We start from the raw sequence: 57,671 nt of genomic DNA, 5'->3' as shown, positions 1-57,671 counted from the left end.
GAGCATGTAGCGCATGGAAAAAGGTTGCGCCATGCGAACAATGGTGTCGTAGACCGCTGTATCACCATGGGGGTGATACTTACCGATAACGTCACCGACGATACGGGCAGACTTTTTGTAGGCTTTGTTCCAGTCGTTACCCAGCACGCTCATGGCATAGAGCACGCGGCGATGAACCGGTTTGAGTCCGTCGCGGACATCAGGTAGCGCCCTTCCCACGATGACGCTCATGGCGTAGGCGAGGTAGGACTGCTGCATCTCATCTTCGAGATTGACGGGGAGTACTTCTTTAGCGAATTCTGTCATGAGTTATGGCTAGCTTCCTATAGCGCCCGAGCCGGCAGTTACGGATCCGTATCACTGGACCCTCCTGGAGGCTCTGTGGGGCGTCAGAAAAAAGAGCAGTGTACCATAGTCCCCTGACACAGTACTGTATAAAAAACGCCTGAAATAGGGTTTAAGGGCCTCTCAGATCAATAATCCATCAAATTTCGCATCTTTTTTTCATTTGGCAAATGCACAACCCCCCTTTCAGTAACGATCGCATCCACCATAGCTGCGGGGGTAACGTCAAATACAGGATTCCAGACACTCACCCCCTGGGCAGCAACTCTCTGCTTTCCACAGGCCATGATTTCATCCCCCTGCCGAACCTCGATCGGGATCTCGTCTCCGCAAGCAAGACTCATATCGATGGTAGAAGTGGGTGCCGCCACCATCACTTTGACACCATGATGTTTCGCCGCCACAGCCAGATGATAGGTACCAATCTTGTTGGCCACATCACCATTACCTGCGATTCTGTCCGATCCGACAATTACCCAATCTACCCCCCCCTGGGCCATCAGACTGGCCGCTGCTCCATCTACTAAAAGAGTTACCGGGATATGATCTTGAATCAGTTCCCAGGCTGTCAGACGCGCACCCTGTAACCATGGGCGAGTCTCATCAGCATAAACTGTGTCCAGTTTTCCCGCTTCGAAAGCTGAACGAATCACCCCTAATGCTGTACCGTAGCCACCGGTTGCCAGCGCACCTGCATTACAGTGGGTGATCACATTTGATCCTGGCTGAATCAATGCCGCACCGTGACCTCCCATGGTCTTATTCGCGGCAATATCTTCCTGATGTATCGAGTGGGCTTCAGCCAATAACGAATCGAAAGGATCGACAGCCTCGGGCTGTGTACTGATCACCCGCTCCATTCTCTCTATCGCCCAGAAGAGATTGACCGCAGTCGGCCTTGAGCGACGCAACAACTCAAGCTCCGATTGCAGGTGTTGGCGCCATTGATTGCCGGCTGACCGATAGGCATCCCGGGCCGCCATCACCACGCCGAATGCCGCTGTAATCCCGATTGCAGGCGCCCCCCTGACCACCATATCGGCAATGGCTTGAGCGGTCTCTGCTGCAGAGTTCAATTCAAGGAAAGTAACCTGATCCGGCAACACTCTTTGATCCAATAAAAACAGCCTGTTCCGATGCCAGACAATGGCGTCGTCTGGCGAAGCCAGCTCGGGATTCAATCGATTATCCATATTCTCTCATTTAACCAATTTTGCATTATCATAAGGATGACCCAGACCATGAATCTAACCAGATCGGGTGAACCTAAAAAGATCAGTTGGACAGCGTTAAGTGTGCGCTTGTGGTGCTACAGCGCAAGGCGCAACTGATTTTTTAGGTTGAAACCCTACCGGGTGTGGTTACAGCTATCAACAACCGAATCGTCTTCCCCCTCTCTGTAGCCTTGATGAAGCACAGCGGAATCCGGGAAAACGAGCTGATTACCCTGGATTCAGCTGCCCTTCATCCAGGCTGCTCTCAAGTCAGTAACCATTGCATCCAAGCATCGGAACATGCCATGCTCTTCCCGCCGCATCTATGATGGGCGACAGAACCAGACAAAGTACAAAAACACTAATTTTTCAGAGATAAAATGCCACATCAGGTTGATCTTCTGATCCATGCTGAATGGATCGTACCGGTAGTTCCGGAAAACCAGGTTTTATCCCACCATACCCTGGCGGTTGATGGTGGCAGAATCCATGCCATCCTGCCAAGAGCTGAAGCCGAATCAGAATATCAGGCTTCCCAGGTATATGATCTACCTGGGCAGGTGCTGATTCCAGGGCTCATCAACACCCACACACATGCGTCCATGTCGTTGCTTAGAGGCTTGGCAGACGATCTGCCCTTGATGACCTGGCTGAATGAGCATATCTGGCCAGCAGAATCGAAATGGGTCAATGAAGAGTTTATCCATGACGGGACACAAATGGCCATTGCTGAGATGCTGCTCAGTGGCACCACCTGCTTCAATGATATGTACTTCTTTCCCGATGTAACTGGACGAGCTGCAGATCATGCTGGCATTCGGGCAGTACTCGGCCTAATCGCTATCGATTTTCCCTCTGCGTGGGCTGCTGATGGTGATGAATATATCCACAAGGGGCTAATGGTTCACGATCAATTTCGAAACAACCCCAGGATTCACAGCGCTTTCGCACCACATGCCCCCTACTCTGTCGGAGATAAAGTTCTAAAACGCATCGCAGTATTAGCCGATGAGCTTGAAATACCGATTCATATGCATCTTCATGAAACCCATGAAGAGATCGTTCAGGGACAGCAACAGCATGGAAACCGGCCAATGCAGAGACTCCAGGAGCTGGGATTGCTCTCCCCTGCTCTGACTGCTGTCCACATGACCCATCTGCAAGCTGAAGAGATTGAGCGTTTCGCATCCAGTGGTGCTCATGTGGTGCATTGCCCTGAATCCAACTTAAAACTGGCGAGTGGATTTTGTCCAGTTGCAGAATTGATGGACGCAGGAATCAATGTCGCTCTTGGTACTGATGGCGCCGCAAGCAACAATGATCTGGATATGTTCAGCGAAATGCACACTGCAGCGCTTCTGGCCAAAGGTGTTGCAGGGGACGCCAGTGCAGTCCCGGCTGCCAAAGCGCTCTCTATGGCAACCATAAATGGAGCAAAGGCACTGGGCCTGCAAGAGACCACAGGTTCGTTAGAACCGGGAAAATCAGCCGATATGATCACAGTGGATCTGCGACAGGTCTCCACCCAACCGGTCTATAATCCCATCTCACAGCTTGTCTACGCAGCCGGTCGTGAGCAGGTCAGCCATGTTTGGGTTGCCGGGCAACAGTTGGTCAGCAATCACACCCTGACAACACTGAATAGAGAGAGACTCATCGAACGTGCTTCAAATTGGGCTGAACGTATCTCCGCTGCCGACAGCGGCACAAGAGACTCGTAAATCAGCTTATCGATGTGTAACCTAAGGGAACATTGAAGCTAAAAAAAGATCAGTTGAAATGCGTGATTCACCCTACAGGTGACGATCTGCATCGAAGCTATTTTCTACAAAATCAACTCAACAGAACAATCAGTCGAAAAGATCCATGAATCAGGAACAGATCAACGTTGACCACTCAGAAGTCAGCAAATTCGAGGAGCTCGCCTCTCGCTGGTGGGATCCAAACAGCGAATTCAAGCCATTACATGAAATCAATCCCCTCAGACTCGGTTATATTCAGGGGTTTACCTCTTTGGATGGCAAGGCGGTTCTAGACGTTGGCTGTGGTGGAGGTATCCTATCGGAGAGCATGGCGGCGGTTGGCGCCAATGTAACCGGCATTGATATGGGAGAAGCCCCCCTCCAGGTGGCCCGTTTGCATCTTCTCGAATCTGGCCTGGAGGTCAACTATGAGCGTATCCCGGTTGAGCATCTGGCTGATGATCGACCAGAGTCATATGACGTGATCACCTGTATGGAGATGCTGGAACATGTTCCTGATCCTGCCTCGGTTGTCACTGCCTGTGCGAAACTGGTAAAACCGGGGGGGCAGCTTTTCTTCTCAACCATAAATCGAAATCCAAAATCCTACATGTTTGCCATTCTAGGTGCAGAATATCTACTCAGACTGCTTCCTAAAGGGACTCACGATTACAGCAAATTCATACGTCCCTCTGAGCTCAGTGCCTGGGTCAGGGAGGCGGGTCTGGATAGCCTCGACATCACTGGGCTCAGTTATAATCCGCTGACACAGCACTATCGCCTGGGCGACGATGTGGATGTCAACTATATGGTTGCAGCGAGTAAAGAAGGTTAACCCTATCAAACCGACTCTCACAGAGTGTGTGCTGTTCGATCTGGACGGTACATTTGCAGATACAGCACAAGATCTGCACTACACATTGAATCTGCTTCTGGAGAGACATGGCAAACGAAGCATAACCTTCGAACAACTCCGGCCATCGGTATCTCACGGCAGTCGCGCAATGCTACGGGTTGGGTTCGGTATTGAGCCGGAGCATGCAGATTTCAACCCGCTTCAAAAAGAGTTTCTCGATCTATACCTGGAGAATATTGCCCAGCAAACCCGGCTGTTCGATGGTATGCCAGAACTTCTGAGTGAGTTGGAAGCCAAGGGTATTCCTTGGGGGATTGTTACCAATAAACCAGCCCGCCTCACAGACCCACTGATGCAGCAACTCGGCCTGCAAGAGAGAGCATGTGCTGTTGTCAGTGGTGATACAACCCCATATGCAAAGCCTCACCCCGAACCCATCCTTTATGCCTGTCGACAAACCAAAGTTAATCCGCAACAAACACTCTATGTTGGTGACGCGGTTCGTGACATTGAAGCAGGTCGCAGTGCTGGCACCAGAACGCTGGTAGCACTATTTGGATATCTGGGTGATGAAGACAAGCCTGACGAGTGGTTGGCAGACGGCCAGATCACCCACCCGTTGGAAATACTAGAGTGGCTTTAACCTTCCTTCCACTGCCTCTACAGACTGACTTTAGTGAATAATGGATCATGAGTAATATCAATGCTGTACCCCATATAATGATCGTTATAATGCCCCACTCGCAGACGTATTAGTGTTAACAGGCCCTAGGTTAGATCATGCAAAATTATCACCCCACAAAAAACTTACTCAAAGAGCGCAATATTCTGGTTACAGGTGCGGGAAGCGGCATAGGACAGGCCGCTGCCAAGACATTTGCAGAATATGGCGCTACTGTGATCTTGCTGGGACGTCACGAAGGCCGGCTTGAGGAGACCTACGATGCCATCGAGCAGATCGGCGGCCCAACCCCTGCAATGATCTCTTTTGATCTTCAAAAGGCACCGGCAAAAGACTATTACGCTTTGGGGGAGAGCCTCTATGAAGAGTTCGGCCTATTGCATGGCCTACTACACAACGCGGCACAACTCTCACTGCTCAGTCGCATCGATGACTATGATTATGAGACTTGGCAAAAAGTTATTCAGGTCAATCTCTCAGCCCCATTCTTACTCACTCAAGCCTGCCTTCCGTTATTGCGCAAGGCAGAAGATGCATCAATTATTTTTACCTCTGATGAGCGCGGTAGAAAAGGCAAGGCCTACTGGGGAGCCTATGGCGTATCTAAATTTGGTATCGAAGGCCTGATGCAAATCCTCGCAGACGAGCTTGAAAACAGCCAGATCCGAGTTAACAGCATTGCCCCTTGCCCAACACGTACTTCACTCAGAGCCTGGGCCTATCCTGGCGAAAATCCACTCACTCATCCCCTACCGGAATCACTAATGAGCAACTACCTCTATCTGATGGGACCGGATAGCCTGAATGTTAACGGGGAAGCTTTGGTAGCTCAGCCAAACAGTAGTGATAAAACTGATTAAGCAGTTTTTCTCTATATCGCTATTCTGGAGGTTTCAGCGCTCATCTCTCGAAGAGGGCGCTACTGCAGTAAACCATCATCCAGCGGAAGGAACACTCTGTAGAAACTCCCTTGCGATCAGATCTCTGTAGAGTTGCAGAATTTTCTGTTCTTTCATGTTTTTATTCGATTTAAGAGTATCGATAGACTGCAGTACTTCGAGACGCTCTTTTTGTGTTAAACCACTTGTCAGCTTCGGCATTTCGCAATCTCCGTGTCTATTTTCATTAGATCCTAATCGCAGCCAATGAGGCTTGTTGATTAGGAATTATTTGACACTGCATATTGACCCCGACCTGAACCGTTTACCCTGAATAGTGTGCTGCGCCTTCTCTTCTCAAGATCGTGGGTGTAAGCCTAACCATAGACCAAAATAATCTAAAAATGAATACCCAACTGTTACAGTAGGTTAACTCTTTAACCTATGTTCTTTGTGGCTATTCTATTTCTCACTCTCAGATTTACCCTGCTTTTTACGTCTAACATCCTCCTCAGATACCACCAAAGTGTAATTATCCTGCCTGACCCCATTCAAAAGCAGATCGACACTGTCTTTGGGTACATCGATCATCTGTAATGCGATCGCACCCAACCTGAGACTTCCTTCCAGTGCCTCAGGGAAAGCATGGCTTGCTCCGGCACTGACCTGGTGGCCACAAGCCTCCAGATCACGCGCCCTGGAGATTACCGGCACATGGGAATAGGTGTTCCTGATATGAGTAATTGCCCGCAATGCGGTCGGACCGCTATTAACTGTCAGTACCACTAAAGAGGCATTGCCAAGGTTAACCGCATCCAAAAGATCCGGATCACTGATATCGCCATAATAGACCGGCAATCCATCTTTTTTTCCTTGCGCTACCCGATCGGGACTAGTGTCGAAAACGACCAGCGGTACGCCACTGGTGTGTAGTAGAACGGCTACTGTGTGTCCAACACGTCCATAGCCTCCAATCACCACTTTTTTACTGATACCCCCCTCTTCAGCTGGATAGCGTAGGTGGTCTGTGTCCAGCTTTCTGCTGCTCAGCCGCTTTCCCAGCTTGTCGCTTATACCTACAAGAAGCGGGGTAATCAGCATACTTACAGATATCACACCGACCACCATGACAAATGTACTGTCATCGATAAGTTGCAATGCCTTTGCTGAACCGAAAAGTACGAAACCGAATTCACCGCCCTGAGCAAGGTAGAAACTGATACGCAATGCCACTGACTTTGAAACCCCGAACATCACGGCCAAAAGAAAAAGTACAACTATCTTGATAGATACAATTACCAGAATGTGCTGCACGAACATTGACAACTCGCTATAGATAGATGCGAAGTCAATCGACATGCCGACCGCCACAAAGAACAAGCTCATCAGCAACCCTTTATAGGGCTCTATATAGGCTTGGATCTGTAATCGATAACTAGAACCCGAGAGCAGCATACCCATAACAAAGGCGCCCAAGGCCATCGACAGACCGGCTTGATCCATCGCCCAGGCCGCTAAAAAAACTGCCAGCATGACCACCAGTAAAAAACCCTCCCTGTTGGCCTGCTGGGCCAGGTGGTTGAGCGCAACTGGAAGTACAAAGCGTCCAACCACAAAGACCCCGCCAATCATACCCACCACGATAGTTAATTGCTGCCAAAGAGGTACCTCAGCAGAGAGTCTGCCTGCATCTGAAAGGATTGGAACAACGGCCAACAGTGGAACGATGGCTAAATCCTGCATGAGTAGAATTGAGAAAGCGGTCATACCATGCTTGCTGGCAATCTCCCCCCGATCCTGAAGAACCTGAATGACAAACGCTGTGGAGGAGAGCGCGAACGTCAAACCAATGAGTAGAGACAAGGACCAGGATGATTCATAAAGATGTATATAGAAGGCGATAACCAACCCTGTCAGCAGGATTTGAAGCGATCCCAAACCAAACACTTCTCTGCGCATTGCCCATAATCGACTCGGACGCATCTCCAGGCCAATCAGAAAAAGTAGCAGCACTACACCCAATTCAGTGAAGTGACGCACATCCTCCACATGTTCAGTGACATATGGGCCAGGTGAATATGGCCCGACAACAATCCCTGCGACCAAAAGCCCCAGTACCGATCCAAGACCCAGATGTTTAAACAGTGCAACTGCCACGGATGTGGCAATCAATAACATCAAAGCCGATACTAAAAATGTGTCCAGATGCATAGGAGTATAAAAACGCCATCGAAATCACCGCATATATTCCCTGTCCCAACAACACTTCGTGATAGTGCCAGATAAACCCCAATTCAATGAGTCATATCCAGTAAAAAGTATGTTTGAATGATCAAGTACTAATTTCTAACAGGGATAGATCTTTCTACAATTCTCTTCGATTTAAAGCGTTTCAGCCTCCTGTAATGTCACTCTGTTCTGATTCCACGTTTATATTCAAGGCCCATTGGAAAAATCAAATTTTCAACAGGGCTGTAGTGGGAGCTTCCCATAGCAAGCCATCCAATGAAACAACTAATTGTCATGCAGTAATCAACAGTGGCAGCTCGACTGCTGGAATGCAGTCAACCCCCTACCTTAAATTCAATTATGACATGAGTAAAATACGATTTAAATTTCCGATATATAACAAAAATATCTTACAACCTTATAAAATGGTGGGGTATTTCATGCTTGTAATTACCTCTATCTGAACTAGCTTCAAACTTGAGGAACCTTTGTATGCTTCTCTGTAGAAATCTTTGGTTAGCTTGAAGGTCAGTTAGTTGTAGGAAAGTTTCCGTATCTGTCTCCTGACGACAAGCTTTAATACTTTAGTCTGGCATTCAAAGTGGCTAAATGGAGATACAAGAGTCTATCAGAGGTTTCTTACATACTAAAACATCTTCAGACTCAATTACCTGAATATATCTTGTCGATAATGAGTTGAGCCATAACAGAGGCCCGTTTTAGTCAATAACTATTTTGTAAGCTATTGATGAACTTCCAGGATGGTAAGCAGGATACCCTATACAAACAGGAGTGACTCGAATGATCCAATTTGATGCCAATGCAGTTGTACATATAAACGAACAACTTTCTGCTAAAGAGATTCATGACATTGAAAAAGAGTTATCTGGGGTTCGCGGTGTCGTCAGTGCTTGTGCACATGTCAAAACGCCCCATTTGCTGGTAGTCGATTACGACCCGCAATCGATTCACTCTTGCGATCTGTTGTTCTTTATTGAGAGGAGTGGCGTTCATGCTTCGCTGGTCGGTGGTATTTAAAATCAGTGCAATTTACTTAACATCGATCAATTACCTGAGATTGTTCTTAAAGCTAGAATCTTAGTCTACAAGGAGAGCAGCCGAAACTATAAGATGACAAAAAAAAGATTTAAAATACCTCTGGAGATCCTGCTAGAGGCTAAAAAGTGCAATAAGCACCATGCTTGTCTGACTGATGACGAATACCAACTTTGTGGCATTCGGATCACAACTGAGAGTCATAAACACGCGCGGATGGTCTGCGGTAAAGAGACCGATTGTCCCTATAGTTCTCAACTTGGTAACCAAACCGTCTGTACTTGCCCGGTCAGGCATGCCATTCACAGTAAATATGATACGTAAACATGCATGGATTTAACGGATTCCCACACCAGGCCTTGCCATTTCTTCAACAACTATCCCGTAACAACAAGCGAGAATGGTTTAATGACCATAAAGCTGATTATGAGTCATATATACGTGAGCCTGCCCTCGCCTTAATTGAAGAGATTGCACCTAAATTAAAAGGCATATCCAATCACTTTCATGCCATTGCAAAAAAATCTGGTGGCTCCTTGATGCGGGTCTATCGGGACACCCGCTTTTCAAAAGATAAAACACCTTATAAAACCAATATAGGCATTCAGTTCAGGCACGTACTGGGTAAGGATGTACATGCCCCAGGTTTTTATCTGCATATAGAACATAGCAGTTGTTTTTTAGGTGCGGGTATTTGGCATCCTGAATCAAAGACCCTTGGAAAAATACGAAACTTCATTACTGATAACCCCGCATCCTGGAGCAAGTTAAAACAAAATAACCAATTTTCAACTCAATTTGAACTCTCAGGAGAATCTCTTAAGCGGGCACCCAAAGGTTTTGCACCTGATCACCCTCTGATTGATGATCTAAAACGCAAAGACTTCATTGCAATCATGTCCTTTGACTGCAATCAGATTAACAGGCCTGATTTCGCCGATTTTATTATTCGCGAGTATCAGCGAACTGACGAGTTTATGCGTTATCTTTGTGCCGCTATTGAAGTCAACTATTGACTGCACCCTTAAGTCGTTCGCGTATATCTTCACTTGCCTGTTTAAGGATTGAGTCTTTATCCACTGAATCGAGTATCTGCTGTACGATGGTCTTTGGTCCATCGCTACCCCACGAACGCCCTTGAGAAAAGTAACGTTGGGCTGCCAGACCTACTACGTAGGTGGTGTAGTAGCCCATCCCGCCCTGTGCTGCAGCAGTAACAAGGGTAGATAACCCGGCACTACTTGCCTTAAGCGCACTGGCTGCAATATTCACACTCCATACCGTAGCCATCAGCAGAGCCATTTGAGAACCAATGGTCTTAATCAACTGCCCTGCTTCACCCCTTGATACGGACATGCCATAGACTCGCGCCAAATGCACAACCATAGAGGCATCCAAGGCAAGTGCTGCAACCAGATCAGCAACAGGGATGGGATTGACAGCTACCGCAATGCCTTTTCCCAGACAATACCCTCGAATTACACGTTCAGCCACTTCCTGTCGTACACGAACTATGCGTCCCGCAACTTCATCACTCAACTGACCGGCAAAGAGACTGGCATTCAAGGCCGAAAGGGCCATTCCCTCTTTCTCAATCAGCATCCATAGACTATTGGTCAGGGCTAAAACATCGGCACTGGGGGTTTTTCTGATTTCACTCTCTTGACCCTGATCGTCCACTTGAAGATAAATACGCTCTGAAGGCATTGCAGCAACCGGCACAATGAAGTCAGGCATAACAATTCCCTGCAACTTCTCTCTCAGGCTACCCATCAACAGTTCAAGTTCATTACTGGTGTAACGGTCTGATTTATTCAACACCACCAACAGCGGGCGGTTGAGTCTCGTCAGCTTCTGCATAGCCTGAAACTCTGTTTGAGTCAGATCGGTATCGAGTACAAATAAAACAAGATCAGCCCGACTTGCGACATCCTCAGCCATGCGCTCCCGCTCTTCCCCACTGATTTCATTGATGCCTGGAGTATCGATCAGAAACACACCGGATGCCTCTACTTCACGCCAGGCTGCCATATCACTGTGACGAGTCTCACCGTGCAACGCACTAACAGCAAAACGTTGCTCACCAAGTAGTGCATTCAACAGAGCAGATTTTCCGACACTGACGCGGCCGAAAACAGCGATATGCAGATGACCATGCTCCAGTTTATCGAGCATCGCCTCTACCTGCTTAAAATCATCTTTCAAAGAATCACGTACAGGCTCAGGTAGGCGGTCATCACTCAATAGTTCACGTAAATTATCCCGTGCCAGTTGAAGATGATCGCTTTCAGATGTAGCTGTTTCGTCACTCTCTTTTGACGAGATATTCCAAAGCGAGCCGCGCAAGATGTTTTGCACGCGCTTCCAGATTTCCACTCATTGTCTCCTCGAAATTATCCAAAATCTGTGTTGTCTCAAACTGATCACCTTGATCTAGTGCCTTAACGACAGACTCCCCCAAGGCTTCGAAAATCAAGCCATAAGCCACTGCATGAGTCAGCCCACCAGTAACCGTCCCCACACCAGGAAAAGCCTTCAGTACATTTCCTGTCAGGGCCAGTAACAGGGTCATTCGCTTGCCGACATTCTGACTTGCCAGATCTACAAGATGTTCCCCATCAACATCCCTGATCCTAACGTCATAGAGCTCGCACAAGGCCTTGACCATCTTTATCCCCAAATAGCCCTGAATAAGAATATCTGTACCAGGACTGACCGCAGCCATCGCCCCAAGCATCGCCTTGCGGGTATATCCTTTGACTACTTTCTCACTCTGCCCCCGTCGATGAGCGATGTTTGCCGAATGGAGTTTTTCAGCACCCAGTCTTAGCAGGCTTTCATCTCTCTGTTGATCAAGAGATCCAGCCTCTTCATCTATCTTTTTAAGCATAGCTTCGATCAATGGTTCGACCTGAGACGGACGATCCCGCAATTCACGTTTTTGCTCTCCTTGCGCATCGATACGAATAACCTCCTCTTGGCCACCCGCCTGAACCGGCACCAATTCGATTTCAGGAAACTGCTCGCCGATTCGAGCTACAATAGCTCTCAGATCCTCTTCTGAGTATCTATCCTGTTTGTTTAGAGCCAGTATCAAAGGGCGATCGTAGCCTTGCAATTCAGCCAGCTCCTGATGCTGATCCCGGGTCAACTCCCCTTCACAGACATAGATCACAAGGTGGGCACGTCGAGCCTCTTCACGGGCCCTACGTATGTGCTCTTTATTCAGATCAAGGATGCCAGGTGCATCTGTCAGAAACAGTTTTTTTCCATCTCGACTAAAAGTGTAATGTTCGATGCTTTGCGTGGTGCCGGCACGAGGATCGATATGCATAGACTGAGCACCGGTAATTGCGTGAATTAATGCGCTTTTTCCCGTCGAAACAGGCCCAAAAAAGGCTACATATCGCTGCACAAGTTCAGCACGTTGATCCAGTTCATCCAGCTCCTCTTTCGCCTGCGCAATATCCACCCCTTGAGCATCCGCTTTCGCCAATGCCTTTTCAAAGGCCTCCCTGGTTTCCGGCAGATTTGAGTCTGTCTGTTGTTGCCTACCCTGCTGATGCGATTTATCTGACCTCAATAAGCGCCAACTCAAGGCAACAAGCCCTAAACTAAAACCGAACAATCCTATACCATAGAGTATTAACAGGCTTGGTGAGAGTTGATTGAGCAATTGCCAGACATTCAAGGCAGATTCTGTAAGCTGTAGCGCTATCAATAGAATCAGCAATCCAAGAAACAGTAACAGCATCACTAGAAGCATCTTGATGATCTGCTTAGATGACCTGTTTTTCTGCTGCTTGCTCATTGATAATGCCTTAATGAAATAGTTCCTAACTTTTTTTGGGCTTACTAACCCATGATCAGGAGTCTCAGATGATCCTCCTCTCAAAAACACGTGACGCCTGGCAGTCAAATCACTTCAAAGAGACCTTAAAGCATGAATTGGAGGCTGTCGATGCCAATAAACTACCACTCCAGCAAGGTCTGAAGCTTAGCAGTATTGTCAGCGATGAACCTTTTAATGTCATGGTTATGAATTACCATGACGACAGATCAACCATCCAGGTAAAAGTCGCTATCATTTATAGTGGAATTGAGGCGGGCTGTAACTGTGCAGATGACCCAACGCCAATAACCACACAGCCGGAATATTGTGAAATCATGCTCTCAATTGACAAGATATCCGCTGAAGTATTGGTGAATTACATTCACGACAGCTGATCAGATTTTGACCGACCTGATATCAATATTATCAAATTAGTCGCAAACAACCACCATCTTCAAGTAAATTTACAAATCAATGTGTTTCAACACTATCCAGGCCTTGCAAGAGCGGCTTTGCCGCTACCGGCGCCAAATGTTCAGCCTGTATATAGTCAGCGACCTCTGACCAATGTAAATTCAGTTTTTGAGATGTGTCGATTTTCGGAAGAATGATGAAGGCATTTAAAGCCCGAACATCTGAAACGATTCTGTCAATCTGTTCATCATCCACGCGTAACAACGAAGGATGAAGCCTGACAGCATCAGCCTGGAGGTAGGATAAAACCTTGTATGCAGTATCGTTGCAGGCAAAATTTCCCAGCAGGATGGTTATGCCTAATGTAGAGAGTTCATCCAACAGTTTTTTCGCCCGTTTAAGTTCTGGCGCAAGGGACGGCAGGTCAAACTCGATGATTAACCCGGTACCTACGACATGCAGCTTCCTCAATTCAGACTGCAGGAAAGGTATCAACTGGTCATCGTGAATGGAGAGCCCGGACATCCACACCAAAACCTTGTTGGGAATCCCTCTGAATGCCACCTCACCCAACATTCTCACTGCATGTTTACAGACCAGGCGATTCAGCAAACCCATGCCATTGAATCTACCCGCGCTTTGATAGATATCCCCTATTTCAGATGTAAGTCCGGTAGCTGATACAAAACTTGGAATATGCTCAACAACTGCCCCATCCTCATGCAGTGCCAGATAACGTTGTTCGTGGAACTCCACAAAGCCAGACTTTAATGCTGTTCTGACTCGCTCCTTTAGCAGCTCATCAGGAATTTCCTGGTGGGTTGCTGTTTTCAGTCGAACTGCTTCATTGTGCTGCAGATAGTGCTCCGCCTCTTCATCAGCTGCGGTTTTAGCAATGATTTCTGCCTGCTTAAGATACTTATAAGCAGCGAGATCGGGAGCATCGATAGTTACCAGACCGATCCCCCAGCTGCGATCAATCTGATTACCCTGTAAAAGTTCATTCCGAACCTGTTGATAGAGATCCATTCCCAAGCGTTCGATATCATGCATCGAAGCCCGTTCCACGAGAACGCCTAGGCCTCTTCTGCCTGTTCTCGACAGCAGATCCCGTTTCCCCAGCACAGGCCCCAATACATCTGCGATCCGCGCTACTAAGGCATTATCAGTTGGGGTAAAACTATCCTCTGTCGTGGCATCTTCGCCTTCCACCGTAATGACGAAAAGCCCGCACTGCTCTCTCTCCACTGAGAGTCTGATGCAGATCATATCCAACTCATCCAGCAGACGACGACGATTTACCAAACCAGAGACACTATCAACCATGCTCGTATTGGAGCCACTGATCATCTCTTTAGCCCGCTTAATGCGTGTTAGCACAGTTGCAATAAGATGTTGAGGACGTACAGGCTTTGTTAAAAAGTCATCAGCACCGGAATAGAGTGCCAATATTTTCTTTTCCACGTCATCTTCACCGGAAAGAAAGACTATCGGCATAAAACTGGCGTCCCTTCTATCCCTGATTAACTGAGTCAGTTCGATACCGTTAGCACCTGGCATATAGAGATCCATTAGTATCAGGTCTGGCTGAAAACCTTGCACCGCATCCATGACATTCAAAGGATCTGTGATAGCCAGGGTATCAAATCCACCCTTCTTGAGCAGTTTGCAGGCAAACTTTGATTGAGAAACATCATCTTCCACCACTAAAACCCTGTAGTGCGGTTTCAGTTCTGGTGAGATAGCCTCTTTGATACTCAATATCAGGTCATTAATACTGATAGGTTCAGAAAAGCACTGGGTTGCCCCAGCACGCAAAACCTCTAGTCGAATTTCGACATCACAATGGTTGGATATAAAAATCAGTTCCGGTTTTTCTGCTTTTGAGGGATCGATTTTTGCGAAGGCTTTATTCAATACCTCGATCTGAGGCAGATATTCTGTATCCAGCAATACAACTTCAGACTGATATTGCAATATGGCAGCCTTTAATGCATCAATATCAGAGAGCTGATTGACTAACCATCCATTTTTTTCAATGGCTGAACAGATCAGATCCCCGGATACTTTGTTCCGTGGCAGGTAGAGCACCTCGTAAGAGTTAGTAAAGGACTCCTGGGCAACCTGTTTTGAGTCTGAGGCTTCTATTGCATCTGTGAGTTGCTGAAGGTATTGATTGAGTTTCTCAATCTCTTCTTCATCTGCTTGCATATTCTCTTCGTAGACATCACTGATGATTTTTTCAATCGATCGAGAGAGTTCTAAGACATTAATCAAGTTGGATGCTTCACCTTTTCTTCCCAAATCATGCAGCAGACGAAGTGTGGTATGAACGCAAGAGCTATTCCACATTCCCGAAGGGAGTACGGGCCAGTTGCTTTTGAGTTGGATCAACAGTTTCTGTAGCTGATCAAGTGAGCCAAAATCCATTAAATTGTCAGATGAGGACATCCCATTCACCCTGTATGATTTCTGGCATATAAGCCAGTTGTAAAACTATCTCCGACCAGTATCTGTTGCAGCCTGAAGAAAATCTGATTAATTCTGTAATGTGAGCGATGTAATGAGAATTATTCTGGCTCTAAGTCTAAGGAAAAGTGAGAGCATAGCCCCACTGCTGCCAAGCTTTTAATAAGAGAGCCAGATTTTTCTGCGTCACAAAGCCGCGGTTGAATCGATCAGAGTCCTCATATTGAATCTGCCCGTCGAGATTAACGCATTTGCACCAATCAGTCACTCATGTAACTACTGATTAGTAGCATCAGGCAGATATCTGAACAACGCTGAAAATTAATAGCTGCCCTAAGATGACAATCAGATGTTCAAAAATCAACGCTTCTTAAAGACGTACTCATCTTCCCCCATATCTACAAAACCCCAAGTTTTACAAAAGGCTATATGATTCTCCGAAATCAAACCAGAGAGCATAATCCAGAATCTTGATGTTTTTCGGCTGTCAGGCATACTCTAGTATCTCCTCGGTAAATTCGGTAACACTCAGAGGCCCACTAGAGGGCTGGGCATCCACAACTGATAGTTTATGACTCATACCACTTCTCAAATTGATCAAATTCGAAATATAGGTCTAATCGCCCACATTGATGCCGGTAAAACGACAACCACAGAGCGCATGCTCTACTACTGTGGGCGCACTCGCCAGGTGGGATCAGTCGACAGCGGAACCACCATTACAGACTGGATGGATCAGGAACGCGAGCGCGGCATCACCATTGTGGATGCGGCGGTCACAGCCTATTGGCGCGACCACCAGATCAATCTCATCGACACACCAGGGCATATCGATTTCACCGCAGAGGTACAACGTGCGCTCAGAGTACTCGATGGTGCTGTGGTAGTGTTTGATGCGTCTCAAGGGGTGGAACCGCAAAGCGAAACTGTCTGGAGACAGGCAGACCGTTACCATGTACCCCGACTCTGCTTTATCAATAAAATGGATAGATTGGGTGCTGATCTGCAGAATTCAGTCGCCACAATCCGCAAACAATTGTCAGCAAACCCAGTCATTGTTCAACTACCTCTGGGGGTAGAGAGCGAATTTCAGGGAATTATCGATTTAATTTCCATGCGATGCCTGATTTGGCATGACGAACTCGATAGGCCACCGGTAGATCAAGAGATACCTGACGAGCTTTTGCTAATTGCCCAATCTGCCCGTAGCGTGATGATTGAGGCAATCGCTGAGCAGGATGATGAACTCCTCAATCTCTGGTTGAATGGATCAGATATTATCGAAACTGAGATTAAGGCAGCGCTTCGGCGTACAACATTAAACAATAGTGTGACCCCTGTGCTCTGCGGCAGTGCCTTTAAAAACAAGTGTGTTCAGCCACTTTTGGACGCCATTGTTGAGTACCTTCCCTCCCCTCTCGACGTAGGTGCGGTTGAAGGAAGGCACCCAGAAACAGATGCAGTGATTGAGCGTCAAGCTGATGAATCAGCTCCCTTAAGTGCTCTGATCTTCAAAACAGTAACAGACCCCTATGCCGGCAGACTCTGCTACGTACGCGTCTATTCAGGGGTACTCCAATCCGGTTCAAACATTCTCAACCCTAGAGATAATCAGACTTTACGAGTTGGCCGCCTGGAGAGAATGTACGCTGAGCACCGGGAGGATATAAAGGAAATTCACAGCGGTGATATAGCAGCACTTCTTGGTCTTAAGAAGACGGTAACCGGTGATACACTCTGCGCGAATAAACATCCGATAGTGCTCGAGTCCATTGCTTTTCCTGAGCCTGTTATCAAAATTACAGTCTCTCCTATCACTGCTCAGGACAATGACAAGCTGGCTGATGCATTACATCACCTTGCTGAGGACGATCCGACATTTAAATTTGAAACAGATAAAGAAACTGGCCAAACCCTTCTGGGTGGCATGGGAGAGCTGCATTTGGAAGTTGTTCTAGAACGACTCAAACGTGAACAAGGTGTCAGCGTACGTACCGGAACGCCCAGGGTCGCATATAAAGAGACTGTAACTCAGAAGGTTAGTAGTGCCGAAGGTAAGTTTGTGCGACAAAGCGGAGGACATGGTCAATATGGACATGTAATCATCTCAATTACACCCAACCATGCCTCAGAGGGGGTTGTTTTCGAGAACCAGATAAAGTCCGGCGCTATCCCGTCAATGTTTATCCCATCAATCGAAGCTGGCATAGATGAAGCCTCACGTAGTGGAGTCATCGGCGGATACCCGGTAACCGGCATTAACGTGACGCTGATCGATGGCTCAGTTCACGAAGTCGATTCGAATCCACTATCTTTCAAAATAGCCGCCAGTATGGCGTTACGCCAAGGCCTGGAAAAGGGCAAACCCACACTATTGGAGCCTGTAGTAAGTTGCGAAGTTCTGATACCTGAAGAGCATCTTGGAGATGTGCTTGGTCAATTGTCCAACAGGCGCGCAGTAATAGAAAGTATGTTAGACAGGCCTGGTGGCATTAAAGCCATTCGCAATATTGTGCCACTCTCTGAAATGTTTGGATACACCACAGAACTGCGATCAGCGACACATGGCCGCGGCTCTTTTACTATGGAATTTGATCACTTTGCACCGGTATCTCAAGAGATAATGAAGACCATGGGGAGATAGAAAAGAGTTAAGGTCACCTCTATAGTGGTCAACCTCGAAAAGCCTCTTCAGAATTAAGATAGGCTATCTCATCACTGCTGTTTTCCCGGTTCAGAATCTTGTTACGATGGGGAAACCGACCAAAACGCCTCACAATCTCCCGATGGTGTCTTGCCCATTTAAGATTGTCCTGCATACCAGCCTTTTCAAACATCGCAATCGAATAGTCCTGGTCTTTCAATGATTCACTGTGCATAAATGGCAGATATAGGAATGCACGCTGATGCAATGTCAGGGAGCTATCAAATCCGGAGTCTATTGCATGCTGAGCAACCTCTCTGGATTGCTGTTCGGTAGAGAAGCTCTCTGGTTGGCCTCGAAATATGTTCAAAGGAAACTGGTCCAGGATCAAAACCAATGCCAGGCATCCTTGAGCGTTTGCTAACCATTCGTCAAGCTGATGCGCTTTCGCCTTTTCCCAGTGTCCTAGATAGCGCTCTTCCAAGAGCAGGTCGAAATCAGGTGTCGAACTGAAATGGCGTGCTTTGACATCGTCGGAAAACCAAAAATCGATTATCTCTTCCGGGGTTTCCACCACCATAGTTGCCTCGTTAGGATATAATACTGGGCCGATCTACAACTCTTCTTCATATTTTATAGACCATTACGAAGAATCAGGTGATTATATTTCAGATCGGCATGGTGCGACAGGGCCGAACCCTGCATCACTTGAAATTATTCAGGAACATAGTGAGCATTCGCAGACGTGACTCGATTGTATAAGACGCAGCTTGGTCGGTAGGTATGTAGCTTCATGTTCAGTCGGTAAATTCCAGATCTTCCCAAATCGCCTGTAGACCGGCTTGAGCACAATCCCCATCAATACTGTCTCGCTCTGAAGAGCCTGGAGGAGCACCGGATACACCAATACCACCTACAGTTTCACCTTGAGCCTCGATAACAAGTCCACCACCAACTATTAACCCGGCGACTAAGTATGTTGTCTTCAGCCGAAGTGTGCCTGCCTGCAGCAAGGCATCAAAACGCCGCTGTAGCACTCCTACAGCAAGTTTTGATAACGCAGTCAGCAGGCAGGCACACTTCGGCCTCTCTTTTAAAAATCATATTGTTAGGGGTTTCAAGCCAGCCCTTGCTCGGTGTTGCGGCTCTTGACAAGGGAACAACCATTGCCTGCGAGCCGCGCCTTGATCAAGGGCAGGCTTGAAACCCTGAAGACGACATACTTAGTCGCCGGGTTAATAAGCGAGCCCCAGGATTGTTCTGAACCTGGTTGGGTATACGCCCCTCTTCTAACAAAGCGGCCAGGACTGAAGTCGATTGACGGAAACTGTTATAACAAAAGTCACACAAACTGCCACTGTTTAAAGAAGATGATATAGAACATGCATTGCCCCCTGGGTGGGGCAGCCCCTACCCAGAAGTTTCAAAAGTGCACTAGTGGGCTATTAGGGCCTGTTAACAGGCCCTAAAGACTCCTTAAATTGATCCTGTCATCAACTTAACTGCCTCTTTAGTATCGACAACCATATTGGCAATTAATCCATAGTTGACCAGTGCAGCCTGATAGGCTTCAGCCCCTGGTGCGGCAACTGCGTCTTTTACTACCACCACTTTAAAGCCATTTTCCACCAACTCTCTCAGGTGGGAGTCAGTACATAGATTCGCAGCCAAACCAGCAAGAACCACTGTATCTATACCCTGCATGCGTAGCTGTAGAACCAAGTCATTGCTATCAGGTCCATAGATTTTATGGGGGCTGGTCACAACAGTCTCGCCATCGAGTATGTACTTCTTGTATTGATCCAGGAAATCAGCCCCTGCACCCTTTAAGCCAGTGGCATAAACTGCATCTTTGCGATTGAATACCTTCAGTTCCAGCAGTTGTTTCTGCAAAGCACCAGGATTCTCCCAACTGTGATCATGCTGAAAATAGGCATGCGGGCTTACAAAAACAGGGATACTGAGCTGTTTAGCGGTCAGGAATAACTTCTCAATATTTGGAATTGTTCCCAATGCCTTAATATTCTCTGCGAACAGCCCGTAAGCTATGCCCTTCTCATCAAGAAAGTCATTTTGTGGATCGGTGACAAGCAAAGCTGTTTTTTGCTTAACCAGTTTTAACGGCTCCTCTTCGGCTAAAAGAGGTAGAGAGATTGTCAAAGTCACCATCATGAACAGTGAATAAATCGTTTTCTTCATGGTATTGCACCTAATAAATTAATAAAAAAGTGACTGCTTGAACCCATGGAATCTCCAATGAAGACTGAACCGAACAGGTTGTCGAACAGAATGGGCGATTCAAGGCACAAATCACAAGTACCAGGGCCTTTTATCACTAGTCCAAGCGGCCCATTTTGGCGGTAATCTCAGCCGATCACTTGTTCAGAAGTTCACAAGTGTGGTGCTTCTGAACGATCAGCTGGCCAACGGCAAGATCATGCTAGACAACGAGGTAGAGATGTTCTGTAGCAGATGCTACATAATTGAGATTGAAGGAAGGAATCTAAAGGGAGGTGTGCTGTGGCTGAAAGCGATATGCTTTGTAACCTGGCTAATCGTAAAAAAATGGCAATAACCAACTGAATGCCAGCCACATTATCAGAATCAGAGGTAACCCTACCTTGAGAAAGTCACTGAAAGTATAGTTACCCGCACTCATTACCAATAAATTGGTCTGATAGGCCATAGGTGTGGCATAGCTCATATTTGCACCAAATAGAACCGCCAGCACAAATGGCTCAGGGGATAAATTCAAGCTTTGGGCAATCCCGATTGCCACTGGTGTACCAATCACAGCCGCTGCATTATTTGACACCACATTAGTCAACACTGCCATTAACAGCATTAAACCACTTAGAATAACTGCAGGTGATGCCCCTTCGGTTAAGCTGACAAAACTTGCAGCAAGGAATTCACTTCCTCCAGTCATCAACAATGCGTTCCCCAGGGCAAGACTGGCAACAATAATCAGAACCACCTGCGCGTTCAAAGCTCGACTGATATCGCGCCAGGTCAAACAGCCACATAACAGCATCAGTAGCACCCCAGTAAGTGCACTGACAGCAATGGGTAAAATACCGCTGGCTGCAAACAGGATAATCCCGAACATGATCGCGAGAGAAAATGGTGCTTTTCGGGTGTGGGGCAGATCGGTAGTCGCATCCAGAACCATAACAATTGACTGCTGTTTTAGTTCACTTATCTGCTCACGTTTGCCCTGCACCAGCAGAACATCACCAACACGAAGATTTAGATTCCCTAAGCCATGCGGCATCGATTTAATACGGGCATTCGCGCGATGAACAGCTAATACAACCAGTTGGTAGCTATCTGCGAAACGCATTTCATTTAGTGTACGATTCTGCAGTGGAGAACCTCTGAAAACAATCGCCTCGGCCAATTGTTGATCTTCTGCGCGCAAGGGGTGGTCATCATTGACCTCCTCCCCACCTGAATAGAGAGTTGCACCAAGTATTTGTTCAAACTCTTTCAGACGCGATGACGTATCGTGAACCAACAATCGGTCGCCCGGATTAATCACCGCATCGGGTAGTGGCAGGATATAGGTCGTTTCACTTCTCCGAATACGATCAACCTGCAGATGATTGTGGGTTAAAGCGATGACTTCTGACAAAGTCATTCCAGCAGCAGTGCTCTCCTCTTTAATAACAAGGTGGGCAGTGAAGATTCGAGGTGAACTGTCAGCCAGAACCAGTCCCCTATTGGGCAAGATTCGGGGTGCTACCAACCAAAGGTAGACCAGACCTATACTGTTGGCTATTAACGCTGGAACAATAAAATCGAACATCTCTATCCGATCCAGTCCCATATCGTAAGCGACACCAATGACCAAAAGGTTGGTAGATGTGCCGATAGTAGTACTCATACCCCCGATCAAAGTTGCAAAGCCCATCGGCATGAGTAGAGAAGATGCCTCAGTTTTGGTCTTCAGCGATACGCTGACCAGAATTGGTAATAGCAGCACAACTATCGGCGTATTGTTTATAAATGCACTCAATACACCAGCAATCAGCAGTGTCACGAGAAATGACATACTGGGGCTTATGCTCCATAACCTCGCCAATGTTCGCCCTATCGGCTCCAGTGCTCCAGACCTGACCAGGCCATGGCCTGCCACCATCAAAGCACTCACTGCAATCAACGCTTCATGACCAAATCCGTTAAAAAAATCGACTGAGTCAATAACGCCCGATGGACCTTCAAAAGGAAAAATCTCGAATCCCAGGGTAAGTAGAGAGAGAATTACAAGTGATGAACTCTCGAGAGGTATTTTCTCCCGGCTGAAGAGCAAAAGAGCCAATCCTGTAAGCAGGAGTACAGCAATCATGTGGGGATTGGGCATTCCGTTTTCAATCATATGAATTTCGGTTTCCAGAGTTATTCATTATTGTTTAGATTAGCAGCAACCTGTCAGGATTTTTTCTATCGGTTCAGGTCAATTTGCAACCCCTGCTATCTATCTACCCTTCGATTAACCCAAAGAGACTCATTTCCGATGATATTTCTCATATCATGACACTCTTCGGGCCTTGATCCTTTGAAGCTGTGCAGCCCACTAGGATCCTACCTGGAGCAGTTAGGAATCAGTATAGCTGCTGAGCATGTAGTAAAAAAAATCCCGGCAGGGGTGCCGGGATAATGTGGAGGATCACAATGCACAAAGCGGGGGTTCCGCTTGATACATGAAGTGTAATGCAGTAAACGGGCCAATTTTTATTTTCTTTATATATCATGTAGTTAACAATTTTACTCTCCAGTCTTCAGCTATTCAGCGCACTACTATTGGTCATTGTGTGCAATCTCTGTTGCACTAAAAACATGCACAACTCATATCAAACAAAGGGGATTAAAGGTGATGTGAACAATAGCTGTTCGCAGAGATCGACACGCTTCGAACCTAAAGGAACAGTAGTTCGAAGACCTTCTTCTTTCGGTGTATAGATTTATATTTGATTACTACAATTATTTTCACCTTCAGACTCCACTATTCACTACACTGTCCGGATCTAGAAAACAGTGAATGCTTTGATGCAAAAAAATGTTTTTGTGATGGTGATAATCACTAAAATAAAATCACACTTAGTTGTGAACAAATTTATGGCAAAAAAAACTTTCTTGGCCTTCTGAAGATGAACCCCATCCACTTCAATTATGATCTCCAGCGAATGTTAGAAATCAGGCACCCACCATAAACCCTAGCAAGGTGATTTTTTAGAAATCGGACTAAACTTAAGGAAACTAAATTCATTAGAGGTTTCCATTCCAACTACCAGACTGAGTGGTATGAATCCTCAGATCAATTCATGAGTCGGTTTGTGGTGAGTGGAAGATTTGAATTTACCTTGATCCGATTCTCAATGGCAGACTAATCCGTTCGATTTTCAACCTGATCTAAAGCATTTTTACTCACCACGTTCTCAATCCAGAATAGATAAAAGATCTTAAAAAACTTCAGAAAATAAATAATCGGACGAAACCTTATTCACGATTTAATCTGTTTTTTGACAAAATAACGCTGTATTCAGCAAAAAATATCGAATTTGTATTAATAAATGTTAATGAGGTGTTGTTCTTATGCTCATCTCGAACTATATTATGCACGTCATTTCAATCATATAGGAGTACCAATGGCTCTAAAGAAAACTGTAAAGAAGCGTCGCAGAGCAAAAAGAAAAGTTGTTTCCATGGAAACAATCACTGCAGCTCTGCAAGCCGACATCAATCTATCAGCTGCAAATAAACGTGCACTGGCCAGATTAACTAAAGCTGACAAGGCACTCGAGCGCCAAGACAAGCTGGTCGAAACCAATAACGATCGGGTTGAAAAAGCACGCGCTGCTGCTGGAACTGCAAAAACAGCAGCCAGTAAGGCTAAAGCCAAAGAGCGTCTGAGTGCTGCTCAAGACAAGCTGAAACAGGTCAAAGCTGATCGTACCGCATTAGTCAGTGAACAGCGTAAAGCTGCCCGACTGGCAAAAGGTCTTTACACTGCCATGCAATCTGCACGGGCTAAAATGGTTAAAGACTTTGAAAAGAGTGCTAAAGCTCTGGAAAAAGCCGTTGATACAAAAAAACGTCGGCGTCGTAGAACCAGCAAGAAGAAAGTCGCTGCAGCTGAATAAGCCTCGACTCTATGTTAATTAAAGCCACTGTCTTGGCAGAATGCCGGGACAGTGGTTTTTTTAGCAGGATTCTAGTTCTCAATTGAGACATTCTTATCTTAGTGTCTCTGGCATAAAGCGGAATTTCTCTCACCTCACCACAGAACCTTCTCAAAATCTATTGCCTGGTGAAGATCTTTCGATAGAGAAACTTCTCGATCTCAACAAGAATCAATACACTCGAAGCTACCAAGGTGATTAACAGCCAAACTCCAGGTTCAATGGACGCAGTTCCGAACAGATACTGCAGCTGAGGTAAATAGGTAAACCCCAGTTGAAACACCAGCAATAGACCGATTGCGAAAAGAACATAACGACTACCGACCAGACCACGCCAGTTCAATACAGGCGCAATAATATAGCGCGAGTTGAAGAGATAGAATATTTCAAACATAACCAGGGTGTTCACAGCAATGGTTCTTGATTCAGAGATGCTCATTCCCTGCTCGCCTGCCCAGAGAAAGAGTCCAAAAGTACCTCCGGTGAGAATAGTTGCAACAAAAAATATTCGCCAGATCAGAAAAGGGGTCAATAGTGGCTCCCCTACCTTTCGTGGCTTTCTCTGCATTACCCCAGGTTCGGATGGCTCCATAGCAAGTGCCAATGCCAGTGTCACTGCCGTAATCATATTCACCCATAGAATCTGCACAGGGGTCAGTGGTAATTCACTAAAACCCAATACAATTGCAGCCAGAATAATTAATGCCTCGCCACCGTTGGTCGGTAAAATAAACAGTATTGCCTTCTGCAAATTGTCATAGACCGTCCTCCCCTCTTCCACAGCAGAAATTATCGAGGCGAAATTATCATCGGCCAGTACCATTTCAGATGCTTCCTTTGCAGCTTCAGTACCGCTCTGACCCATTGCTGTACCAACATCAGCACGTTTCAATGCAGGTGAATCATTGATCCCATCTCCCGTCATCGCAACTACTTGTTGCTGCTCCTGCAATAGGGAAACGAGTCGCAGCTTATGTTCAGGGCTCACTCTGGCGAAAACATCGACTTTTATCACATGCTCACTCAGTAGTTGGTCATCCATTTGCTCCAACATCTGCCCCTCTAGCGCTTCACTACAATTCGTCAGTTTAAGTTGTCGAGCGATCGCAAGTGCTGTAGCGCTATGGTCACCGGTAATCATTTTCACTCTAATACCGGCCTGGTGGCACTGTTTTACAGCATCAATTGATTCATTGCGGGGAGGATCGATGAGGCCAAACATTCCCAACAGGATCATACCGTTTTGAACATCTTGATAGTTCAGTTCCAATTTATTGATTGGTGTCGGTTTAATTCCTATAGCCAGAACCCGCTGCCCTCGTCCAGCCATTTCATCGATACGTTTCAGCCACAGCTCCTGATCAATTGCTTCATCACCATTCAAAGTGCGCTGCAGTTTACAGATTTTTATTAGCTCTTCAGGGGCGCCCTTTATGATGATAAAGGCACCACCACTATGGCTATGGTGAAGTGTCGCCATAAATCGATGCTCTGATTCAAAAGGAATCAAATCAGTGCGAGGATGTTGCTTATTGGCGACCTCCTGGACAATGCCTGCTTTTATTCCTGCAACCAATAGCGCACCCTCCATGGGATCCCCATGAACCCGCCATTCAAGATCACTGATTTGTTGCAGTGATGCATCATTACAAAGAACGCCCGCCCTGAAGACCTCTCCAAGCAGCGGTTGATCCTCAACCCGTATCTCTTCACCATTCAGGGTAATACTCCCGTGAGGGTCATATCCTGCACCAGAGACTCTAAAACCATCCTGGCAGGTTGCTATGCTGCGCACAGCCATTTCATTTCGAGTCAATGTTCCGGTTTTATCCGAACAGATCACCATTACCGAACCCAGCGTCTCTACAGCGGGTAGTTTTCGAATAATCGCATTCCGTTGCGCCATTCGCTGCACACCAATGGCCAGTGTAATTGTCATGATCGCTGGCAAACCTTCTGGGATTGCAGCAACAGCAAGACTGACTGAGGCGAGAAACATTTCCGATGCATGGTAACCTTGTAAAAAGATTCCAAAAAGGAAAGTAATAAAAGCAACAATGAGAATAGCGAGGGTAAGCCAACGGCCAAACTGATCCATTTGGCGCAACAGGGGCGTTGTGGTTGCTTTAACCTCGGCAACCAATGATCCAATACGACCAATTTCTGTCTCTACGCCGGTTGCAACTACAACGCCTCTACCCTGACCATGGGTTACCAAGGTACCTGAGTAGGCCATATTGATTCGATCCCCTAAAGGGGCATCCATTTCCAGCTCAGCAGTCTGTTTCTCGACAGCTATCGATTCACCCGTTAGTGCAGACTCCTGGATCTGAAGTCCTTTAACCCAGATCAGTCTGAGATCTGCTGGCACGCGATCACCGGATTGCAAATGAACCACGTCACCCACAACCAGATTTTCAGCATCCAGGGTCAGTTGTGCGCCATCTCTCAAAGTCATCGCATGGGGAGAGAGCATTTGCCGAATAGCATTCAGAGCATTCTCTGCCTTCCCCTCCTGGAGATAACCAATTAAGGCATTGATCAGCACAACACCAAAAATTACGCTGGCATCCAACCAGTGTTGCAGTATTGCGGTTACGCAACCTGCAGCAATCAAGACATAGATAAGCAGATTGTGAAATTGATAGAGAAATCGCAACCAGGAAGGAACAGGATCAGGCTCGGGTAATCGATTTGCCCCATATCGAAGATAACGATCATTGGCCTCTTCCGATGATAGCCCAGACTCGGTGCTATCCAGTCTGGATAGCACCTGACTGAAATCGATCATATACCAATGGTCATCAAAAGCCGGTGATTGACCGGGTTGATTGGAAATCTTGTCGCGTTTGCGCTTTAAGTGTCGTATTCCAGCAACGACCAGAACCACAATTACCAGCAACGCTAAGCTATACCACCAAATATCACTAACCATCTGCGGACTCTCTTGTACTCAAAAGCACAAAAATAATATTAGTAATAATCCGATTCTTTGAAGACCTCTGAATAACTCTAAGCCGGACAGATTCTCGAATAAAAGTGCCTATTCAAGGTGCGGAATTGTGTAAAAAATCCACTATTGCGAAGACCCGCATTGCAGCAGCGACAAAACATGACGGCAAAGTGTCGTCCCATGACTTGGTCAGAAGTCCCTAAAATTGCCTCCTTCTCATCAACAGTAGGATCCAGTGGCAATTAAAGGATTCTCCTAAACATTATAATAAAGATTCCAATATCCACTTTGATTGGAGGCACTATTTAAGTCAGTAATAGTGAAGCAAGAGAACCACACCTGATTGCAGAACTACTGCCAAAACAATATTTTATGGTCATTGTAGTGTCAGATGAGTGAATTATTTTGGACCATGTGATGAGTTAAAAATAACAGTGATAATCGTACAAAGCAGCAGTATATTCAATTATTCTAATTAATAATCAATACCTTAAAAATTGTCGACCAATTAACTTAGTTATTGCGTTTTAGTGAGATTTTGTCTTATTCTGTTGACTTAGATCAATAAAACGACGCCAAGCAGAATCCGGCCGTCACCGACGTGTGGAATGGCAGATGATCCTAACGGATACTCAAAACATGGATTCTGATGAGTCTATTCTCATCTTGACTCCTAATAAAAACCTGACTTGGAATCAATCCAAGTGGCTTTTTCTACTATTGGCCACACCCTGTCTGTTTATTTCTCTCTACTTCTATTCTCTTGGCGCCTGGTTGGTACTTCCATTTGCTGGCCTGGAGATATTGATAATTGGAATCGGCATCTATTGTCAGAGCTGCTGTGCCCACACCCGGCAGACTATCAGAATAGGTAGCAATCAAGTCAGGGTGAGTAGCAATGGCCTGCATGACTCAGAAAAATGTTTCCATAAAGCATGGATGAAAGTTATCCAGAAACACGATCCCCGAGGCTGGTATCCCAGTCGTCTACTAATCGGTTCTCATGGTGAATATATCGAGATAGGGAAGTACTTGGTCGAGGATGAGCGTGAAGTGCTTGCTCATAGTCTAAAAAACAAAATCGAGGGCATTTAACCAGTATGAAGTTTAATAAAAATCATACACGACATGGCAGTGCTCCCGTGTCGGCGTTACAAAACAAAGATAAAGCAGTTTTGCACAACATGAAACTACCTTTGTTAGCAGGTCTCTCCATTGCATTATTGACGCTGTCAAATGTAAGCAAAGCAGAATATGGCCTCAACTTCCCTGAACCTGCTGCCAACGTTGCCCAGGATATCTATAACATCCATATGCTAACGATGCAGATAACAACGGTACTGTTGTTGATTGTTTTCGGATTTGTCTTCTACTCGCTCTACTACCATCGAAAAAGCCGTGGCTATCCAGCAGACCAGAATTTCCACAACTCCTGGTTTGGTAACTGGTCCTGGGTCATCGTCCCGGTGTTGGTGTTGGGCGTCGACCTTACCATTGCTGGCAAAGCGGACGTTGTATTGAAAAAGGTCTGGGATGTACCCAAGGATGAGAACATCCTGGATGTCAAAGTAACTGGACACCAATGGTGGTGGGAATTCGACTATCTGGATCATAATATTAAAGTAGAGAGTCGATATGTACCGCAAGAGAAATCTGGTGATCTCTACCTTAGAGAGGTCGACAATCGACTGGTCTTGCCAACCGGACAAAAAATCCGTTTTCTCCACACCTCTGCTGATGTGCTGCACGCTTTTTGGGTACCTGAACTGGCAGTCAAAAAAGACGCAATTCCTGGCTATGTCACTGAAACCTGGGCTGAACTGAATAGAGAGGGTGTCTTCCGTGGACAATGTGCCGAGTTATGCGGCACCTGGCACTCCCGCATGCCCATTGTGGTGGAATCGGTATCACCTCAACAGTTCGCTGCATGGGTTGATGACCAGAATGCAATCAAAATTGCAGCTGCAGCAGAAGCAAGTGCTGACAAAACCTGGAGTCTCGATGAGCTGTTGACGAAAGGAAAGGCGCTCTACGAAACCAAGTGCGCTGCCTGTCACCAGGTTACAGGTATGGGATTACCACCAGCTTTCCCGGCTTTGAAAGGCTCTGCCCTTGCCACCGGTCCAATTGCGGATCACTTACAGATTGTAATCAAAGGCAAAGAAGGTACTGCCATGCAGCCTTGGGGCTCGCTCAACGATTTAGAAATCGCAGCAATTGTAACCTATGAACGAAATGCTTGGGACAATAACACAGGCGATGTGGTGCAGCCTGCCGATGTTAAGCAGGCAAGATAGAGGAGAGTTAGATAATGACAACTACAACCCTTAACCATGATGAAGCACATCACCATGATAATCCAACAGGTTGGCGCCGCTGGTTGTTCAGCACCAATCACAAAGATATAGGTACGCTATACCTGCTGTTTGCATTGACTATGCTATTTCTTGGTGGCGCCAGTGCGATGTTGATACGTTTAGAGCTTTTTCAGCCAGGAATCCAACTGCTCGACCCTGATCTATATAATAATCTGGTAACCAACCATGCACTGATTATGATTTTCGGTGCTGTTATGCCAGCAGCAGCAGGACTGGCCAACTGGATGATTCCGATGATGGTCGGCGCGCCTGACATGGCACTTCCGAGAATGAACAATCTCAGCTTCTGGATTCTTCCTGCAGCAGCCACCATGCTGATACTTTCATTTGTCGTACCCTTTTTTCCTGGCGGCGGAACACAGATTAATACAGGATGGACCCTCTATCCCCCACTCTCCGTTCAGGTAGGAATGTCGATGGACTTTCTGATCTTCGCCATCCACCTCTTGGGTATCTCTTCTGTACTTGCTTCGATCAACATTATCGTAACCCTGCTTAACATGAGAGCACCTGGCATGACACTGATGAAAATGCCAATGTTCTGCTGGACCTGGTTGGTTACCGCATTTTTATTGATTCTGGTAGTACCTGTACTTGCTGGCGGCGTCACTATGCTGCTGTTCGACAGGCACTTCGGCACCAGCTTTTTTGATGCGGCAGGTGGTGGGGATCCAGTGCTGTTTCAACATCTGTTCTGGTTTTTTGGCCATCCTGAGGTCTACATCCTTTTGTTACCCTCTATTGGGGTGCTCTCACATGTAATCCCAGCTTTCTCTCGCAAACCACTTTTCGGATATAAATCGATGGTGGGTGCAATGTTGACCGTTGCTACAGTCGGCATGGTTGTCTGGGCTCATCATCAATACACCATTGGCATGTCCTTAGGTGCAGTCACCTATTTTATGATAGGAACGATCCTGATCTCGATTCCGGTGGGTCTGATGATTTTCAACTTTATTGCTACCATGTGGCGTGGTGCAATGACCTTTGAAACGCCCATGCTTTTTGCAGTGGCCATAGTGCTGATGTTCACCTTTGGTGGATTGAGTGGTGTGATGCTGGCTGTTGTACCCGCAGACATGCAGTACCACGACAGTATGTTTGTCGTCGCCCATTTTCACTACGTGCTGATGCCTGGTGCAGTGTTTGGTCTTTTTGCCGGCATTTTCTACTGGTTACCCAAATGGACAGGACATATGTATGACGAAAAGCTGGGAAAAATCTTTTTCTGGACAAACGTCATCGGCTTTAACATTACCTTCTTCCCGCAACACTTTCTCGGTTTGGCGGGAATGCCCCGGAGAATCGTTGACTACAACATAATGTTCACCGAGTTCAACGTTGTTTCGAGCATTGGCGCAATGATCTTTGGCCTTAGTCATCTGCTACTGCTCTACATCGTTATAAAAACAATTCGTGGAGGCAAAAAAGCGGAAAGCAGAGCATGGGAAGGCGCTGAAGGACTTGAATGGGAGTTGGATTCACCTCCCGCATTTCATACCTGGACTGTCGCTCCGCAAATCAAGTAAGAACTTATAGGTAGAGTAATGAGCATACCGAGATTTCAAACACCGGAATTGAGAACTAAAAATATTCGCCTGGCATGGATACTGGCCGGATTAGCCCTCTTCTTTTTAGTCACCTCGTTTCCGTTTTGGACAGGACTGTTTCGAATTGTGGGTTCTCAGGCAACACCATGAGTAGCCAGTCACCGGGGCAAAGTAAAAACCGTCGTACCACATTTCTGCTTACTGGCATTGTGGTCTTTATGTTTGGTTTTGGCTTTGCCATGGTGCCACTCTACAATCTTTTCTGTGAAGTGACAGGGACCCAATCACTTTCGCAACGCAGTAAAATAGAACAGGCAAACCCAACATCTGGTGAGGTGGATAGCAATCGCTGGGTTACGGTGAAATTCGATGCCACAGTCAATCCAAATCTGCCCTGGGAATTCGAAGCGGTAACCGGCAGTCTCCGGGTACACCCGGGAGAGATGTACGAGGTCAACTTTATCGCACATAACCGAAGTCGATCTTCGGTTACTGGACAGGCAATCCCCAGCGTGGTGCCTTGGCAAGCCACACCCTATTTCAGCAAGTTGGAGTGCTTCTGTTTTAACAAACAGACCTTAACCGGAAACCAGTTAACTGAAATGCCACTCCGTTTCATGGTTTCAACCGATCTGCCCAAGGATATTCACTCATTAACACTATCCTATAGTTTCATGCGTCTAAAGGTACCGAAAGAGAAACCAAAACAGAGCAACGATCTTCCAAATATCGCAATGCAGGTGAACAAGTGAAGAGTGTGATCTGTTGTGAAACTATGACTTTATATCTATACCGCTACTCAATATCGGGGAGAGAGTTACGATGTCAGTAAAAGAACATAATGGGGACTACTTCATACCCGAACCCAGTCCATGGCCAATAATTGGGATGTTATCACTGCTGCTCACCCTCTTCGGTGGTGCTCTTGCAATGAACGGGGTCTCTATCGGCGGATTTCTTGTTATAGCTGGTCTGATACTCTTTTTCTATCTGCTCTATAGCTGGTTTCGTGACGTCGTCATGGAAAATTTAAGTGGAAAATACAGCCGCCAGGTTGATACCTCTTTCCGCATGGGCATGTTTTGGTTTATTGCATCAGAGGTATTCTTCTTTATCAGTTTCTTCGGTGCACTCTTCTATATCCGCAATATTGCACTACCCTGGTTGGGTGGTGAAGGGTACCTTGGCATGACCAATGAGATCCTATACAGCGGTTTTGAAAATGTCTGGCCATCCCATGGCCCCGGTGAGATGGGGGGTGACTTCACCCCTATGGGAGCCTGGGGAATCCCAGCGATCAACACCTTGATACTGTTGACCAGTGGCGCAACGATCACCTGGGCCCATTGGGGATTAAAAATAGATAATCAAAAACAACTGGTCAACGGATTGATTGCCACGATTGCGTTAGGGGTGCTCTTTGTCATCCTGCAGGGCTATGAATATGGTCATGCCTACCATGAACTCAACCTCACACTGGAGACAGGTGCATACGGTTCAACATTCTATATGCTAACTGGTTTTCATGGCTTTCATGTGACGATGGGAGCAGTGATGTTGATGGCGATTCTTGGACGTAGCTTGAAAAGCCATTTCAGTTCACATAACCACTTCGCCTTCGAAGCGGTCGCCTGGTACTGGCATTTTGTCGATGTTGTCTGGCTTGGGCTGTTTGTTTTCGTCTACTGGTTGTAGATTCAGTTCTGTTGCCTTCTGATCATTCTTATTGAGGCAACAGACCGTGAGGGGTAAGTAAACCGAAAAAGTAACCCGCCATCAGTATGACGAATAGCAACAAAGAGAGTGCAACTCGAACAGTCAACGCACGCACCACACGCGTACTGTTTTCTTTGCCGTCATCCTTGGCCATGTAGTACATCCCCTGAAAGAGGGAAAAAAGAATGAATAGCAAAACCAGTAATACAGGTAATTTAAAGATAATGTCCATGATCATTCCAACCTTTGTCGAATCGGTTATCCACCCGCCGGCAGTGCTGTTTTGACGAAGGATAGTTTCACTATAGATGTTATGACAAGCAGCACGCACTATTTTCGCGCCCAGACAATCCCCACAATAATCATGGTAATCATTACCCCCATGCTCTGTGGCCTTGGCCTATGGCAGCTCGACCGCGCCGCACAGAAACGGCAACAAGCTTCTGCGTTGGAGATGCAACGAAACCTGCCTCCTCTCTCCTTAAATGATGAACAGCTGCCTCAACGTGATTCCATGTTGTACCGTCACGTCGTAGCAAAAGGACATTTTCTCAACGATAAAGCAATCTACATAGAAAACCGTAAACATTTGGGCAAAACCGGGTTTCATATCATCACACCACTGCAACTTTCAGGCAATGGCAGAATTGTTTTAGTCAATCGCGGTTGGGTCGCTCATGATCAGTTAGATGAAAAATTAAACCTGCCGCTGAATTCCATTCAGCAAATAGTTGATGGTGAAGTCACCATTCCGGAGGCACCAGCTATCGAACTGACACCTTCGAATCAACAGAGCCAGTCACCTCCGCAGTGGCCCTATCTGACCCTGCCCCGTTATATTGAATGGTCAGGTCTGGAGGTACTGCCAATGATGATTTTACAAACATCCAAAGACGATCTGGCATTTATTCGCCAATGGCCCACACCGAAGGTAAGTGACCTGATGCATATTGGTTACGCAATCCAGTGGTTTGCCTTTGCCATAATCGCTCTGCTTGTCTGGCTGCGTCTATCGTTGCAAAAAACGGAAGAGAGTGAAGTATGAGCAGCCTGGCACAGCAGTCCCCCCCTTCCCGCAGCCTGGTATCCTTGTGGATATTGATAGCTATTTGTTCATTGCCACTGATATTTTCCTGGTTGTTTTACATGAATCCCGATTGGTTACCTGGTAGCCGGGCCAATAACGGAACACTGATCGACCCGCAAAGAGCGGTAGCCGCGCTAACTCTAAACACAATTGAGCGGACACCCTTTGAGTGGAATTCTCTTGAGGATAAGTGGACACTGGTTGTAGTCAGTGAGTCAAGCTGTGATGCCGCCTGTGTTGAAGCGCTGATCAAAATACGTCAAATACGTCGCGCAACCGCAGCTGGCAGGCAACGCATTGAGCGTGGATTAATCATCTATCCAGACAGCAGTGGAAATATTGATATACCTTCATTAGATGGACTGGACGGTACACATCTCCTGATTGCTGATCTCGATCAGCGTGCAGCTGTGACATCCCTTTTCCCGCTAGCAGAATTTGAAGATAGTGTTCCGGTCTTTATTATCGATCCCAGAGGAGATTTGATGATGCGATATGACACCCCACAGATCACCTCAAAACAGATCCTTGAAGATCTGGAAAAACTACTCAAGGCCTCTCAAAACTGGTCCCAAGGAGGTCAATATGGCCATCAGTAATATCTCTACACGACACGCCATCAATTTTACATGGCAACACTATTATGAGCTGACCAAACCCAAAGTAGTGCTACTCATTGCCTTCACAGCATTGGTTGGTATGCTTTTGTCGGAACAGGGTTTCGTACCCTGGCAACCGATGCTGTTCGGTCTGCTCGGCATCTCTTTAGCTGCCGCCTGTGGCGCTGTCATCAATCACATTATCGATCAACGCATTGATAAAATGATGCAGCGAACCAGTAGACGCCCAATTCCAAGTGGCCACATGGACACCCAGCATGCAGGCAGTTTCGCCCTGTTTTTAGGTCTGGTTTCCATGCTGATGCTGTTTTTTCTTGTCAATCCTTTAACGGCACTACTGACCTTTATGGCACTGATCGGCTATGCACTGATCTATACCCTCTATCTGAAACGTAATACGCCGCAAAACATTGTTTGGGGTGGTTTGGCTGGTGCATCTCCTCCACTACTCGGCTGGGTAGCCATTACCGGGGAAGTCACCACCGAAGCGTTTCTACTGTTGTTAATTATCTTTGTCTGGACGCCACCTCACTTCTGGCCCTTGGCAATCCACCGTCGCGATGATTACGCCAAAGCTGACATACCCATGCTTCCGGTCACCCATGGCATCGATTTCACCAAGCAGCAGATTCTTATCTACAGCATCATGTTACTTGCTGTCACCATGCTTCCATTTGTGGTGCACATGAGTGGCTACCTCTACCTGTTCGGTGCACTCTCTCTTGGTAGTGGTTTCGTCTATCACGCTATTAAATTGTTACGTAGTGACGGACGGGATCATGCAATGAGGACTTTTACCTACTCAATCCTCTATTTGAGTCTGTTATTCACCCTGTTGCTGGTGGACCACTATTTAGTCATGGCTCTAAACTGAGAACAGATGATCAATCAGGCGCACCACTACTGTTGCGTAAATCCTCTTTAAACTACAGAAGCAGCTTTAAATGCCCCTCTTCCGCCAGAGGGGGGTTATAGAGGCAAGCCGCGAATGTTCGCAAATGGATTTTGGGCAAAAAACAGCGCAAATTCTCATACTCCCAAGGCCGTATTGGTGCGGCAGGGCCGTACCCTACGACTTTTACGGCAGCAGTCGATTAGACATTTCGTCTTGTACTGACCAGGACATACCTATCACAACGACCTGTTATCGGATCCAAGAGTGATTTAAGCTATATAGACTCAATAGCGTGTAATTCAGGATGGCAATAAGTGAAGGAATTATTAGCAAGGCTTACCCGTCAAACGGCATCTCTGTTCAGTCGCATAGCACAGCTCTACCACCCCCGAACCATTCGGGAGAAGGGCGTGTTCTGGGCCAGTGGACTTGGCACTGTTACCCTGATTGTCCTGCTTTTCCTGCTGGGCATCTATTGGAGCATCATGCCGGAGCCATTTGATGTCAAAAAAAATACCAGTAATGTTTTGACAGAAATGGAATTAAAGCCGGTTATTGGCTCCTACACCACAATCACCCTGTTAACGACTATTGAAACCCTGCTTGAAAAGCCTGGGGGCTACCTGAGCAATGATGTAATGCCACCCAGCGTCTTCCTCGACAATATGCCCAACTGGGAGTTTGGGGTATTGACACAAGTTCGGGATCTGGCCCGTTCACTTAGAAACGACATCAGCCGCTCCCAGTCTCAATCTACTGAAAACAAAGATCTGGCAATCACTGAACCTCAATTCAACTACAGCAATGACTCCTGGATCTTTCCATCAACCGAGGGAGAGTACTCCCAAGGTATAGAGGCCCTGAAACGCTACCTGACGGGCCTCTCACAAGAGGGTAAGCAGAATACTCAGTTTTATGCCCGAGCCGACAATCTAAGGGATTGGTTGGCTATTGTTGAAAAACGGCTGGGTAGCCTCTCTCAGCGTTTGAGTGCCAGTGTTGGGCAGGAACGAATCAATACCGATTTGGCAGGAGACCCTTCTGCTAGCCAATCGACGATGGCTAATGAGAGTATGACCGTACAGACACCCTGGCTGGAGATCGATGATGTTTTCTATGAAGCCAGAGGATCTACCTGGGCGCTGATCCATTACCTTCATGCAGTTGAGATAGATTTTCGGGAAATCTTAAGTAAAAAGAATGCGTTGGTAAGTTTGCGCCAAATCATTCGGGAGCTGGAAGCTGCCCAGGAGCCTATCAGTAGCCCTGTTGTATTGAATGGCAAGGGTTTCGGCATCTTTGCAAACTACTCTCTGGTGATGGCCTCCTACATCTCACGCGCCAATGCAGCAGTCATCGATTTGCGTAACCTGTTAAGTCAAGGATAGCGCCGGACAGTAGATCTATTGCAGCCTGTAAAACATTGGTTTGCCAATAAAACCATAAAACCCTGATGACGCCGATGGATTTTTCTGGCGTCGACAAAAGTAGACGAAGATAAACTCTATTCCGGCCGCACCCAATAGGAAAAAAGTTACCTCTACGCTACAGCATTAAGTGAAAAAAACAGCTGTTTTTTACTGATTTAGCCCTCCCCAGCTGTTCATCTGCTACAGAATCACTTGCCATACGCGTAAATATACTGATAATGGCGCACTTCGGTATCGGGCCCTGTGCTATAATGCGCCCGGTTTTAAGACCGCCCGCAAGGGTATACCTAAATATAATTGAGTTAAGAAATAAGTATGGCGAAAGAAGATTTCATCGAGATGGAAGGCACTGTGGTTGAAACCCTGCCAAACACCATGTTCCGTGTTGAACTGGAAAATGGCCATGTGGTAACCGCCCATATCTCAGGCAAAATGCGTAAGCACTATATCCGTATCCTTACCGGCGACAAGGTTACTGTACAGCTGACCCCCTACGACCTGACCAAGGGCCGCATCACCTATCGTGCGCGCTGAGGAAGAGTCAGCCTTCGTCGATCGATGTATCGGCTACTGGCTCGCCCTCAATATCAAATATAAGCTTGTCTTCCGAGACATCTACTTTGACAGCTCCGCCTGCTGATAGCTTCCCGAACAGCAACTCTTCTGCAAGTGGCTTCTTAATTTCGTCCTGAATCAACCGAGCCATGGGACGCGCACCCATCTTGGGATCGTAACCATGTGCTGCCAGCCATACCCTGGCCTCAGCTTCCACAATCAGATTGACGTTTTTCTCCTGTAACTGCCCTTCGAGTTCAAAAACAAACTTATCTACCACCTTGGCGATATGTTCCGGCGTCAATCCTGAGAATTGAATGATTGCATCCAGACGGTTTCTGAACTCAGGGGTGAACATCTTTTTGATCACCTCCATACCATCGCTGGTATGGTCCTGTGTAGCAAAACCTATGGATGAACGACTCATCTCCTGAGCACCCGCATTGGTGGTCATTACGATCACAACATTACGAAAATCGGCTTTCCGTCCGTTATTATCGGTGAGTGTACCGTGATCCATAACCTGCAGCAGAAGATTGAAGACATCCGGGTGGGCCTTTTCGATCTCATCGAGAAGCAGTACACAATGAGGATGTTTGGCAATCTCTTCAGTCAACAAGCCACCCTGATCAAAACCAACATAGCCTGGAGGCGCACCAATCAGTCTGGAAACGGTATGTCGCTCCATATATTCGGACATATCGAAGCGGATTAGATCCATACTCAGAATTCTGGCCAGTTGCCGGGTAATCTCAGTTTTACCCACACCAGTTGGCCCTGTGAACAGAAATGAGCCAACAGGTCGACCCTCGTTGACCAGTCCGGATCTATTCATACGGATTGCCGCAGTCAATGCTTCAATTGCCAGATCCTGACCGAACACAACCATTTTCAAATCTCTGGTCAAGTTACGTAGGGATTCTGTGTCGGATGTCGAGACTTTCTTCGGTGGAATACGAGCGATTTTAGCCACAATGGCCTCTACCTCATCCACATCAATGATCTTACGACGCTCTTCCTCTGGCTGTAGCTGTACATTGGCCCCAGCCTCATCGATTACATCAATCGCCTTGTCAGGCAAGTGGCGGTCATTGATGTACTTGTCAGAGAGCTCTGCTGCACTGTTAAGTGCGTCCTGTGTGTATTCGATATTGTGGTGCTCTTCGAAACGGGACTTGAGACCTTTCAGAATCTCTATGGTCTCCTCGACGGTAGGCTCTTCCACATCTATTTTCTGGAATCGGCGGGCCAAAGCTCTATCCTTCTCGAAGATCCCACGAAACTCCTGGTAGGTTGTTGAGCCGATACAACGCAGTTCCCCAGATGCCAAAACTGGTTTGATCAGATTTGAGGCATCCATAACACCACCAGACGCTGCACCTGCACCGATAATGGTGTGTATCTCGTCAATGAACAGAACCACATCTTTTTTGATCTTCAGTTCTGCGAGCACAGCCTTCAGTCGTTTTTCGAAATCACCCCGATATTTGGTGCCTGCGACAAGAGTGCCCAGATCAAGTGCGTAGATTGTAGCGTTCGCTAATATATCCGGCACCTCGGCATCGACGATCTTTTTCGCCAGACCTTCTGCAATTGCAGTTTTACCAACGCCTGCCTCGCCAACCAGCAGAGGATTGTTCTTGCGACGCCGACATAAAATCTGAATTGTTCTCTCAATTTCGCTATGTCGACCGATTAGTGGGTCAATTTTTCCTTGTTCCGCGAGTTGGTTCAGATTAGCTGCATAGTTGTCCAACGCACTGGCTTGATCTTCACCCTTGTTTTCAGTCGACAACTCTACAGGACTCTCATCATGGCCAACTTCATCAAGCTTCGATATACCGTGTGAGATATAGTTGACGACGTCCAAGCGGCTGACTTTCTCTTCATTCAGGAAAAAAACTGCCTGAGAATCCTGCTCGTTGAAGATAGCAACCAGCACATTGGCTCCAGTCACTTCGTTCTTCCCAGAAGACTGAACATGAAAAACAGCACGCTGCAGCACCCTTTGGAAACCAAGAGTTGGCTGAATTTCCCGCTCGTCACCATCAGGGATCAATGGTGTAGTTTCATCAACAAATGTGCGGATTTTTTGCCGCATCTTTTCGATATTGGCGCCACAGGCACGCAATACAGTCACTGCTGACGGGTTGTCCAGCAAAGCAAGTAACAAGTGGTCGACAGTCATAAACTCATGCTGTCGCTCTTTGGCGCTTTTAAACGCCTGATTTAGAGTGAATTCCAGCTCTTTGTTCAACATCTTGGATACTCCATACGTACCGCTTAGGTCTCTTCCATAGTGCACATCAGCGGATGCTGGTTACTACGTGAGTAGTCGTTAACTTGAGAGACCTTGGTCTCGGCTACGTCTTTGGTAAATACACCACAGACCCCTACACCTCGGGTATGTACATGCAGCATCACCCGAGTGGCTTTCTCCCTGTCCATACTAAAGAAGGCCTCTAAAACCTGAACCACAAATTCCATTGGAGTATAGTCATCGTTTAGAATAATAACCTTAAATAGCGGTGGCCTTTTTAATTTGGGAGCAGCCTCCTCTAATGCTAGACCATCGTCGTGTGATGTTTGTTCTCTATCGCTCATACTGGGTGATTCTAGCAGGCCTGCCTGACCTGAAAAGTTGATTTTTTTAAGGATTAATACCAATTCCTGGTAACACTATCCTAATTAACCTGTTAGTGACGAATAAAGCAATAATACTATTGTATATGGAGGGTATATCCCTAAATATCAAGACAGTTCACTCCTCATTGACACTCTGTAACTAAAAAAGCTCCTCTCTAATATACACAGATCTCATTTACAAACCGATATACATCCATGCATAGCCCCTATATCTGATGATTGAGTTGCAAAGGATCTCTTGCTCTACCAAGAGAGAGGCTTTCAGGCTCAGCTGATTTCTGCGACTTAACCGCCAAGCTGGTGGAGAGGTGAACGATATTTACGACAATACCTGAAGGATTTTAACTCCTCGAGAAGATTTCAGTAATATTATGATATAGGGTAAGTCATAATATCGACGTTGAAAAGGTTAGGGAAATTACCTATAAAATATCCAAATTATAGTTAAAAGTCAGATATTTGTTGACCCTTTAGTAATGCACACTATACTTCCTCATACAGTGTTGAGAATGGTTCCGATTAGAGGATCAAACACTGATTTTTTTGCCGTTGATTTGACGGCCTGAGCATTTAACTAAAGGCTGGTGCTAAGGCTGGTGGACAGAGTTGTTTCACGCCTCTCTGCTAATCATAACAACGTTGTGTGTTGCGTTATAAGTTGACTTGCGGACGGTGAGTGACGTGAACAGATAGACCCTACAGTTTGAGATAAACAATCTCATAAAACGGGTTCATCAGATCCTTGTCACATTCTTCTACAAGCCACTTGTAAGCTCCCCCAACAAACGTTCCACCATCCTGAGCTATCGTATATAGTGAGGAGTAATAGCTATGGCGACTGGAGTCGTAAAGTGGTTTAACAACGCCAAGGGCTACGGTTTTGTAACCCCAGAAGATGGAGATCAGGATGTTTTTGTCCATTTTTCATCAATTGAAATGGATGGATATAAGACACTGAAAGAGGGCCAAAGGGTCCAATTTGAGATAAGTCAGGGTCCAAAAGGTCTGCACGCAACCAATATTCAAAAAGTTGCTGCGAGTGGTGAGTGAATCTAAATAAAAATCAACTCTCGTAATATTTAATCAGCCGGTCTGGTTCAACCATACCGGCTTTTTTATGCCCTATCCAGAAAAATACCATCTGGCTGTTTCCAGATCAGCCCTCTGCCGATACTATTACACTCTAATTCAGTAAGGCCTTTCGAAATTCTTTAGATTAATCCTGCATGTTGATCCTATTCAATAAACCTTTTGGTGTCTTGACCCAGTTTACAGATGGTCAGGCACGCCCTACCCTGGCGGACTATATCACCACCAAAGGGGTCTATGCGGCCGGACGTTTGGATCGTGACAGTGAAGGTCTGGTGATCTTGACCGATGATGGAAAGCTTCAACACAGAATCTCACATCCCGCTAAGAAATCCTGGAAAACCTACTGGGCTCAAGTCGAAGGTACTCCCAGTGACCAGAGTATTGAGCAATTGAGGCAGGGAGTGGATTTAAAAGATGGCCCTACCCTGCCTGCCAAAGTCAGAAAAATAGCAGAACCTGCACTCTGGCCTAGAGATCCACCTGTACGTTTCAGGGCCAAAATCCCCACACAATGGCTTGAAATTCAGTTACAGGAGGGTCGAAATCGACAGCTTCGACGTATGACAGCATCTGTTGGCCACCCAACATTGAGACTTGTCCGTGTTGCGGTTGGCCAATGGCGACTAAAACAACTACAACCGGGTGAATGGCTGACTCTGGATTCTAAACCAAGCCGGGAAAAAGCAGATAGAGAAAAATTTCGACATGCCAGAAAACAGTAAAGTCATTGTTGGTCTATCCGGAGGGGTCGACTCTTCTGTCGCCGCCTTGCTGCTCAAACAGCAAGGCTATGCTGTAGAGGGCCTGTTCATGAAGAACTGGGAAGAGGATGACGATGAAGCGTACTGCTCTGCTGCAATTGACCTTGCAGATGCCCAGGCCGTAGCGGACAGGTTGGATATCCCGCTTCACACAATCAACTTTGCCACCGAATACTGGGATCGGGTATTTGCCTATTTTCTGGATGAGTACAAAGCTGGCCGAACACCCAACCCGGATGTTTTATGCAACCGGGAGATTAAGTTCAAAGCCTTTCTCGACTACGCCACTGATCAATTGAGTGCCGCGGCTATCGCTACGGGCCACTACGCCGCACTAGCGCATGATGAACAGCTCTATCGCTTGATTCGAGCCCAGGATGAAGGCAAAGACCAGACCTACTTCCTCTACATGCTGGGCCAGAAGGCGCTCTCTCATAGCCTGTTTCCTCTCGGGGATTTAAATAAACAACAGGTCAGGTCAATGGCTCAAGAGGCAGGTTTCCCCAATCATAAGAAGAAAGACAGTACAGGAATCTGTTTCATAGGCGAACGAAAGTTCCGGGAGTTTCTGCAACGATTTCTACCCGCCAAGCCTGGCGAGATAGAGGATTCTCAGGGGAACACCATAGGCCAGCATCAGGGCTTGATGTACTACACCCTCGGACAGCGGCAGGGACTGGGCATTGGTGGGCGTAAGGGTGCAGATGAGGCCCCATGGTTTGTAGCGGCAAAAGATCTTGATCGAAATGTTCTGGTTGCTGTACAGGGCCACCAACACCCCCTTTTGATGTGTAGCGAGATGGTCTGCAAACAGCTCCACTGGGTAAGTGGCCAGGGGCCGACGGAGCCATTCAGCTGCCTTGCCCGAATTCGTCACCGCCAAACTTTACAGGAGTGCCGGGTTCAGCCACTCGATAAGGATTGTTGCCAGGTGATCTTTGAGACGCCGCAACGAGCAGCCACACCGGGACAGTCTTTGGTGTTATATCGAGAGCAAGAGTGTTTGGGAGGTGGCATCATTGAATCAACGGATGCCCCGCCCTACAACCAGGCCTAATTACTATTAACCCGGCGACTAAGTATCTGCTATAGACTGATGGGGGGCAATCGAGCTGTATGATAGTATGTCGAATCGCAAGAATCTCAGCTCAGGAACAGTATGAAGTATCAGGATAGTGATCGTACGATTGCTTTATCAGGTATATATCAAGCAGCTACTCTGGTGCAGCAGGTAGCCCGCAAGGGTTTGGCCAGCACCGATACGATTTCACCCAGCATTAATAGCCTCTTCCAACTGGATGCCGAGAGTGTAGTCGATGTCTATGGTGGCCTCGAGGCCATTGCACCTGGGTTGCGTCAGGCACATAAACAGCTTAGTGGAAGCCAGGCTCGGGATGATGAATTGACCCGATATATTCTTAGCCTGATTCAACTGGAACGAAAACTGAGCCACCACCAGGAGAGATTGGAAATAATCAGAAGCGGTATCATGAATACCGCTGCACGATTGGCTCATTTCCCCTCTACCCACAGCAATATCCTTGGCGCTTTAGCTGATCTCTATGCTGAAAATGTAAGCACATTAAAACCAAGAATTATGGTCAGCGGTGAAACTGTCTTTTTGCAGAACAGCGACAATGTGAACCGAATACGCGCTCTGTTACTATCTGGTATCAGAGCTGCGATGCTCTGGCGTCAGACTGGAGGACGCCGTAGACAACTGTTGTTTAGTCGAAAAAATTACATCGAAAGTTGTAAAGCCTTGTTGGATAGGCTTTAACAAAGGGATACTCAGGCTATTTGCAGGTTCAATATCGGGCCTGAAACAGTAGTCCCTGTAGCAATCTTTTGGTTAGCTTCTATATTGCTAGTGGTCAATGGGGTAAAAATAGCGAATAACAGCCCAATACCCCTTGAACCATAATATAAAATAGATAAACAACAAAAAATAACAAGCAGTTATAAACTGTTTTTAAAGCTTTAGGAGATCCAAATGATAAGTAGCTTTGGTGCAGAAAGTGAGATAAAGGTGAATGGAACCACCTACCAGATTTTCAGACTGGATGCCCTTGAAAACACAGACCGCCTACCCTTTTCCATACGCATCCTTTTGGAAAACCTGCTTCGCCATGAGGACAATGTCACTGTTACTGCAGATGATATCAAAGCAGTTGCAAACTGGGATCCTAATGCTGAACCCAGCAAAGAGATTCAATACCGACCCTCACGGGTTCTGATGCAGGATTTCACAGGGGTACCGGCTGTAGTTGACCTTGCAGCAATGCGCGATGCCGTTGTCGAGCTTGGCGGCAATGCTGCGGATATCAACCCACTTCAGCCCGCTGAACTGGTTATCGATCATTCCGTACAAGTAGACCACTATGGGGATGAGAGTGCATTTGAACTCAATGCGAAACTGGAGTTTCAGCGCAACCGGGAGCGATATCAGTTCCTGAAATGGGGTCAGGGCGGTTTTTCCAATCTGAAGGTTGTTCCACCCGACACCGGAATCGTACACCAGGTGAACCTGGAATACCTGGCCAGGGTGATATCAGCGGAAGAGCGTGACGGCAAGTTACAGGCTTTTCCCGACACCCTGGTAGGCACAGACTCCCACACCACCATGGTGAATGGTATCGGCGTCCTGGGCTGGGGTGTTGGCGGTATCGAAGCTGAAGCCTCGATGTTGGGTCAACCTGTCTCAATGCTGATTCCCAAGGTTGTCGGCGTCAAGCTGGTCGGTAAACTACCTGAAGGCTGCCTGGCGACGGATCTGGTTCTGACCATTGTTGGACGTCTGCGTGAACACGGCGTGGTGGGTAAGTTTGTTGAATTCTATGGTCCTGCAATCGCTTCCATGCCGATGGGCGATCGATCAACCATCGCCAATATGGCCCCTGAATACGGTGCTACCTGTGGCCTCTTCCCGATCGACAAAGAGACCCTCAATTATCTGCGTCTGACCAATCGCAGCGAAGATCAGATCGCACTGGTTGAGGCCTATGCCAAGAAACAGGGCATCTACCATACAGCCAAGACAGCGGAAGCAACTTACAGTGAAACCCTGGAGATCGATCTCTCTGCCGTTGAGCCGAGTCTCGCTGGCCCTAAACGTCCCCAGGATCTGGTGCTTCTAAAAGAAGCCAAGTCGCAATTTATCGAGGCGGTCAAGGTCTTCAATGGCGGGGAGAGCCAAACAGTTGCCACCAATATCGACGGTGCTTCAACAGAAATCACTGATGGTGCGGTTGTGATCGCCGCCATCACCTCCTGTACCAACACCTCCAATCCTGCAGTAATGATGGGGGCCGGTCTGCTGGCAAAGAGAGCCGTAGATCTCGGTTTAACGGTTAAGCCCTGGGTAAAAACCTCACTGGGCCCTGGCTCCCGTGTAGTAATGCAGTATCTACAGCAGGCAGAACTTGATAAACCCCTGGAGACCTTGGGATTCGACCTGGTCGGTTATGGCTGTACTACCTGTATCGGTAACTCAGGCCCCCTACCCACTGAAGTATCCGAAGCGATCAGTGATGGTGACCTGACCGTAACCTCTGTGCTCTCCGGAAACCGTAACTTTGAGGGCCGGGTACATGCTGAAGTCAGAATGAACTACCTGGCATCTCCACCGTTGGTGGTTGCTTATGCGATTGCCGGCACCATGAATATTGACCTCTATAACGAACCTTTGGGCACCAGCAAAGAAGGCAAAACAGTTTTCCTCAAGGATATCTGGCCGAGCAGTAAAGAGATTGCAGATTGTATCGCTGAAAATCTGACACGGGAGGGCTTTATTGCCAGTTACGCCTCTCTGTTTGATGGGGATGAACGCTGGCGCTCTCTGGAAGCTTCTAGTGGCAGTCAATTCGAGTGGGATCCCGACTCAACCTATATTCAGCACCCACCTTACTTCGTGGATATGGAACTAGAGCCCGCTCCGGTGACCAACATCGAGGAGGCACGTTGCCTGGCTTGGCTGGGGGATTCGGTAACCACAGACCACATCTCGCCAGCCGGTGCAATCAAGGAGGATAGCCCGGCAGGACTCTATCTCACAGAACAGGGCGTAAAACCTGTCGACTTCAACTCATATGGTTCCCGTAGAGGCAATCATGAGGTGATGATGCGTGGCACATTCGCCAATATACGCTTACGTAATAAACTGCTTCCCGGCAGTGAAGGTGGTGTCACCAGACATCTCCCTAGCGGTGACGAGATGAGCATCTACGACGCCGCCATGCGCTACAAAGAGGAGTCTCTCCCAGCAATCATAATCGCCGGCAAGGAGTATGGCTCTGGCTCATCCCGTGACTGGGCAGCCAAAGGTCCTGCGTTACAAGGGGTGCGCGCTGTTATCGCTGAAAGCTACGAACGGATTCATCGCACCAACCTTGTCTGCATGGGCATACTCCCACTGCAATTTCTGGCCGGTGAGAGTGCAGAAACCCTGGAGTTGACTGGTGAAGAGCGATTCAACATCCCCAACCCTGGCGATAAAACCGGGCATAAAATCACAGTTACTGCGATAGCTGAGGATGGCACAGAGCGCAGCTTTAAAGTCACTGTGCGTATCGATACGCCAAATGAGGTCGATTACTACAAACACGGCGGCATACTGCACTACGTACTGCGCAATATGGTGAATCAGTCAGCTGCGGAAACTGCTGAGGAAGTCAAAGCCGAATAGATTGCCGTTCAAAATGGGCCTTTTCTTGGCGTGGATCTTTGTAATAGCTTGCTATTACGAAGATCCACAGCTCAGAAAAGGAGCGTTCTGACAGCCATACGTCGGTCTATGACTTGCTAAAAATACTTTAATTGCCACTCCCGGCTTAACCCCCATCTTCTCAGCAGGTATAATCCCCGCCTTTCAGAATTTCTGCGGAAATAGATAATATGCAACTCTCCTCCCTTACAGCGGTTTCTCCAATCGATGGTCGTTATGGCAACAAGACAGATGACCTGCGGCCAATTTTCAGTGAATTCGGGCTCATTCGCCATCGGGTGAATGTAGAAATTCGCTGGTTACAGGCACTTGCCGGCCACAATGACATACTCGAGATTCCCACTCTGAGCGAACATGCCAATAATATTCTCAGCGGCATTGTCGAAAATTTCAGTGAAGAAGATGCCCAGCGGGTAAAGAACATCGAGCGCACCACCAATCACGATGTAAAAGCGGTCGAGTATTTCCTCAAAGAGAAGATTGCAGGCAATGAAGAGCTTGAGAGCATCAGTGAATTCATCCATTTTGCCTGCACCTCGGAAGATATCAATAACCTCTCCCACGCCTTGATGCTGAGAGAGGGGCGCGGTCAGGTGCTGCTGCCACAGATCGATGAAGTAATCGAAAGAACCAAAGCGCTGGCCCAACAACTGGCAGATCAACCGCTGCTCAGTCGAACGCATGGACAGCCCGCATCCCCCAGCACCATGGGTAAAGAGGTGGCCAATGTTGTCTATCGTCTGCAACGCCAGCGGGATCAGATCGCAGCAGTTAATCTCCTGGGCAAGATCAACGGTGCAGTAGGAAACTATAATGCCCACATCTCGGCCTACCCGGAAATTAACTGGCCCGAATTCGCCCAGCAGTTTGTCGAGAGCCTGGGGATCAACTGGAACCCCTATACCATCCAGATAGAGCCTCACGACTATATTGCCGAGCTGTTCCATGCGCTGTCACGTTTTAACACCATCCTCATCGATTTTTGCCGTGATGTATGGAGTTACATCTCAGTAGGCTATTTCAAGCAGAAAACCGTAGCCGGAGAAGTCGGTTCCTCCACAATGCCACACAAGGTCAATCCCATTGATTTTGAAAATGCAGAAGGCAACCTGGGCATTGCCAACGCCATACTCGGGCATCTTTCAGAAAAGCTGCCCATCTCCCGCTGGCAGCGTGACCTGACCGATTCCACCGTACTCAGAAATCTCGGTGTAGGATTTGCCCATACCAGCATAGCCCTGCAATCGTTGCTCAAAGGGCTAAGCAAGCTGGAAGCCAACGGCGATGCCATGCTGAATGACCTGGATGAGAACTGGGAAGTGCTTGCTGAGCCGATTCAGACTGTGATGCGTCGTTACGGCATCGAAAAGCCCTATGAAAAGCTCAAAGAGCTGACCCGGGGACAAAGAATCACCCCTGAAGAGTTACAAGCCTTTGTGGATGGCCTCGACATACCTGAAACAGCAAAGGATTCTCTCAAGCGTCTCACCCCGATGAGCTATATCGGCAACGCCAGGGATCAGGCAGCTTCGATTTAATCCCACCAGCACTTACTACAACACTCTCGTACCCACGTGCCCGCTTGGGTACGAGGGACAGGCACCGTTTGATTTCGACATCAGGGTCTGTTCCGGCTGGTGGAGCCGATACGGCGGGCCAGTGGTGCGACTTACACTCTCGTTCCCACGCTCCCGCGTGGAATGCATACTTCAACTGGAACCACGCAATAATGTAGTGATCGATCACACAGAACAACCCAGGAACAATAGATACTCACGCTCAATCACAAGCATAATATCCATAATCAAAAAGGAGGCTTAGCGTCTCGCCTAAAGGGAGTTACACTAGTGCAATGCATACAATCAACTTCCCCAAATCAATAAATCGAGAAAAATTCCTTGCCGAATATTGGCAAAGAAAGCCCCTGCTGATACGTCAGGCGCTAGCAGATTTCAAGTGCCAGATAGAGCCCGATGAGTTGGCCGGCATGGCCTGTGAAGAGGGCATCGAGTCGCGTATGGTGCTCGAAAAAGATGGTGCAACCCCCTGGGAAGCCCGTTACGGCCCTTTTGATGAGAGCATCTTCGCCGAGCTGCCTGAGAGTCACTGGACACTGCTGGTGCAGGATGTGGACAAACACCTGCCTGAAGTAGCCAGCCTGCTCGACTATTTCCGCTTTCTTCCTGACTGGCGTCTTGATGATGTCATGATCAGCTATGCAGCAGATCAGGGTTCCGTTGGTCCACACACAGATGACTACGATGTTTTTCTGTTACAGGCGAAAGGTCGTCGGCGCTGGAAGATACACACCCAACCCGTAGATGAAGAGGACTACATACCTGGGCTCGATCTGAGAATCCTGCCAGAGTTTAAAGCAGAACAGGAGTGGTTACTGGAACCGGGAGACATGCTCTATCTGCCACCCAATGTTGCCCATTGGGGCATAGCAGAGGGCGAGACGATGACCTGCTCTGTGGGGTTTCGTGCACCAACCTGGCAGGAGATGGCCTCAGCCTGGTTTGAAGCCCGGATTGACCCCCTTCTGCCCAAAGAGCGCTATCGTGATCCACCACTTAAGCCACAGATTGCCCCAGCCGAGATCCTCCCCACCTCACTTGATGGATTCAAGGAGAAGCTACAAGCCTGCCTTGATCAGCTCAATCAGGATGAGCGATGGTTTGGACGATTCGTAACGGAATCCAAAGAACACCTGCAAGTCAATCCACCCCTGGAGTTATTGCAGGAGCAGGCCTTTCTCAACCGTTTCCGTGAACAGGCTATTATCTATAGAAACAGCTACAGCCGCATGGCATTCAGTCGCTTTGAACAGGACGGTATGGATACACTCTATATCAATGGAAACAGCTACACACTGCCCACAACATCAGGTGAGTTTCTGCCCGTCATCACCCACTACCGGGAGCTCCATTTTGGCTATCTACAGGAGTGGTTGGAACAACCCGAATATCTGAGCCTGCTCTGTAAGCTCTACAATGAAGGACACTTTGTCTTCAGCCATGAATAACAGCTATACCATCCGTCAGGCCAAATGGCCCGAAGAACGAGAACTGTTGCGTCAGGTCAGAGAGCCGGTATTCATCCATGAACAGGGTGTACCTGTCAGTATGGAGTGGGATGATAACGACCTGGTCGCCTATCACCTGATCGCACTGGATAGCCAACAAAATCCCATAGGTACCGCTCGTCTCCTGGGCAGTGGACAGATCGGTCGCATGGCGGTACTGCAAAAATGGCGTAATCAGGGTATTGGCACTGCCCTTTTGATGGAACTGCTGCAACGGGCCAGTCAGGTTGGACAGGAGCAGCTCTTTTTACATGCTCAAACCAGTGCAGAATCCTTCTACAAAAATGTTGGTTTTGTATCTATCGGTGAAATATTCCAGGAAGCTGACATTCCCCACCGTAAGATGATTTTCTCTTTTTCTGAAGAGCACAATGAAGAAGATCTTGCACTTGCAACACTGGGTAAAGATGATGAGCTATTTAATCTATCCAAACCTGAAGATCATCAGATACACGCAACCTCGATGGTAAGACAAGCCAAGCGAAGCCTTTGTCTACTCAGTTATAATCTTGACCCGGTCATCTATGATACCGAACCATTTCACGAAGCGGTAAAGCAACTTGCAATGAGGTCCAAATTCAGTCGTATTCGAATTTTACTACAGGACAACACCCTGGTAGTGCAACAGGGACACCGTTTGGTAGAACTCGCTCAACGTCTTCCATCCGTTATTGAGATACGCAAAGCAACGGACGTCTATCTTGAAATCGAGGAAAATTATCTACTGGTCGATGATTGCGGATACTTGCATAAGCAACAAGCAGCAAATGCTAAAGGCACAGCCCGCTACAACAACCGCTATTTTGTCGAGCGTCTTCAATCTCAATTCGATGAGGCCTGGGAATATGGCGTTCCTGACCGGGAGTTGTCGAGGTTGCATATGTAGCTGTCAACTTTGTATTGTTGATAGTGAAACGATGACAGCTAGGGCGCATTATATTATGGCTCTACGGAATCAGGATGAAGTTCGCCGCCAAAAAGGCTTGGCTACTATAATGTGTTGAAATAACGTAAGCGCCAAAATTTCAGCCTTATTACTGATCCTTTAATTATATGCTCCAAGGCAACAAGGCTTCCAACATTTCAGGCTAAAGATCGCGGCACGGGTAAGTACCCCTTGGGGTATATCGGCAAACAACCAGTCACGCTATCCGACTGCGAAAGGCCTGCAGCATTCTCTGCCAAGGCATTGCTTATCTGTAACTAACCATGGTCTCTGTACCCGATTAATGTATCCCACTAGTATAGTGGGTAGTGTAGTGGGTTGCATCACAAGTCTAGCTGTCCTTGGCAAACTGCCATCGCTGGGATAACACTGTTGCGTGGATGTTTTGATCAGTAGATATCTAAGAGCTGCCCACGTAATCCTATCGTAATGAGCTATGAAGTACTTAATTGACTGGCGTGTACTCCACAAAAGTACCACCACAATCTGCACATAATTCACTTAGCACAAACTGGATATCAATTATCAGGCCCATAAATACCAGGAATAGCACCATTATCACCTACAAAAAGTAATTGCACTTCTCCTTTTGTATATCCAGTTGGCAGTTCACCATAATTCCAATTCGCGCCTCCATCTCGAGTACTAAACAAACCATTAACAATGTTGCCTGGATAATGTATTCGGTCGTCAGCTTCATAAATTTCTACGCATGATGAGATAGAAACTAAAACATCATTATTATCTTGTTGTGTGTCTATTTTTCCGATATAGATAAGCTCATCAAGTGATAGCTCAGAGGATTGCATAGCGCTACAATCCCTACTAAATGGCGCCACTCTATTTAGATCCCATCTCATACCGCCATTGTCAGATAAGTACAGAGGTACGTATGAAAGATAACTATTCAATCTATGAGCTTTCAGCGTAGTCCATCCAATTAATCTATTGTTACCTATATAAGTAAGATTCTGCTTACATTCGTAGACTTCATTTGCAGGGTCCTCAGGATCTCCGCAGTCTGATTTGATATCCGATAAAGGATAATAAGTAATACCACCATCATCCGTTCTGGTAAGAATAGTATCGTTTCTGAATCCCCCACCCTCATCGGATACTGCTCCGGACTCTTGGCCATGCAATATGCTTGAAAATACATACGAAATGTCACCTAGATAATCAATCTCTGGTAGACCTCCTTGACCGAATCCGGTACTAGCAGACCAGTTACCCATTGCTGAACCAGTAATATCTGTATGGAGTAATTGAAAAGACCTCGGCGTTATTGGAGGATCGTTCGGGTCAGGGTGTTGCAGTCTTATAGCAGACAGATTCTGATTACCGGTAAAAACCAGGCTTTCATGTATTGCTTTTAATTCAGAAATTCTGTTGTAAGGATCCATACCAACTAGCAGCGGAGACCAGTCAAAGCTTACCGGATTCCATGTACGTCCATAGTCAACACCTTTGAACATCATGTGATGGCTCACACTGGTTATATTTCCATTATCATCAAGATGGTCATTATAAATAATATCAAGAAGCATTTCGCCACTGCCTAAATAGACAGCATTAAAAATATGAACAGAATTTTGATCAGAGATAGAAGTATCTTCTATGTTGAAGCTAAACTCTCTAAACGGGCTCCAAGTGAACCCTAAATCTGCTGATGAATAGATTTTAATAGTGTTGTCTACAGGTGAATTTCCTGTCACACCATCAATGACAAACGAGAATAGACGTGGAGGTTCAATGATTTTTGCCATTACACCCTCTTCGGAGCCTATACTACCTTTAAAGACCAGTGTGAATGGTTCTTTTTGATCCCAAGCCGCTTCTCTAAGTTGATACTCTACTGTAATCTCATCTTGATCGTGGAGTGAGTCGAATTCAGATAAGCTGTTATTGATGCCAGCACTGATTATAGGTTGTGCCAATTTTCGTTCGCCATTCTCAGTATCATAATAAAGATCGAAATCTCCATCACTGAAACTAAATGCTGTAGCTCCTGAATTATGTTCGCTAGTTGTATTTTTTATTTTGAATGTAACTCTTGGAAAACCAAGATCGTCAACAAATGATATAACATTGCTGATTTCCACATGCCCACGAAAGAAATAGTTAACAAATCCCGTACTGTATGAAGTTGCTCTCCTGAGAAGGTGGCCATGAGCAGCTTTCATGGTTGAATCATTTATGCCAGTTCCTAAGTGATGAATTTTTATATTTTGTCCTATTATATGATTATACAGGTCTTCATAATAAAGATTTAAAACACTAGCCTTGTCGTTTCTAAAGTGGGGATCTTGACCTGCTGCTGCTGCGTAACCATCATATCCATCCGAAGAGATAAACTTAATTACACCATGATACTGCTGACCAAGTTCTGTCGCGGCATTTACTGTAACAAGAGCTTGATTGGGTTGTGGCAACTGATATTTAGGCCCAGGTGCTAAATCACCATTTCTCAGTTGTATAAAATTTGTATCAATGCTAATGAAATTTGAATTAGTGAAGTCTGCAAGACCAACCATGTCTAAGCGATTGCTGAAAAAATGTCTTGCTGTTTCCATGATATTCAGATCAAGTGATTGATATTGAAAACTCGCTTCTGGTAAACTTTTTATATTAGCTCCTACATAGTGCTCATATTCGCTCGAAGGATATAAATGCTGATCTATTCGCACATGCTCTGGTGAAGCCATATCCTCAACCATGTGTGCCACCTGACCAAGAACCTGAAAAAACTGCTTTAACTTGCCCAGCCTTTCCGGTTTTGTAAGATCAGTATAACCCTGAAAAAAATATTCAATTGCATCTTTATTGGAATGGTCCTGAATATTCGCTCCTGTATAGGCAAGCGTATCTTCCAATGCCCAGTCCGCTGCTGTATTGGTAATCAAAGGAATCAAGCCACGCTCATTAACCGGATCGAAAAAATGATTCAAAGTCCTTGTTAAGGGATAATCTTCCTGATAAGCACCGCAATAGAACTGTTCAAGTGGATCAAATTGATTGTTTGCTCTTAAAATATCAGCACACTCTTCATCAGATTTTTCATCTACTGCAATGCTCAATTCATCGATACCAAGGCTTTCCATAAAATCGGCATTTGCCAGTATTGATTTCTGCAATGCAATTCTAGCCAGTCTTTTATGGGCAGTTGCATCATATGCTGATAGCTCATTTGAAAAAATGATGGTGAATGAGATAGCAACAAGTATAACTTTACGCACAATCCATACTCCCTTTCCTTCTGCACGGAATCAGGCTAAATAACACAATTTAACTCTATACATATGATGTTATTGTGTCACATGCTTGAAACACGCCACAAACCATCAGAGCCCTGAATAAATGAAACGATAAAGGCATGATCAACACCTTCAATGTCACGATTAACTACGTAGCTAGCATAACTTGAGTAGATCTTATATGTGTTTAGAGGAGAATAACTTTGTGTTATGTCTGAAAAGTAAGGCAGCAATAGATAGAATATTTCACTATATTTATCTCGATTCTGGTCTGCGAGATATCCCACGGCCAGCTGATGATTCTGCTGAACAAGAGCGAAATTCATGCTATCCCATAGATCTCGAATATGCAGGTCTAATTGCTCATGAGAGATAACATTCACGACCTGCTTAACGATATATTGCTCACCATTAGCAAGGGTAAATCGCGCCTGAGGGTAATAGATCCCTGGCACTCCATAATAGTAAAAAACTTCCTCATTAAATGAGGATGTAATTGTTTCGTCGTAAACGCTATCCCCTTCATAATCCACTTCAATTTGGACGATAGTAGCACCTAACGAGTTTGCAAAACTAAAAGTATTGGTGAACGGTGCAAGATTGCTTTTATCAGTTACATAAAAATCAACTGGATCTTGTCCCTCTCTAGTTACTGATATACTTTTACTGAATTTCATTCGCGATAATGATGTTGCGGTTGCAATCAACTGATTTTCACCTTCCGCCAGAGGCACTCTTGCAATAAATTGATTTCCATTAGGCCCATCGATCCGTTCCGCAATAATCCCATTTACTGTAATACCTAAGTTTTGATCTGTAGTGATCGTGCCTTTAACAATTACATAGTCACTATTGATAACCGCCTCATCCAATGGTTCGATAATTTCAAAAGCGGGTATTGCATGTCTGGCTGGATCATTAGGATAGAAATCACTGCGATTATCGATACTATCGCCATCCCTGTCAAAATCATTATTATCCCCCCTCCTGTCGCCATCGATATCATAGGCTTCTGTCGAATCTCGGGGAAATAGATCAACATCGTCAGCTACGCCATCTGCATCATAATCACCGTCAGTCAAGTTAGGTGATACAGTAACCTTTATAACATCATATGCTTCTAATCCTTCATCACTGGTTACCGTCAAGATAAATGCTAGTTCAGTTTCTAATCCAACAGCTGGCAGGTAGACTTGTGTTGAAACATCATCAGGGTTAGCAATCAAGGCTTCTGGTCCTTTTACTTGCTCCCATTTGAAATTCACTATCGCTCCTGTTTGGGCTTGACTGGCTGAACCATCAAAAATTACTTGTGTATTTTCAAGAGCCTGTTGATCTGTACCTGCCATCGCGATTATACCTTGAGTTACTGGTAACACCTCGATACTGATCGGGTCTACTGCCATAGCAACTAAACCGCCTATTAAGGAGTTATACACATCAACCAACGCAAGAGTAATAGTTGTTCGCTCGTCAACCATAGGCGCAGTAAATGATAATGCATCACCAGAATCTAGCGAGTTTAATATTGGTGGCCCATTCAACTGATACCAAGTCAGCCCTCTACCATAGTCAGTGCACCCACCAAGCGGGTCACACTGTTGAGGTATAAGAACCTGACCTGTCAATTCAACTTGGCCATTAGAGAAAACTGCAATATCATCACCAGCACTTATGATGGAATTTTCATAATCAGGATTAACAATAAGAAAAGACTCATCGTCAATTATATTACTCTCCGCCCCACTCAAATCAGTCACGGACAAACCAATATCAACTCTACTTACATCATTAACATAGGGTAGTTGTATTACAGGTTCTGCTGAATTGTCCAAAAATGTTACATTAGGTCCTGAACTTTGCGTCCAATTAAAAGAAGCAATGTAATCATCATTATCGTAGCTCCCGCTACCATCCAATTGCAACGTACCACCAGAAAGAGCCACAATTTGAGGTTGAATGAAATTTGCACTTGGCATTGAATTAGTATAACCAACTGACCAATACATCATGTCATCATTTTGATTACCTTGATCGTCAACAACTGTCAGAAGAAACACATATCGTACAGAGTCATGTATAGGTAATGGCTCGAAACCACTATTTATCAATTCTACTGCTGGACCACTGATCTGTTGCCAGTAAATTGTATCAATTGAGCCATCGCTATCCGTACTATCACTGGAATTGAGTCTCAGACGATCTTCGTGGTTCCAATAGTGTGGAGATGTTCTTCTATCAGGACCAGCATTAGCAATAGGTGCTTCCCCGGTGTTAACATCTGGATTTAGTGTAATAACAACATCATCAGTAGCTGTACCACCCTTGTCATCTGTTACAGTCAGGCGAATTGTATAGTCACCGGCTACGTTATCTGTTACGTAGTTTACTGGCGTCGTGAAGGCAGTCGAATAATTGCTATCACCTAGAAAACGCTGAAGAATTATTTGTGGATTAGATGGTGAATCTATTATTTCCCATTCATAGGATACGATTTCACCATCCGGATCACTACTTAAGGCGCCATCAACTACTATATAGTGGTTACTTAAAGATACTCTATCCAGACCTGCATTAGCTTGTGGCAATATATTCTCAGGAACATCCTCCCGACGAATGATATTTAGCACAATTGTATTGCGGCCTAATGCACCACTTCTATCTGTTGCCGTCACCTCGAAAATCAACTGGGTAGTATCATCAACTTCTGGAGCTAGTATTCTTGCTTGCTCTCTGTATTGTTTATATTGCAATGTCACCGGTGGGCCACTTATCTGACTCCAACGATATGATTCCAAAGTAATAGAGTCACCAGGCTGTACTCTGAACAAAGTCGTTGCATCCATGAGATGGTAATTACCTTCAACGACTGTTTGTATGGGTAATGAAATAGCTTCAGGTGGAATATTATCTAAAACACTAATTGTTATTTCATCTGATGAGCTTGAGCCTTGATCATCAGTAACTACCAACCTAAACAGAATAGGGGTATCAATATCAACTTCAGGTAACCTAAATGCAACTTGTGATGAATTTAAATCACCCCAATAAATCTGCGCTACGGGGCCGGACACTTGTTCCCATTGATAAGATGATATTACTCCATTCGGTGAGCTGCTCTGTTCACCATCCAATATAATAACACTTCCTTCTACACCTTCTCTATCCTCTCCTCCATTCGCAATCGGTAACTGGTTGCTATTTTCCGAACTCTGAATCAACACACTATCTCTGCTGATCGATCCTGAGTTATCAATAACCGCCAGAGTAAACGTTAACTCCGCATTGGCTGGCATTAGAAAGCTTGGGCTGGCGGTATGACTCTCCTGTAGCTCAACTGATGGCCCTCGACTCTGATACCAGTTATAGCGAACTATCGATCCGTCAGGATCACTACTTCCACTGCCATCCAGCTGCACAGTCACACCTGAATCCAC

The 57,671-nt window shown here is 46.4% G+C and carries 45 protein-coding genes (1 of these 45 running past the window's edge); 28 read left to right on the top strand and 17 right to left on the bottom strand.

Annotated features, from left to right (window positions below; translation table 11 throughout):
* Both gyrA and mtnA read right to left on the bottom strand, forming a co-directional pair.
* Positions 1-306: the beginning of a DNA gyrase subunit A gene (gene gyrA, locus AC4IFB_RS06810; RefSeq protein WP_490776998.1), read on the bottom strand. Its footprint begins 2,283 nt before the window's first position; 306 of the gene's 2,589 nt are visible here — the first part of the coding sequence; its start codon is at positions 304-306; the stop codon falls past the left edge of the window.
* A 167-nt stretch (positions 307-473) separates the two neighbouring features.
* Entirely contained in the window at positions 474-1,538 is a 1,065-nt protein-coding gene (gene mtnA, locus AC4IFB_RS06805; protein WP_490776999.1) for an S-methyl-5-thioribose-1-phosphate isomerase, read from the bottom strand.
* Positions 1,539-1,939: 401 nt separating this feature from the next.
* Between mtnA and AC4IFB_RS06800 the strand changes: the two genes are divergently transcribed.
* The 4 genes from AC4IFB_RS06800 (at position 1,940) to AC4IFB_RS06785 (ending at position 5,699) form a co-directional block, all read left to right on the top strand.
* Positions 1,940-3,280 (top strand): TRZ/ATZ family hydrolase, encoded by a 1,341-nt coding sequence (locus AC4IFB_RS06800; protein ID WP_490779751.1) that lies wholly within the window; start codon positions 1,940-1,942, stop codon positions 3,278-3,280.
* 145 nt (positions 3,281-3,425) lie between these two features.
* On the top strand, positions 3,426-4,136 hold the full coding sequence (gene ubiG / locus AC4IFB_RS06795) for a bifunctional 2-polyprenyl-6-hydroxyphenol methylase/3-demethylubiquinol 3-O-methyltransferase UbiG (RefSeq protein ID WP_490777002.1): 711 nt from the start codon (positions 3,426-3,428) through the stop codon (positions 4,134-4,136).
* Positions 4,099-4,800: an HAD family hydrolase gene (locus tag AC4IFB_RS06790; RefSeq protein WP_490779750.1), complete on the top strand. Its 702-nt coding sequence runs from the start codon at positions 4,099-4,101 to the stop codon at positions 4,798-4,800. Before ubiG ends, AC4IFB_RS06790 begins: the two co-directional genes overlap by 38 nt.
* Before the next feature lie 137 nt (positions 4,801-4,937).
* Positions 4,938-5,699, top strand: coding sequence for a YciK family oxidoreductase (locus tag AC4IFB_RS06785; RefSeq protein WP_490779749.1), 762 nt, complete (start codon positions 4,938-4,940; stop codon positions 5,697-5,699).
* Positions 5,700-5,774: 75 nt separating this feature from the next.
* Here AC4IFB_RS06785 and AC4IFB_RS06780 read toward each other — a convergent pair whose 3' ends face one another.
* Together AC4IFB_RS06780 and AC4IFB_RS06775 are read right to left on the bottom strand one after the other, a co-directional pair.
* On the bottom strand, positions 5,775-5,939 hold the full coding sequence (locus tag AC4IFB_RS06780) for a hypothetical protein (protein WP_490779748.1): 165 nt from the start codon (positions 5,937-5,939) through the stop codon (positions 5,775-5,777).
* A gap of 240 nt (positions 5,940-6,179) precedes the next feature.
* Positions 6,180-7,928: a cation:proton antiporter domain-containing protein gene (locus tag AC4IFB_RS06775; protein WP_490777006.1), complete on the bottom strand. Its 1,749-nt coding sequence runs from the start codon at positions 7,926-7,928 to the stop codon at positions 6,180-6,182.
* An 819-nt stretch (positions 7,929-8,747) separates the two neighbouring features.
* On the opposite strand from AC4IFB_RS06775, the gene AC4IFB_RS06770 reads away from it, so the two are divergent.
* The 3 genes from AC4IFB_RS06770 (at position 8,748) to AC4IFB_RS06760 (ending at position 10,018) form a co-directional block, all read left to right on the top strand.
* Positions 8,748-8,984, top strand: coding sequence for a heavy-metal-associated domain-containing protein (locus AC4IFB_RS06770; RefSeq protein WP_490777007.1), 237 nt, complete (start codon positions 8,748-8,750; stop codon positions 8,982-8,984).
* A 93-nt stretch (positions 8,985-9,077) separates the two neighbouring features.
* Positions 9,078-9,326 (top strand): hypothetical protein, encoded by a 249-nt coding sequence (locus tag AC4IFB_RS06765; RefSeq protein ID WP_490777008.1) that lies wholly within the window; start codon positions 9,078-9,080, stop codon positions 9,324-9,326.
* A gap of 2 nt (positions 9,327-9,328) precedes the next feature.
* Positions 9,329-10,018, top strand: a complete 690-nt coding sequence (locus tag AC4IFB_RS06760; RefSeq protein WP_490777009.1) for a DUF2461 domain-containing protein — start codon at positions 9,329-9,331, stop codon at positions 10,016-10,018.
* On the opposite strand, the gene AC4IFB_RS06755 is transcribed toward AC4IFB_RS06760, so the two are convergent.
* A complete protein-coding gene (locus AC4IFB_RS06755; protein ID WP_490779747.1) occupies positions 10,008-11,378 on the bottom strand; it encodes a DUF697 domain-containing protein in 1,371 nt (456 codons plus the stop codon). The genes AC4IFB_RS06760 and AC4IFB_RS06755 overlap by 11 nt on opposite strands.
* Positions 11,308-12,813 (bottom strand): GTPase, encoded by a 1,506-nt coding sequence (locus AC4IFB_RS06750; protein ID WP_490779746.1) that lies wholly within the window; start codon positions 12,811-12,813, stop codon positions 11,308-11,310. The genes AC4IFB_RS06755 and AC4IFB_RS06750 overlap by 71 nt, the downstream gene beginning before the upstream one ends.
* A gap of 68 nt (positions 12,814-12,881) precedes the next feature.
* Here AC4IFB_RS06750 and AC4IFB_RS06745 point away from each other — a divergent pair, with 68 nt between their 5' ends.
* The gene (locus tag AC4IFB_RS06745) at positions 12,882-13,229 is read left to right on the top strand and encodes a hypothetical protein (protein WP_490779745.1); all 348 of its coding nucleotides are present in this window, start codon (positions 12,882-12,884) and stop codon (positions 13,227-13,229) included.
* Positions 13,230-13,305: 76 nt separating this feature from the next.
* On the opposite strand, the gene AC4IFB_RS06740 is transcribed toward AC4IFB_RS06745, so the two are convergent.
* The gene (locus AC4IFB_RS06740; RefSeq protein ID WP_490779744.1) at positions 13,306-15,699 is read right to left on the bottom strand and encodes a response regulator; all 2,394 of its coding nucleotides are present in this window, start codon (positions 15,697-15,699) and stop codon (positions 13,306-13,308) included.
* Positions 15,700-16,288: 589 nt separating this feature from the next.
* Between AC4IFB_RS06740 and fusA the strand changes: the two genes are divergently transcribed.
* The gene (fusA, locus tag AC4IFB_RS06735) at positions 16,289-18,361 is read left to right on the top strand and encodes an elongation factor G (RefSeq protein ID WP_490779743.1); all 2,073 of its coding nucleotides are present in this window, start codon (positions 16,289-16,291) and stop codon (positions 18,359-18,361) included.
* A gap of 28 nt (positions 18,362-18,389) precedes the next feature.
* Here fusA and AC4IFB_RS06730 read toward each other — a convergent pair whose 3' ends face one another.
* From AC4IFB_RS06730 to AC4IFB_RS06715, 4 genes are all read right to left on the bottom strand, one after another.
* Positions 18,390-18,941 (bottom strand): DUF924 family protein, encoded by a 552-nt coding sequence (locus AC4IFB_RS06730; protein ID WP_490779742.1) that lies wholly within the window; start codon positions 18,939-18,941, stop codon positions 18,390-18,392.
* A 217-nt stretch (positions 18,942-19,158) separates the two neighbouring features.
* Positions 19,159-19,398 (bottom strand): heme-binding protein, encoded by a 240-nt coding sequence (locus AC4IFB_RS06725; RefSeq protein ID WP_490777016.1) that lies wholly within the window; start codon positions 19,396-19,398, stop codon positions 19,159-19,161.
* A 439-nt stretch (positions 19,399-19,837) separates the two neighbouring features.
* Complete coding sequence (locus tag AC4IFB_RS06720) at positions 19,838-20,560, bottom strand: isochorismatase family protein (RefSeq protein WP_490777017.1); 723 nt, start codon at positions 20,558-20,560, stop codon at positions 19,838-19,840.
* A gap of 352 nt (positions 20,561-20,912) precedes the next feature.
* Positions 20,913-22,739: an SLC13 family permease gene (locus AC4IFB_RS06715; protein WP_490777018.1), complete on the bottom strand. Its 1,827-nt coding sequence runs from the start codon at positions 22,737-22,739 to the stop codon at positions 20,913-20,915.
* A 1,270-nt stretch (positions 22,740-24,009) separates the two neighbouring features.
* On the opposite strand from AC4IFB_RS06715, the gene AC4IFB_RS06710 reads away from it, so the two are divergent.
* Positions 24,010-24,504 (top strand): hypothetical protein, encoded by a 495-nt coding sequence (locus AC4IFB_RS06710; RefSeq protein ID WP_490777019.1) that lies wholly within the window; start codon positions 24,010-24,012, stop codon positions 24,502-24,504.
* A gap of 157 nt (positions 24,505-24,661) precedes the next feature.
* Here the strand turns inward: AC4IFB_RS06710 and AC4IFB_RS06705 are convergent, their stop codons facing one another.
* A complete protein-coding gene (locus AC4IFB_RS06705) occupies positions 24,662-27,334 on the bottom strand; it encodes a cation-transporting P-type ATPase (RefSeq protein WP_490777042.1) in 2,673 nt (890 codons plus the stop codon).
* Between the two features lie 777 nt (positions 27,335-28,111).
* On the opposite strand from AC4IFB_RS06705, the gene AC4IFB_RS06700 reads away from it, so the two are divergent.
* The 5 genes from AC4IFB_RS06700 to AC4IFB_RS06680 all read left to right on the top strand — a co-directional run bounded on the left by AC4IFB_RS06700 (position 28,112) and on the right by AC4IFB_RS06680 (position 33,119).
* On the top strand, positions 28,112-28,591 hold the full coding sequence (locus AC4IFB_RS06700) for a DUF2244 domain-containing protein (RefSeq protein ID WP_490777020.1): 480 nt from the start codon (positions 28,112-28,114) through the stop codon (positions 28,589-28,591).
* A gap of 5 nt (positions 28,592-28,596) precedes the next feature.
* Positions 28,597-29,793: a cytochrome c oxidase subunit II gene (gene coxB, locus AC4IFB_RS06695; protein WP_490777021.1), complete on the top strand. Its 1,197-nt coding sequence runs from the start codon at positions 28,597-28,599 to the stop codon at positions 29,791-29,793.
* Positions 29,794-29,807: 14 nt separating this feature from the next.
* Positions 29,808-31,403, top strand: a complete 1,596-nt coding sequence (gene ctaD, locus AC4IFB_RS06690) for a cytochrome c oxidase subunit I (RefSeq protein ID WP_490777022.1) — start codon at positions 29,808-29,810, stop codon at positions 31,401-31,403.
* A 167-nt stretch (positions 31,404-31,570) separates the two neighbouring features.
* A complete protein-coding gene (locus tag AC4IFB_RS06685; protein WP_490777023.1) occupies positions 31,571-32,176 on the top strand; it encodes a cytochrome c oxidase assembly protein in 606 nt (201 codons plus the stop codon).
* A gap of 70 nt (positions 32,177-32,246) precedes the next feature.
* On the top strand, positions 32,247-33,119 hold the full coding sequence (locus AC4IFB_RS06680; protein WP_490779741.1) for a cytochrome c oxidase subunit 3: 873 nt from the start codon (positions 32,247-32,249) through the stop codon (positions 33,117-33,119).
* 28 nt (positions 33,120-33,147) lie between these two features.
* On the opposite strand, the gene AC4IFB_RS06675 is transcribed toward AC4IFB_RS06680, so the two are convergent.
* A complete protein-coding gene (locus AC4IFB_RS06675; protein WP_490777025.1) occupies positions 33,148-33,372 on the bottom strand; it encodes a twin transmembrane helix small protein in 225 nt (74 codons plus the stop codon).
* An 81-nt stretch (positions 33,373-33,453) separates the two neighbouring features.
* Between AC4IFB_RS06675 and AC4IFB_RS06670 the strand changes: the two genes are divergently transcribed.
* From AC4IFB_RS06670 to infA, 5 genes are all read left to right on the top strand, one after another.
* Positions 33,454-34,185, top strand: coding sequence for an SURF1 family protein (locus AC4IFB_RS06670; RefSeq protein WP_490779740.1), 732 nt, complete (start codon positions 33,454-33,456; stop codon positions 34,183-34,185).
* Positions 34,182-34,826, top strand: coding sequence for a redox-active disulfide-containing membrane protein (locus AC4IFB_RS06665; RefSeq protein WP_490779739.1), 645 nt, complete (start codon positions 34,182-34,184; stop codon positions 34,824-34,826). The genes AC4IFB_RS06670 and AC4IFB_RS06665 overlap by 4 nt, the downstream gene beginning before the upstream one ends.
* Positions 34,813-35,721, top strand: a complete 909-nt coding sequence (gene cyoE, locus AC4IFB_RS06660; protein ID WP_490779738.1) for a heme o synthase — start codon at positions 34,813-34,815, stop codon at positions 35,719-35,721. Before AC4IFB_RS06665 ends, cyoE begins: the two co-directional genes overlap by 14 nt.
* 335 nt (positions 35,722-36,056) lie before the next feature.
* On the top strand, positions 36,057-37,130 hold the full coding sequence (locus AC4IFB_RS06655; RefSeq protein WP_490777029.1) for a DUF2333 family protein: 1,074 nt from the start codon (positions 36,057-36,059) through the stop codon (positions 37,128-37,130).
* A gap of 357 nt (positions 37,131-37,487) precedes the next feature.
* Positions 37,488-37,706, top strand: a complete 219-nt coding sequence (infA, locus tag AC4IFB_RS06650) for a translation initiation factor IF-1 (RefSeq protein WP_068995306.1) — start codon at positions 37,488-37,490, stop codon at positions 37,704-37,706.
* A 7-nt stretch (positions 37,707-37,713) separates the two neighbouring features.
* Here the strand turns inward: infA and clpA are convergent, their stop codons facing one another.
* Both clpA and clpS read right to left on the bottom strand, forming a co-directional pair.
* Positions 37,714-39,987 (bottom strand): ATP-dependent Clp protease ATP-binding subunit ClpA, encoded by a 2,274-nt coding sequence (clpA, locus tag AC4IFB_RS06645; RefSeq protein ID WP_490777030.1) that lies wholly within the window; start codon positions 39,985-39,987, stop codon positions 37,714-37,716.
* A gap of 23 nt (positions 39,988-40,010) precedes the next feature.
* A complete protein-coding gene (gene clpS / locus AC4IFB_RS06640) occupies positions 40,011-40,331 on the bottom strand; it encodes an ATP-dependent Clp protease adapter ClpS (protein WP_490777031.1) in 321 nt (106 codons plus the stop codon).
* A gap of 873 nt (positions 40,332-41,204) precedes the next feature.
* Here clpS and cspD point away from each other — a divergent pair.
* From cspD to AC4IFB_RS06600, 8 genes are all read left to right on the top strand, one after another.
* Complete coding sequence (gene cspD / locus AC4IFB_RS06635; protein WP_490777032.1) at positions 41,205-41,423, top strand: cold shock domain-containing protein CspD; 219 nt, start codon at positions 41,205-41,207, stop codon at positions 41,421-41,423.
* 176 nt (positions 41,424-41,599) lie between these two features.
* Positions 41,600-42,187 (top strand): pseudouridine synthase, encoded by a 588-nt coding sequence (locus AC4IFB_RS06630; protein WP_490777033.1) that lies wholly within the window; start codon positions 41,600-41,602, stop codon positions 42,185-42,187.
* On the top strand, positions 42,171-43,283 hold the full coding sequence (gene mnmA, locus AC4IFB_RS06625) for a tRNA 2-thiouridine(34) synthase MnmA (RefSeq protein ID WP_490779737.1): 1,113 nt from the start codon (positions 42,171-42,173) through the stop codon (positions 43,281-43,283). The genes AC4IFB_RS06630 and mnmA overlap by 17 nt, the downstream gene beginning before the upstream one ends.
* 102 nt (positions 43,284-43,385) lie before the next feature.
* Entirely contained in the window at positions 43,386-44,006 is a 621-nt protein-coding gene (hflD, locus tag AC4IFB_RS06620) for a high frequency lysogenization protein HflD (RefSeq protein ID WP_490777035.1), read from the top strand.
* 213 nt (positions 44,007-44,219) lie between these two features.
* Positions 44,220-46,910 (top strand): aconitate hydratase AcnA, encoded by a 2,691-nt coding sequence (acnA, locus tag AC4IFB_RS06615; protein WP_490779736.1) that lies wholly within the window; start codon positions 44,220-44,222, stop codon positions 46,908-46,910.
* A gap of 209 nt (positions 46,911-47,119) precedes the next feature.
* Positions 47,120-48,487 (top strand): adenylosuccinate lyase, encoded by a 1,368-nt coding sequence (gene purB, locus AC4IFB_RS06610; RefSeq protein ID WP_490779735.1) that lies wholly within the window; start codon positions 47,120-47,122, stop codon positions 48,485-48,487.
* Positions 48,488-48,801: 314 nt separating this feature from the next.
* On the top strand, positions 48,802-49,974 hold the full coding sequence (locus tag AC4IFB_RS06605) for a JmjC domain-containing protein (protein ID WP_490779734.1): 1,173 nt from the start codon (positions 48,802-48,804) through the stop codon (positions 49,972-49,974).
* Complete coding sequence (locus tag AC4IFB_RS06600; RefSeq protein WP_490779733.1) at positions 49,967-50,920, top strand: GNAT family N-acetyltransferase; 954 nt, start codon at positions 49,967-49,969, stop codon at positions 50,918-50,920. The genes AC4IFB_RS06605 and AC4IFB_RS06600 overlap by 8 nt, the downstream gene beginning before the upstream one ends.
* Before the next feature lie 578 nt (positions 50,921-51,498).
* Here AC4IFB_RS06600 and AC4IFB_RS06595 read toward each other — a convergent pair.
* Positions 51,499-54,216 (bottom strand): phospholipase C/P1 nuclease family protein, encoded by a 2,718-nt coding sequence (locus tag AC4IFB_RS06595; RefSeq protein ID WP_490779732.1) that lies wholly within the window; start codon positions 54,214-54,216, stop codon positions 51,499-51,501.
* 77 nt (positions 54,217-54,293) lie between these two features.
* Positions 54,294-57,653: a PKD domain-containing protein gene (locus AC4IFB_RS06590; protein WP_490779949.1), complete on the bottom strand. Its 3,360-nt coding sequence runs from the start codon at positions 57,651-57,653 to the stop codon at positions 54,294-54,296.
* Positions 57,654-57,671: the final 18 nt, after the last annotated feature.

Source organism: Candidatus Thiodiazotropha sp. AKIB8 (assembly GCF_058244675.1).
This window is presented reverse-complemented; position numbering and strand designations above follow the sequence as displayed.

Excerpts from the sequence above, each read along its gene's own strand:
- AC4IFB_RS06600 (WP_490779733.1), top strand. The coding sequence starts at position 49,967 with ATGAATAACAGCTATACCATCCGTCAGGCCAAATGGCCCGAAGAACGA.
- cyoE (WP_490779738.1), top strand. The coding sequence starts at position 34,813 with ATGGCCATCAGTAATATCTCTACACGACACGCCATCAATTTTACATGG.
- AC4IFB_RS06675 (WP_490777025.1), bottom strand. The coding sequence starts at position 33,372 with ATGGACATTATCTTTAAATTACCTGTATTACTGGTTTTGCTATTCATT.
- AC4IFB_RS06745 (WP_490779745.1), top strand. The coding sequence starts at position 12,882 with ATGATCCTCCTCTCAAAAACACGTGACGCCTGGCAGTCAAATCACTTC.
- ubiG (WP_490777002.1), top strand. The coding sequence starts at position 3,426 with ATGAATCAGGAACAGATCAACGTTGACCACTCAGAAGTCAGCAAATTC.
- mtnA (WP_490776999.1), bottom strand. The coding sequence starts at position 1,538 with ATGGATAATCGATTGAATCCCGAGCTGGCTTCGCCAGACGACGCCATT.
- AC4IFB_RS06605 (WP_490779734.1), top strand. The coding sequence starts at position 48,802 with ATGCATACAATCAACTTCCCCAAATCAATAAATCGAGAAAAATTCCTT.
- AC4IFB_RS06770 (WP_490777007.1), top strand. The coding sequence starts at position 8,748 with ATGATCCAATTTGATGCCAATGCAGTTGTACATATAAACGAACAACTT.
- coxB (WP_490777021.1), top strand. The coding sequence starts at position 28,597 with ATGAAGTTTAATAAAAATCATACACGACATGGCAGTGCTCCCGTGTCG.
- AC4IFB_RS06790 (WP_490779750.1), top strand. The coding sequence starts at position 4,099 with ATGTCAACTATATGGTTGCAGCGAGTAAAGAAGGTTAACCCTATCAAA.
- AC4IFB_RS06685 (WP_490777023.1), top strand. The coding sequence starts at position 31,571 with ATGAGTAGCCAGTCACCGGGGCAAAGTAAAAACCGTCGTACCACATTT.
- fusA (WP_490779743.1), top strand. The coding sequence starts at position 16,289 with ATGACTCATACCACTTCTCAAATTGATCAAATTCGAAATATAGGTCTA.
- AC4IFB_RS06750 (WP_490779746.1), bottom strand. The coding sequence starts at position 12,813 with ATGAGCAAGCAGCAGAAAAACAGGTCATCTAAGCAGATCATCAAGATG.
- clpA (WP_490777030.1), bottom strand. The coding sequence starts at position 39,987 with ATGTTGAACAAAGAGCTGGAATTCACTCTAAATCAGGCGTTTAAAAGC.
- AC4IFB_RS06780 (WP_490779748.1), bottom strand. The coding sequence starts at position 5,939 with ATGCCGAAGCTGACAAGTGGTTTAACACAAAAAGAGCGTCTCGAAGTA.
- AC4IFB_RS06760 (WP_490777009.1), top strand. The coding sequence starts at position 9,329 with ATGCATGGATTTAACGGATTCCCACACCAGGCCTTGCCATTTCTTCAA.
- acnA (WP_490779736.1), top strand. The coding sequence starts at position 44,220 with ATGATAAGTAGCTTTGGTGCAGAAAGTGAGATAAAGGTGAATGGAACC.
- AC4IFB_RS06670 (WP_490779740.1), top strand. The coding sequence starts at position 33,454 with ATGACAAGCAGCACGCACTATTTTCGCGCCCAGACAATCCCCACAATA.
- AC4IFB_RS06765 (WP_490777008.1), top strand. The coding sequence starts at position 9,078 with ATGACAAAAAAAAGATTTAAAATACCTCTGGAGATCCTGCTAGAGGCT.
- purB (WP_490779735.1), top strand. The coding sequence starts at position 47,120 with ATGCAACTCTCCTCCCTTACAGCGGTTTCTCCAATCGATGGTCGTTAT.
- AC4IFB_RS06720 (WP_490777017.1), bottom strand. The coding sequence starts at position 20,560 with ATGAAGAAAACGATTTATTCACTGTTCATGATGGTGACTTTGACAATC.
- cspD (WP_490777032.1), top strand. The coding sequence starts at position 41,205 with ATGGCGACTGGAGTCGTAAAGTGGTTTAACAACGCCAAGGGCTACGGT.
- AC4IFB_RS06700 (WP_490777020.1), top strand. The coding sequence starts at position 28,112 with ATGATCCTAACGGATACTCAAAACATGGATTCTGATGAGTCTATTCTC.
- AC4IFB_RS06680 (WP_490779741.1), top strand. The coding sequence starts at position 32,247 with ATGTCAGTAAAAGAACATAATGGGGACTACTTCATACCCGAACCCAGT.
- AC4IFB_RS06630 (WP_490777033.1), top strand. The coding sequence starts at position 41,600 with ATGTTGATCCTATTCAATAAACCTTTTGGTGTCTTGACCCAGTTTACA.
- AC4IFB_RS06705 (WP_490777042.1), bottom strand. The coding sequence starts at position 27,334 with ATGATCGATTTCAGTCAGGTGCTATCCAGACTGGATAGCACCGAGTCT.
- infA (WP_068995306.1), top strand. The coding sequence starts at position 37,488 with ATGGCGAAAGAAGATTTCATCGAGATGGAAGGCACTGTGGTTGAAACC.
- mnmA (WP_490779737.1), top strand. The coding sequence starts at position 42,171 with ATGCCAGAAAACAGTAAAGTCATTGTTGGTCTATCCGGAGGGGTCGAC.
- clpS (WP_490777031.1), bottom strand. The coding sequence starts at position 40,331 with ATGAGCGATAGAGAACAAACATCACACGACGATGGTCTAGCATTAGAG.
- hflD (WP_490777035.1), top strand. The coding sequence starts at position 43,386 with ATGAAGTATCAGGATAGTGATCGTACGATTGCTTTATCAGGTATATAT.
- AC4IFB_RS06730 (WP_490779742.1), bottom strand. The coding sequence starts at position 18,941 with ATGGTGGTGGAAACCCCGGAAGAGATAATCGATTTTTGGTTTTCCGAC.
- AC4IFB_RS06775 (WP_490777006.1), bottom strand. The coding sequence starts at position 7,928 with ATGCATCTGGACACATTTTTAGTATCGGCTTTGATGTTATTGATTGCC.
- AC4IFB_RS06800 (WP_490779751.1), top strand. The coding sequence starts at position 1,940 with ATGCCACATCAGGTTGATCTTCTGATCCATGCTGAATGGATCGTACCG.
- AC4IFB_RS06785 (WP_490779749.1), top strand. The coding sequence starts at position 4,938 with ATGCAAAATTATCACCCCACAAAAAACTTACTCAAAGAGCGCAATATT.
- AC4IFB_RS06740 (WP_490779744.1), bottom strand. The coding sequence starts at position 15,699 with ATGTCCTCATCTGACAATTTAATGGATTTTGGCTCACTTGATCAGCTA.
- AC4IFB_RS06710 (WP_490777019.1), top strand. The coding sequence starts at position 24,010 with ATGGCTCTAAAGAAAACTGTAAAGAAGCGTCGCAGAGCAAAAAGAAAA.
- ctaD (WP_490777022.1), top strand. The coding sequence starts at position 29,808 with ATGACAACTACAACCCTTAACCATGATGAAGCACATCACCATGATAAT.
- AC4IFB_RS06665 (WP_490779739.1), top strand. The coding sequence starts at position 34,182 with ATGAGCAGCCTGGCACAGCAGTCCCCCCCTTCCCGCAGCCTGGTATCC.
- AC4IFB_RS06715 (WP_490777018.1), bottom strand. The coding sequence starts at position 22,739 with ATGATTGAAAACGGAATGCCCAATCCCCACATGATTGCTGTACTCCTG.